At 60.7% G+C, this 57339-nt stretch carries 52 protein-coding genes and 1 pseudogene (1 of these 53 only partly in view); 36 read left to right on the top strand and 17 right to left on the bottom strand.

The features are described from left to right. From P0D73_RS37650 to lhpH, 3 genes and pseudogenes are all read left to right on the top strand, one after another. A protein-coding gene (locus P0D73_RS37650) for a metal-dependent hydrolase family protein (RefSeq protein WP_408180349.1) crosses the window boundary here: on the top strand, window positions 1-131 show its 3' portion. It extends 1129 nt beyond the left edge of the window; the window shows 131 of its 1260 coding nt (coding positions 1130-1260); its start codon lies beyond the left edge, outside the window; it ends in the stop codon at window positions 129-131. A 253-nt stretch (window positions 132-384) separates the two neighbouring features. Continuing rightward, window positions 385-498: pseudogene (locus tag P0D73_RS37645) on the top strand (delta(1)-pyrroline-2-carboxylate reductase family protein); the annotation flags it as partial. A gap of 77 nt (window positions 499-575) precedes the next feature. Beyond that, complete coding sequence (gene lhpH / locus P0D73_RS37640; RefSeq protein ID WP_408435176.1) at window positions 576-1583, top strand: trans-3-hydroxy-L-proline dehydratase; 1008 nt, start codon at window positions 576-578, stop codon at window positions 1581-1583. A gap of 273 nt (window positions 1584-1856) precedes the next feature. On the opposite strand, the gene P0D73_RS37635 is transcribed toward lhpH, so the two are convergent. Next, window positions 1857-2594, bottom strand: coding sequence for a hypothetical protein (locus tag P0D73_RS37635; protein ID WP_408435174.1), 738 nt, complete (start codon window positions 2592-2594; stop codon window positions 1857-1859). A 558-nt stretch (window positions 2595-3152) separates the two neighbouring features. On the opposite strand from P0D73_RS37635, the gene P0D73_RS37630 reads away from it, so the two are divergent. The 12 genes from P0D73_RS37630 to P0D73_RS37575 all read left to right on the top strand — a co-directional run bounded on the left by P0D73_RS37630 (window position 3153) and on the right by P0D73_RS37575 (window position 16111). Beyond that, window positions 3153-3461 carry an acylphosphatase gene (locus P0D73_RS37630; RefSeq protein WP_132375587.1) on the top strand — a complete coding sequence of 103 codons (309 nt, stop codon included), beginning with the start codon at window positions 3153-3155 and terminating at the stop codon, window positions 3459-3461. A 495-nt stretch (window positions 3462-3956) separates the two neighbouring features. Then, window positions 3957-5300, top strand: a complete 1344-nt coding sequence (chrA, locus tag P0D73_RS37625; RefSeq protein WP_408435189.1) for a chromate efflux transporter — start codon at window positions 3957-3959, stop codon at window positions 5298-5300. 211 nt (window positions 5301-5511) lie between these two features. After that, window positions 5512-5787 (top strand): metal/formaldehyde-sensitive transcriptional repressor, encoded by a 276-nt coding sequence (locus tag P0D73_RS37620; RefSeq protein ID WP_132375581.1) that lies wholly within the window; start codon window positions 5512-5514, stop codon window positions 5785-5787. Window positions 5788-5795: 8 nt separating this feature from the next. Next, window positions 5796-7073 carry a CDF family Co(II)/Ni(II) efflux transporter DmeF gene (dmeF, locus tag P0D73_RS37615; protein ID WP_408435187.1) on the top strand — a complete coding sequence of 426 codons (1278 nt, stop codon included), beginning with the start codon at window positions 5796-5798 and terminating at the stop codon, window positions 7071-7073. A 305-nt stretch (window positions 7074-7378) separates the two neighbouring features. Continuing rightward, window positions 7379-7678, top strand: coding sequence for a hypothetical protein (locus P0D73_RS37610; RefSeq protein WP_408435172.1), 300 nt, complete (start codon window positions 7379-7381; stop codon window positions 7676-7678). Window positions 7679-9060: 1382 nt separating this feature from the next. Further along, a complete protein-coding gene (locus P0D73_RS37605; RefSeq protein ID WP_408435169.1) occupies window positions 9061-10458 on the top strand; it encodes an MFS transporter in 1398 nt (465 codons plus the stop codon). A gap of 67 nt (window positions 10459-10525) precedes the next feature. Next, window positions 10526-11509: a LysR family transcriptional regulator gene (locus tag P0D73_RS37600; RefSeq protein ID WP_132375575.1), complete on the top strand. Its 984-nt coding sequence runs from the start codon at window positions 10526-10528 to the stop codon at window positions 11507-11509. Then, window positions 11502-12914: an aspartate ammonia-lyase gene (locus tag P0D73_RS37595; RefSeq protein WP_408435167.1), complete on the top strand. Its 1413-nt coding sequence runs from the start codon at window positions 11502-11504 to the stop codon at window positions 12912-12914. The genes P0D73_RS37600 and P0D73_RS37595 overlap by 8 nt, the downstream gene beginning before the upstream one ends. 72 nt (window positions 12915-12986) lie before the next feature. After that, window positions 12987-13568 carry a prolyl-tRNA synthetase associated domain-containing protein gene (locus tag P0D73_RS37590; protein ID WP_408435165.1) on the top strand — a complete coding sequence of 194 codons (582 nt, stop codon included), beginning with the start codon at window positions 12987-12989 and terminating at the stop codon, window positions 13566-13568. A 152-nt stretch (window positions 13569-13720) separates the two neighbouring features. Next, complete coding sequence (locus P0D73_RS37585; RefSeq protein ID WP_132375569.1) at window positions 13721-14395, top strand: Crp/Fnr family transcriptional regulator; 675 nt, start codon at window positions 13721-13723, stop codon at window positions 14393-14395. A 100-nt stretch (window positions 14396-14495) separates the two neighbouring features. Further along, complete coding sequence (locus P0D73_RS37580; RefSeq protein WP_408289362.1) at window positions 14496-14909, top strand: RidA family protein; 414 nt, start codon at window positions 14496-14498, stop codon at window positions 14907-14909. Between the two features lie 41 nt (window positions 14910-14950). Further along, window positions 14951-16111: a 4-hydroxyphenylpyruvate dioxygenase family protein gene (locus P0D73_RS37575; RefSeq protein WP_408435163.1), complete on the top strand. Its 1161-nt coding sequence runs from the start codon at window positions 14951-14953 to the stop codon at window positions 16109-16111. Between the two features lie 272 nt (window positions 16112-16383). Here the strand turns inward: P0D73_RS37575 and P0D73_RS37570 are convergent, their stop codons facing one another. Together P0D73_RS37570 and P0D73_RS37565 are read right to left on the bottom strand one after the other, a co-directional pair. Further along, window positions 16384-16776, bottom strand: coding sequence for a response regulator (locus P0D73_RS37570; protein WP_132375565.1), 393 nt, complete (start codon window positions 16774-16776; stop codon window positions 16384-16386). 363 nt (window positions 16777-17139) lie between these two features. Then, entirely contained in the window at window positions 17140-18195 is a 1056-nt protein-coding gene (locus P0D73_RS37565; RefSeq protein WP_132375563.1) for a LacI family DNA-binding transcriptional regulator, read from the bottom strand. A 223-nt stretch (window positions 18196-18418) separates the two neighbouring features. On the opposite strand from P0D73_RS37565, the gene P0D73_RS37560 reads away from it, so the two are divergent. From P0D73_RS37560 to P0D73_RS37525, 8 genes are all read left to right on the top strand, one after another. After that, on the top strand, window positions 18419-19411 hold the full coding sequence (locus P0D73_RS37560) for a substrate-binding domain-containing protein (RefSeq protein ID WP_132375561.1): 993 nt from the start codon (window positions 18419-18421) through the stop codon (window positions 19409-19411). Between the two features lie 170 nt (window positions 19412-19581). Further along, window positions 19582-21096: a sugar ABC transporter ATP-binding protein gene (locus P0D73_RS37555; RefSeq protein WP_408435185.1), complete on the top strand. Its 1515-nt coding sequence runs from the start codon at window positions 19582-19584 to the stop codon at window positions 21094-21096. Next, entirely contained in the window at window positions 21089-22102 is a 1014-nt protein-coding gene (locus tag P0D73_RS37550) for an ABC transporter permease (protein ID WP_132375557.1), read from the top strand. The genes P0D73_RS37555 and P0D73_RS37550 overlap by 8 nt, the downstream gene beginning before the upstream one ends. Then, entirely contained in the window at window positions 22099-23124 is a 1026-nt protein-coding gene (locus P0D73_RS37545) for an ABC transporter permease (protein WP_408180362.1), read from the top strand. The genes P0D73_RS37550 and P0D73_RS37545 overlap by 4 nt, the downstream gene beginning before the upstream one ends. After that, window positions 23121-23996, top strand: coding sequence for a sugar phosphate isomerase/epimerase family protein (locus P0D73_RS37540; RefSeq protein WP_408180363.1), 876 nt, complete (start codon window positions 23121-23123; stop codon window positions 23994-23996). The genes P0D73_RS37545 and P0D73_RS37540 overlap by 4 nt, the downstream gene beginning before the upstream one ends. Before the next feature lie 107 nt (window positions 23997-24103). Further along, complete coding sequence (locus tag P0D73_RS37535) at window positions 24104-24730, top strand: nucleoside/nucleotide kinase family protein (RefSeq protein ID WP_408180364.1); 627 nt, start codon at window positions 24104-24106, stop codon at window positions 24728-24730. A gap of 100 nt (window positions 24731-24830) precedes the next feature. Further along, window positions 24831-25817, top strand: a complete 987-nt coding sequence (locus P0D73_RS37530; protein WP_408289348.1) for a hypothetical protein — start codon at window positions 24831-24833, stop codon at window positions 25815-25817. 432 nt (window positions 25818-26249) lie between these two features. After that, window positions 26250-28346 (top strand): FUSC family protein, encoded by a 2097-nt coding sequence (locus P0D73_RS37525; RefSeq protein WP_408180366.1) that lies wholly within the window; start codon window positions 26250-26252, stop codon window positions 28344-28346. A 34-nt stretch (window positions 28347-28380) separates the two neighbouring features. Here the strand turns inward: P0D73_RS37525 and P0D73_RS37520 are convergent, their stop codons facing one another. Together P0D73_RS37520 and P0D73_RS37515 are read right to left on the bottom strand one after the other, a co-directional pair. After that, entirely contained in the window at window positions 28381-28713 is a 333-nt protein-coding gene (locus tag P0D73_RS37520; RefSeq protein WP_132375545.1) for a GIY-YIG nuclease family protein, read from the bottom strand. A gap of 9 nt (window positions 28714-28722) precedes the next feature. Further along, window positions 28723-29892 (bottom strand): GNAT family N-acetyltransferase, encoded by a 1170-nt coding sequence (locus tag P0D73_RS37515; protein WP_132375543.1) that lies wholly within the window; start codon window positions 29890-29892, stop codon window positions 28723-28725. 133 nt (window positions 29893-30025) lie between these two features. Here P0D73_RS37515 and P0D73_RS37510 point away from each other — a divergent pair, with 133 nt between their 5' ends. Both P0D73_RS37510 and glnK read left to right on the top strand, forming a co-directional pair. After that, complete coding sequence (locus P0D73_RS37510; protein WP_408289340.1) at window positions 30026-31726, top strand: NAD+ synthase; 1701 nt, start codon at window positions 30026-30028, stop codon at window positions 31724-31726. Between the two features lie 124 nt (window positions 31727-31850). Further along, entirely contained in the window at window positions 31851-32189 is a 339-nt protein-coding gene (gene glnK, locus P0D73_RS37505; RefSeq protein WP_006048444.1) for a P-II family nitrogen regulator, read from the top strand. Window positions 32190-32441: 252 nt separating this feature from the next. Here glnK and P0D73_RS37500 read toward each other — a convergent pair whose 3' ends face one another. The 5 genes from P0D73_RS37500 to P0D73_RS37480 form a co-directional block, all read right to left on the bottom strand. Then, entirely contained in the window at window positions 32442-33593 is a 1152-nt protein-coding gene (locus P0D73_RS37500; protein ID WP_408289337.1) for a porin, read from the bottom strand. A 602-nt stretch (window positions 33594-34195) separates the two neighbouring features. After that, complete coding sequence (locus P0D73_RS37495; protein WP_342960076.1) at window positions 34196-34975, bottom strand: ABC transporter ATP-binding protein; 780 nt, start codon at window positions 34973-34975, stop codon at window positions 34196-34198. Between the two features lie 46 nt (window positions 34976-35021). Beyond that, the gene (locus tag P0D73_RS37490) at window positions 35022-35735 is read right to left on the bottom strand and encodes an ABC transporter permease (RefSeq protein ID WP_408180370.1); all 714 of its coding nucleotides are present in this window, start codon (window positions 35733-35735) and stop codon (window positions 35022-35024) included. Then, window positions 35732-36421, bottom strand: a complete 690-nt coding sequence (locus tag P0D73_RS37485; RefSeq protein ID WP_012432163.1) for an ABC transporter permease — start codon at window positions 36419-36421, stop codon at window positions 35732-35734. Before P0D73_RS37485 ends, P0D73_RS37490 begins: the two co-directional genes overlap by 4 nt. A 300-nt stretch (window positions 36422-36721) precedes the next feature. Continuing rightward, window positions 36722-37498 (bottom strand): ABC transporter substrate-binding protein, encoded by a 777-nt coding sequence (locus P0D73_RS37480; protein ID WP_408435160.1) that lies wholly within the window; start codon window positions 37496-37498, stop codon window positions 36722-36724. Between the two features lie 607 nt (window positions 37499-38105). On the opposite strand from P0D73_RS37480, the gene P0D73_RS37475 reads away from it, so the two are divergent. Beyond that, entirely contained in the window at window positions 38106-38816 is a 711-nt protein-coding gene (locus tag P0D73_RS37475; protein WP_408435158.1) for a pirin family protein, read from the top strand. Window positions 38817-39024: 208 nt separating this feature from the next. On the opposite strand, the gene P0D73_RS37470 is transcribed toward P0D73_RS37475, so the two are convergent. Further along, window positions 39025-39552, bottom strand: coding sequence for a Spy/CpxP family protein refolding chaperone (locus P0D73_RS37470; protein ID WP_408289327.1), 528 nt, complete (start codon window positions 39550-39552; stop codon window positions 39025-39027). 220 nt (window positions 39553-39772) lie between these two features. On the opposite strand from P0D73_RS37470, the gene P0D73_RS37465 reads away from it, so the two are divergent. Together P0D73_RS37465 and P0D73_RS37460 are read left to right on the top strand one after the other, a co-directional pair. Then, a complete protein-coding gene (locus P0D73_RS37465; RefSeq protein ID WP_012432166.1) occupies window positions 39773-40498 on the top strand; it encodes a response regulator in 726 nt (241 codons plus the stop codon). Continuing rightward, a complete protein-coding gene (locus P0D73_RS37460; protein ID WP_408180373.1) occupies window positions 40482-41798 on the top strand; it encodes an ATP-binding protein in 1317 nt (438 codons plus the stop codon). The genes P0D73_RS37465 and P0D73_RS37460 overlap by 17 nt, the downstream gene beginning before the upstream one ends. 91 nt (window positions 41799-41889) lie before the next feature. On the opposite strand, the gene P0D73_RS37455 is transcribed toward P0D73_RS37460, so the two are convergent. Beyond that, window positions 41890-42156, bottom strand: a complete 267-nt coding sequence (locus P0D73_RS37455) for a double-stranded DNA-specific endonuclease (protein WP_038458190.1) — start codon at window positions 42154-42156, stop codon at window positions 41890-41892. A 146-nt stretch (window positions 42157-42302) separates the two neighbouring features. Continuing rightward, window positions 42303-43994: a sensor domain-containing diguanylate cyclase gene (locus P0D73_RS37450; protein WP_408435156.1), complete on the bottom strand. Its 1692-nt coding sequence runs from the start codon at window positions 43992-43994 to the stop codon at window positions 42303-42305. Between the two features lie 709 nt (window positions 43995-44703). Between P0D73_RS37450 and P0D73_RS37445 the strand changes: the two genes are divergently transcribed. Continuing rightward, the gene (locus P0D73_RS37445; protein WP_408435154.1) at window positions 44704-46455 is read left to right on the top strand and encodes an ABC transporter permease; all 1752 of its coding nucleotides are present in this window, start codon (window positions 44704-44706) and stop codon (window positions 46453-46455) included. 19 nt (window positions 46456-46474) lie between these two features. Then, window positions 46475-47821 carry an ABC transporter ATP-binding protein gene (locus P0D73_RS37440; protein ID WP_408180376.1) on the top strand — a complete coding sequence of 449 codons (1347 nt, stop codon included), beginning with the start codon at window positions 46475-46477 and terminating at the stop codon, window positions 47819-47821. A gap of 99 nt (window positions 47822-47920) precedes the next feature. On the opposite strand, the gene P0D73_RS37435 is transcribed toward P0D73_RS37440, so the two are convergent. From P0D73_RS37435 to P0D73_RS37425, 3 genes are all read right to left on the bottom strand, one after another. Beyond that, complete coding sequence (locus P0D73_RS37435; protein ID WP_408435152.1) at window positions 47921-48490, bottom strand: hypothetical protein; 570 nt, start codon at window positions 48488-48490, stop codon at window positions 47921-47923. Further along, window positions 48487-49065 carry a hypothetical protein gene (locus P0D73_RS37430; RefSeq protein WP_408316755.1) on the bottom strand — a complete coding sequence of 193 codons (579 nt, stop codon included), beginning with the start codon at window positions 49063-49065 and terminating at the stop codon, window positions 48487-48489. Before P0D73_RS37430 ends, P0D73_RS37435 begins: the two co-directional genes overlap by 4 nt. Before the next feature lie 355 nt (window positions 49066-49420). Continuing rightward, window positions 49421-50479: a sigma-54 interaction domain-containing protein gene (locus P0D73_RS37425; protein ID WP_132375524.1), complete on the bottom strand. Its 1059-nt coding sequence runs from the start codon at window positions 50477-50479 to the stop codon at window positions 49421-49423. Between the two features lie 381 nt (window positions 50480-50860). Here P0D73_RS37425 and P0D73_RS37420 point away from each other — a divergent pair, with 381 nt between their 5' ends. The 6 genes from P0D73_RS37420 (at window position 50861) to otsA (ending at window position 55588) form a co-directional block, all read left to right on the top strand. Beyond that, window positions 50861-51178 carry an ElaB/YgaM/YqjD family protein gene (locus tag P0D73_RS37420; RefSeq protein ID WP_408289316.1) on the top strand — a complete coding sequence of 106 codons (318 nt, stop codon included), beginning with the start codon at window positions 50861-50863 and terminating at the stop codon, window positions 51176-51178. 46 nt (window positions 51179-51224) lie between these two features. Next, entirely contained in the window at window positions 51225-51500 is a 276-nt protein-coding gene (locus tag P0D73_RS37415; RefSeq protein WP_408435150.1) for a hypothetical protein, read from the top strand. A gap of 307 nt (window positions 51501-51807) precedes the next feature. After that, complete coding sequence (locus P0D73_RS37410) at window positions 51808-53208, top strand: sigma-54-dependent transcriptional regulator (RefSeq protein ID WP_132375519.1); 1401 nt, start codon at window positions 51808-51810, stop codon at window positions 53206-53208. A gap of 105 nt (window positions 53209-53313) precedes the next feature. Beyond that, complete coding sequence (locus P0D73_RS37405; RefSeq protein WP_132375517.1) at window positions 53314-53583, top strand: hypothetical protein; 270 nt, start codon at window positions 53314-53316, stop codon at window positions 53581-53583. Between the two features lie 152 nt (window positions 53584-53735). After that, complete coding sequence (locus P0D73_RS37400; protein ID WP_408180381.1) at window positions 53736-53948, top strand: hypothetical protein; 213 nt, start codon at window positions 53736-53738, stop codon at window positions 53946-53948. Window positions 53949-54160: 212 nt separating this feature from the next. Continuing rightward, a complete protein-coding gene (gene otsA / locus P0D73_RS37395; RefSeq protein ID WP_132375514.1) occupies window positions 54161-55588 on the top strand; it encodes an alpha,alpha-trehalose-phosphate synthase (UDP-forming) in 1428 nt (475 codons plus the stop codon). A gap of 153 nt (window positions 55589-55741) precedes the next feature. Here the strand turns inward: otsA and P0D73_RS37390 are convergent, their stop codons facing one another. Next, window positions 55742-57190 (bottom strand): MFS transporter, encoded by a 1449-nt coding sequence (locus tag P0D73_RS37390; RefSeq protein WP_408435148.1) that lies wholly within the window; start codon window positions 57188-57190, stop codon window positions 55742-55744. Window positions 57191-57339 lie beyond the last annotated feature (149 nt).

Genomic DNA, 57339 nt, shown 5'->3' with positions numbered 1-57339 from the left:
TCGTGGTCGACGGTGATCCGATCGAGGACATTTCCCTTCTGCTGGGGCAGGGCGAACACATTCCCGTGGTCATCAAGGCTGGAGTGTGTATGAAGGAAGCCGGCCGACTGCTCGAACCAGTCGCAGAGTGAACGGCTGGCGCGCGGCATCGGTCGCGCGCACCGTCTGCACTGACTAGCACTCAATTGGCGCATGCCTTTCGCGCATGGCCGGACCCGCCCCTCCAAAGACAAACCCGAACATGACCTCTCTCAGCACTCGAAATTTCGACGCCAATGCAACAGCTGCACTGCTGGACTATCCCTCGCTGGTGCGCGTTCTTCGGGAGACCATCATTGAATATGGCGCAGGACACATCGCGAGTCCTGAGCGGAGCTAAAGCCGAGTGCGCCGACTCTGTTCAAGAGCGTTGGCTGCGCTGCGTGGGACCTGGCCGCGTGCCGCGTGGCACGTAAAGCGCTCGGTGCAAACGCCAGTCAAGTTGGCGCCGGCGCGTAAGCGGCGCCGATTTAAATCGCTTGCCCGTCCCGTACGCGTATAGAAGCAGGATACCCACCGATTTCACTGAAGCAAACATGAAAATCACACGCACTATCTCGACTGTTGAAGTCCACACCGGCGGTGAAGCATTTCGCATCGTTACTAGCGGTCTGCCGCGTCTTCCTGGCGATACCATCGTCAAGCGACGCGCGTGGCTGAAGGAGAACGCCGACGAAATTCGCAAGGCCCTGATGTTCGAGCCTCGCGGCCATGCAGATATGTACGGTGGTTACCTGACGGAACCGGTTAGCCCGAACGCGGATTTCGGCATCATCTTCCTGCACAACGAGGGTTACAGCGACCACTGCGGTCATGGTGTCATCGCGCTGTCGACAGCAGCGGTCGAACTGGGCTGGGTGCAACGTGAGGTACCAGTGACACGCATCGGTATCGATGCACCGTGTGGTTTCATCGAAGCGTTCGTTGAATGGGACGGCGAGCACGCAGGTAATGTCCGCTTCGTGAACGTGCCGTCGTTCATCTGGAAAAAGGACGTCACGGTTCAGACGCCGTCGTTCGGCCCGGTGACGGGCGACATCGCCTTCGGTGGCGCGTTCTATTTCTATACAGACGGCCAGCCACATGGTCTCGAAGTACGTGAGTCTTCTGTGGAAGAGCTCATCCGTTTCGGTGCAGAGGTCAAGACGGCCGCTAATGAGGCGTTTCCAGTCGAACACCCGGATATCCCTGAAATCAACCACATCTACGGGACGATCATTGCTAACGCACTGCGCCATGCGGGCTCCACGCAAGCCAACTGTTGCGTTTTCGCGGACCGCGAGGTTGACCGTTCGCCCACGGGTTCTGGAACCGGTGGACGTGTTGCGCAGCTCTATCTGCGTGGGGAACTAGGGAAAGACGATACGCTGGTGAACGAGTCCATTATCGGTACCGTTTTTAGAGGACGTGTCCTGAGCGAAACGACCGTGGGTGACTTCAAGGCCGTCATTCCGGAAGTCGAAGGCAACGCTTTCGTATGCGGCTTTGCCAACTGGATAGTGGATGAACGAGACCCGTTGACATACGGGTTCCTCGTTCGATAGACCGATTGCAGTAGTGGTACCAGGTTGGCGCGTGACGCTGAGCAATCGGCTTCTCGCGCCTTTTTTCTGTGCAACGCGAACCTGACCGCCACTGTGTTCCTGGGCGGTGACTCCGGCTCGACGAAGAAGCATTTTTCGTCCGTTGCCGCGCTGCTTTCATTCTTGTCCAGTGCCACAAGGTGCGCGCGCCTCTACACCAGCTTCCGGCTTCGGGGTCACAGACCGCCCGGTTAAACAGAGTAGGACCTTCACCGAAACAAACGCCGCCATTCTTCAAGAGGTTACGAGCTGGACCTGACTTCGCGACCGGCCAACCAGAGAAGAGCGGGAATCCAGGTCCTTGCCTTCAAGGTCCGCCCGCTTGTTACGAGCGAAGACATCGAGCAGTAGTGGAGAGCCGCCATATTCCGCACAGAAGTCTCGCGCGCGCTGTTGAATCGAGCGATAGCTTAGCTGGACTTCGGCCTCGCTTTGCAGCAAGTTGTACTCCGGAAGTGTCGTGTGCAGGTCGCGGAGCACGGCCAACGTCGGCGCGTTCAGCACCACGTGTCCGTTGGCAAATATTGCCTCGAGTACGTGCGGCCGCTTATTGCATTTGACGCGCAACGCCTTGATGAAACTGTTGGCCAGCCGCGAAGCTTGCAAAAACGGCAGGGGTGGGAATTCGATTTGATGGGTCTTGCCGCGCGTTCCAAACACGCGCTTCTTTGACCAATGGGCGCGAATATCTCGCACCATTTCAGCCTGCCAAACGTCGAACGCGGCACGGTCGCTCAGATTCGCGGCGTCAAAGTATCCCGGCGCGAGTTGCTTCGCGAACTGCCGGTCGGCCCATTCGTTGAACACTGCCAGTGGGCCATACGGCTCGCCGGTGTACCCCGTCGCGACTCCCCGGGCGCTCTTGGTTTCAACCCCGGCGTGTGTCACTTCCTTCGCGTGACGGAACCATTTTTCGGCCTCGCCAAGGTACTGCTGGTATTCCGCTGCAAGTGCGGCGTTGTCTGCATGCATAGGCTTCTCGTGTCTTAGTGAGGGGGCACGCGTCTGCCCACGCCAGTGATTCGAAAAGGTGCTAACGAACGCAGCGGCGAGAGTTGACGCGTCACGACGCAGTGCCATGCGGACGCACGCAATCGCTGCGGCCATATGGCGCTAATTGAGGTGCACAGAGAGAGTCACCACGGCGCGCAAGGTCTGCCTGCTGGCAAAACGGCGGCTTGGAAAAAACGGGCGCGGAGGTCCTGTCGCTCAGGCAGCGAAACTGTTAGGAAATCGACGACATCGATTGTCCACGGCATCTGTCCTCTGTTTGATATTCCTAGAGATTCTAGGCGGCCTTGAAACTCGGCAACAAGTAAAAAAGTGATAAACGACACCTTGTAAATCGCGGGTGGAGGCCGGCCGCCGACGATGTTAACCCGCTTCGGGGTGCCGTGTTGCGCCACGTCGACTTGAACATCCGTTCGGCAACTCGGGCGAACGGTCATCGGCGTTGGGGCGAACGGCTTGAAACAAGGTGTAAATTCACGGAGTAGCAGCAGAGTCAAAATTCATGAGACGGATGCACCCATGGAATCTGAAGATAAAGATGAGCTCTTGGAGACCCGATTGGTTCGGGTCCGTGGCCAGGTGCAGGGTGTGGGTTATCGGGAGGCCTGTGTACGACGGTCGAGACAACTGGGCGTCACCGGCTGGGTCCGCAACCGTATGGACGGCTCGGTGGAGGTGATGCTGCAGGGTTCGCCGGAGCAGTTGGCGGTCATGTGCGCCTGGCTCGGTGAGGGCATGTCGGCAGCGCTCGTCGATGAGCTCGAGGTAACCGAAATTCCGCCACCGTTTGCCCGCTTTGACAACTTCGAGCGGCTGCCCACGTTGTAGGTGCAAGGTCGCCAGGGCCGCACGCGCCGCGTGAGCCTTTCTAAAGCCTCGGCTGTAAGATTCGCGGCATCGCCTGCCCGCCAAAGTTTTTGAGTGGAAAGTAGGCGCGGTGTGTCTCGACGTCTATCGTCACGACGTGCGTCCCGAGGCGGGATTTGAGGCGGTGATGACGCGGGCTGAGCGAGGACGAACTGCTGAGCGAAATGAGCCAAATGCTTGACTCGCTGCTCGCGCATTTCGCTGCGGTGGAAAAGAGCGCAGCCACGCGACGGAGGTGAACGGACTTCTGAACGATTCCGTAGTAGTTTTCTCCGTTCAGTATCCGTTGCCAATCGCTATGGGAAACCCGGCGTCGTAGCCGCACCGCTTGCGCGATTTGGACCACCGGTCTGGGGTAACGCCGCCGAGGTATCGGCACACCGCTGAACATTCAATCGCAAGCTGAAGCATTCGGAGTTTCAAGTGCAACAAAGTCAACCGGTGCCGGACAACGAAATGAGCAATCAGCGCATTCAGGCGGTCGAGTCGGTCACCATTGGCCAGGCGCTTTGGTACTGGCTCAAGCTAGGCTTTATCAGCTTCGGAGGTCCGGCCGGGCAGATTGCCATCATGCACCAGGACCTGGTCGAACGAAAACGCTGGATTTCCGAGAAGCGATTCCTGCATGCATTGAACTATTGCATGGTACTTCCCGGACCAGAGGCGCAGCAACTCGCCACCTACATCGGTTGGCTGATGCATCGCACGTGGGGTGGCGTGATTGCAGGAGGCCTCTTCGTCCTGCCGTCGCTTTTCATCCTGATAGGACTATCCTGGGTCTACATGGCTTTCGGCAGTGTTCCGGCTGTGGCAGGCGTGCTTTACGGCATCAAGCCGGCGGTCACGGCGATTGTCGTCTTCGCCGCGTACAGGATCGGCTCTCGCGCACTGAAGAATGCGTGGCTGTGGTCGATTGCGGCGGCCGCGTTCGTCGCTATCTTCGTTGCCAATGTCCCGTTTCCTCTCATCGTCCTGGTCGCCGGGATCGTCGGTCACTTTGGAGGCAAGTACGCTCCATCCAGATTCGTTGTTGGTGGAGGGCACAAGGGCGGTGACAAGGCGTTCGGTCCCGCACTCCTTGACGACGACACACCCACTCCCCGACACGCGCTCTTCACATGGAAGCGATTCACTGTCGTGCTTGCTGCCTTCATGCTTATATGGCTCGCGGCCATCGCGGTACTTTCGCTTGTGTACGGCTGGACGGGAACACTCACGCAAATGGCCTGGTTCTTCACGAAAGCCGCCCTGCTAACTTTCGGGGGCGCGTATGCGGTGTTGCCGTACGTCTACCAGGGTGCCGTCGATAACTACCACTGGTTGACCGGACTGCAGATGATAGATGGCCTGGCGCTCGGCGAGACCACGCCTGGACCGCTCATCATGGTGGTTTCCTTCGTTGGTTTCGTTGGTGGCTGGACCAAGGCAGTGTTCGGACCGGACGCAATAATGGCCTCTGCTGTCGTCGCGTCCGTCGTCGTAACGTTCTTTACGTTCCTGCCGTCTTTCCTGTTCATTCTGCTCGGCGGTCCCTTCATCGAAACGACCCACGGTAATCTGAAATTTACTGCGCCGTTGACAGCCATCACTTCCGCTGTGGTTGGCGTCATCGTGAACCTTGCCGTGTTCTTCGCCCTTCACGTGTTGTGGCCGCATGGCATGCATGGTGGATTCGAATGGCCCTCGCTGCTTATAGGTGTGGCTGCCGGTATCGCGCTGTTCCGGTTCAAGGTCGGGGTAATACCGGTCGTGCTGACATGCGGTGTAATCGGCCTCGCGCTGAGACTGTTCGTTTTTTGAGGCGCTTTTTACCAGCACCAGTCGCCGATGCTGCTTACGCTGCCGCACGCCAATAGAAGATCAAATAGCCTTTTACCGCAGGCTGCGACCACGAGCAGTGCCCTTGGCGAGACGCCTGCGGCACCCGGCTGCCACGAACGAAACAATACCCCTACCCCCTATGGTAGACTGCAAACCACAATATACCCCATGGGGGTATCGGGAGAGCACGATGAGTCATACGGTTCAAGAAAAGCAAAGACTTCTCAACAGGGTTCGCCGTATCAAGGGGCAGGTTGAGGCCATCGAACGGGCGCTTGAGGAAGAGCATGGTTGTTCGGATGTCCTGCAGCGGATTACGAGTTGTCGTGGAGCGATGAACGGCCTGCTTGCCGTGGTGCTGGAGGACCACATCAGGAACCACCTTGTCGATGCGAACGACGGCGAAGAGCCGGCCGGCAGTGCGACCGAACAGCTCATCGAGGTTGTTCACAGCTATTTCAAGTAGGTTTCGAAATGAATGATTTCAAAGACGCCGCATTCGGCGCAGGACATGACCATATCTTTCTGGGTGCCGGTCATGAAAAGAACGAGCGGAAGACATGGGCTGTGATTGCGCTGTGCAGCGCGATGATGCTCGTTGAAATCGTTGGCGGCAGTATGTTCGGCTCGCTTGCGCTTGTCGCCGACGGCCTGCATATGTCGACGCATGCTGGAGCAATGCTGATTGCAGCGCTGGCGTACACCTACGCGCGCAAGCACGCCACCGACTCCCGCTTCGTGTTCGGTACCGGCAAGCTCGGTGACCTTGCAGGGTTCACGAGTGCCATCGTGCTTGCGATGATTGCAGTGCTGATTGGCTACGAGGCGATGTCGCGTTTTCTGTCGCCGGTACCCATTCACTTCGGCGAAGCGATTCCTATCGCGGTGGTCGGCCTGCTAGTCAACCTGGCAAGCGTGTGGCTGCTGAGCGGCGGTGACCACGGCCATAGCCATGGTCATGGTCATGGTCATGAGCATGGTCACGACGACCACGCTCATGAAAACGAGGTGCGAAAGATTTTTGCGCCGTCCGGTGTGTTTGCCGTTTCCATCTTCGAAGATGGGGTGCCACCCGTTTTCCGCATTACACCGGCGACGGAGGGTTCACGACTGGACGCTTCAGCGGTGTCCGTTACGACGGTACGGCCCGATGGGACGCAACAGGTATTCGCGCTGGCGGATCGTGGCGGCTATCTGGAATCGAAGCAAGACATTCCCGAGCCGCATGCTTTCAAGGCCATCGTGCGAATGCCGGATGGCAAACACGAAGTCGAGTTCGAAGAGCATGAGCACGGCCACGACGCGCATGAGGCTGCGACCCGTGATCACAACATCCGGTCAGCCTACATTCATGTCATGGCTGATGCGGCGGTCTCGGTGCTGGCCATCATCGGTCTGGTGCTGGCGCGCGCGTTCGGCTGGTTGTGGATAGACCCCCTGGCGGGCGTGATTGGTGCGCTGGTGATTGCAAACTGGTCATACGGCTTGATGCGAGACACGGGCGCAATCCTGCTCGACATGAACTCCGATCGACGTATGGCAGAGAACGTGCGTCATGCTATTGAGGACCGTGGCGACAAGGTCGTCGACCTGCACGTATGGCGCGTGGGTCCAGGTCACATGAGTGCTGTGGTGTCGGTGGCAACAGGTGAACCCCAGCGAGACTCGCGTTTCTATCATGCAGTACTCGAGCGCTTCAAGGGGCTGTCGCATGTCACCGTTGAAGTGCGACCTTCGCAGGCGGCGGCCTGACCCATGCTCTTTCGATGGTAAGACCAGCTTGTCCGTTGGGTGTTTTCTTACTGCGATATCGCAAGCCCATTCCCATCATTCTTGGCGTGCTCGCCGCGACGACAATCCGCAAACGAAGAGCGTCGCCGCCTCGCGATAGCGCCGGACCGGTCAGAAATTTGGCACGGCCCCGCCAGTGAGCCATATCGCGTATTACAAACGGTTACCGGAGAGACTACTCGGTTTCACCGAGCACTTTCCGCGCCGTCTACGATGTTGTGCCGGACCCTTTCAGGCGGTCCGCATAATCTGAATGGAAAAGCACCATGAAACGCGTATTGGTTTTAACCGCGCTGGGAGTTTCCCTGGGATGTGCATCCAGCTCGGCACTGGCTCACGCGGACATCGGCGTCTTTCTTGGCGTGCCCGGCCCAGTCTACGCGGCACCGCCTTCGGTCGTCTATCAACCGCCTCCGGTCGTCTACCAATCGCCGCCCGTCGTCTACGCGCCAGTACCGGCCTATGGCTACGGATATCAGGACGAATACCGGGAGGAGCGGCGTTGGCATGACAATGGCCGGCATCGTGGTTGGTACAAGCACCACCATGACGATGACGATGACTGATGCATCGTTGTGGCGGGCTCAGTGATAGAGCTCGTATCGTGGAAGCGACAACGTCGCAATATCATTGTCTGAATACTCTGTCGCCAAGCACGATTTTATGCATGTTCGAGGGGTAGACCCACTGAAGCGCTTGGCATTCGATAAGCTTCATGAACGCCGGTGGTCCGCTGCAGATTACATGTGAGTTCGCGTGGGTGGGGCTCAATGCGTGAGCCGTAGCGTTCGCAATCTGCGCCTCGCTTAGACCGATTCGGTGGTTAACCTGAGCATGGTCGCGAAGTTCGTCCAAATCCGTCCGGAAGACAGCTCGCTCGGGTGTTCGAGCGAAATTGTGAATTTCCAGGCAGCATCCCGCCACTGATGCGATATGCCTTGCGACACCTGCGATAGCTTTGACCCCAACGCCAGCTGAGAACAGGATGTAGCGCGCGCTTTGGTCTATGACAACGGCAGTGTCTCGCGGAACGCCTACGTAAATTTCGTCTCCTCGGTTCCACGGGAATTCTGAACTTGCTCGTGCCGTCTTGCTATCGTCCTCTTGCCGGATTCCCAGTAAAAACGCGTCACGTCGTGAAGGAGCGTGCCATAGCGGGTGCGACCGCACGGCTCGGCTTCCATTGCCTCGAGCGAGGTCGACTATCGCTCCGTCTTCGAACGATGGTAGTTCCAACCGGTGCTTTATCTGCAATTCGACTGCGTGATAACCCTGGGCGAGTGGCCACTTCCGAGTCACAATCGCTGCAATCATCTTGTCGTCCATATTTGCTCCATTACGAACTGCGAAGGATGGGAGGGTGCTCCAGATGACATTGCAGAATTGCGGCCGACCCGAAGCTTTATGTTCAGCCGGATTCAGAGTAGGGCGCGTCTATGTTGACCGCAAGATGCGATAGTTGAATGCCGTCTATATGACATCCTTGATAATCATTCGTGTGCTGGCTGCTACTGCTTGCAGTCTACGGCGCCTTTCTCGCACAAGGGACGGCCGCCGCCGGCGCCACGCAGAATCAGGCGGGACGGCCGCGCATCCTCTTTGCTCTCAAACATCCGATCGATGCGACTCGCTAAGGATAACTACGGGAAGATTGTCATGCTCCTTTAGCAACCTACGCTTCAAGTATTCCGTCGGGGGGATGCGAAGGATAGTGGCGTCGTGTCGCGTATCCAGAGCCGGGCGGTTCTCCGGCCGGCCTTTTGTCGTCCGCGAAAGCCGTTTTTTCCGGGCCGCTTCTTCGGGTTAGCCCAAATTCAACGCCGCTGTGGGGCAGTATTAGAATTAGTGATACTAGGTCGTAACATGCTGTTTTTCTGAATTCGTCACCATAAACTGGTTTCCAAGGTGCTCTTCACTTGAGCACCAGAACGAGAGACAGGAGACGATTGTGAACAAACACGTATTGCTGGAGGACCTACCGCTTCGCCCCTTCCACGTGGGAGTTGCCTTCAGCGGAACGGGCGGGCAGTTCAGTGATGGTTTCGTCTTGGGAATTATCGGAATTGCCGTCAGCATGGCGGCCGGTCCGCTTCATCTCGATGCCCTATGGATGGGATTGCTTGGGGCGGCGTCGCTTGCAGGGCTCTTCTTTGGCAGCATGCTGGCGGGCCCGATTGCGGACAAATACGGCCGTCGGACGATTTTTGCGTTCGACATGCTGCTCTTCGCGGTGGTCTCCGCTGCCCAGTATTTCGTGACGTCGCCCGAGCAGTTGCTGGTCTTGCGCCTAGTGCTCGGGTTCATTCTCGGCGCCGACTACGTGGTAAGCAAATCCCTTGTGACGGAATATTCGCCTCGTCGCTATCGTGGACGTCTGCTTAGCGTGCTCGCGGCGGCGTGGGCCGCCGGGTACGTCGGTGCCTACCTGGCCGGCTTCGCGATGCGGGATATCGGCCCTGACGCATGGCGCCTCATGCTGGCGGCAAGCGGAGTTCCGGCCCTGCTGATTCTTCCGTTCCGGCTCATCGTGCCCGAATCGCCGATGTGGCTGATGAAGCGTGGTCGCGGCGATGAAGCGCTTGCCATCATCCATCGCAAGTTCGGTCCAGAAGTCATGCTTTCGAAGCAGACCGTGGCGCCTCAACAATCACGCGGCGCCTGGTCGGAACTGTTCTCACCGCGTTGGCGCAAGAACACTATCGTTGGCTGCGTCTTCTACACGTGCCAAGTCATTCCTTACTTTGCGTTGGGCACCTTTTCACCGAAGGTTCTTGAGGCGCTGCAAGTAAAAGACAAGTTCGTGGGCGGTCTCGTCTACAACATCCTGCTCTTTGCCGGCGCAGTGATTGGCCTGCTGCTCATCGATAAGCTCTCCCGTCGCATGTTCCTCATCGGGACCTTCTACTTTGCGGCGCTTGCCTTGGCTGTGCTCGCGTACGCCAGCTTTGGACCCATCGGCACGATGCTGGCGTTCGGGCTCTTCGCATGCATTCTGTCAGCCGCGGCAAACCTCGAATTCGTCTATCCGCCCGAACTCTTCCCGACCCACCTTCGAGCATCCGGCGTCGGCTTCGCCGTCGCCTCAAGCCGTTTCGGTTCTGCCATCAGCACATTCCTGCTGCCGCTCGCAGTGCAGCACGTTGGCATTCACGCTGCGTTAGGTGTCTGTGTTGCGGTGCTGCTTATCGGCGGAGTCTTCTGCCATGTGCTGGCTCCGGAGACGGGTGGGGAAAACCTCTCGGACGTAAAGTCCGATGCTGCGGGCGAAGACCAACCAATAGCTGAGGAGCGACATGACGTATCCATCGCTACCTCAGCGTTGAGACGCAGCAAAACACGGTTCTGATTGCCCAGAGAGAATTGGCGGTCCGGACACGAGAACACAGGCCAGTACGCTCTTATCAGGACGCGCCATGTCGCCAATCAAACCCATCGATATGCATGCAGTTCAGGTCTTTGTCGCCGTCGCCGAAGAGGGAAGCATGTCGTCGGCGGCAGCCAGGCTGGGTATATCTCAATCAGGCGTGTCGCAAATCATTCGGCAGCTCGAGGAAGAATTGGGCGTCGTCCTCGTCAACCGCACGACTAGGCCGCTGGCGCTAACACCCTTTGGCATCGCACTTCGAAATCGAGGCGCCGTTTTAAGCGAAGAGATTGCGAATCTGAAGGCGCAGGTCGTAGAAGCCGGACGAGGCATCAAGCCGGACTTGCGTATCGGGCTGGTCGACTCGTTTGCGTCTACTTGCGGCTCAGTATTTACAAAGAACTTGCTGGGAAAAGTTTCGCAGCTGTCGATACGTACCGGGTTGAGTCCCCAGCAGGGAGAAGCGCTTCTGCGGCGTGACCTCGACCTGATTGTCACGAGCGACCCGTTAATGGACGCGAATGACGTGGTTCGGTATCGACTTTTTTCGGAGCGCTACTTCGTCATAACGCCGAAGGCACTCAGGAGACCCGTGCGAACCGTCGAAGATGTACGAGCGCTTGGCAACAGCTTGCCCATTGTTCGATTCAATCGCACTTCACAGGTTGGGATGCAGATTGAGCGATATTTGCGACGAATTGAAGTCCGGCTTCCGAACCGGCTTGAACTGGACAACGCCGATGCGTTGACCTCGATGGTTGCGGAAGGAATTGGATGGGCCATCACGTCCCCAATGTGCCATCTTCAGGGGGTGACGCATGCAGGCAACGTCGCTATCCATGTGGTTGAAAAGTTGGGTCTCGAGCGTTCTCTTTACCTGGTGGCGCGCAGGGACGAATACAACGCATTTTTTGATGACGCGTGCGATACCGCGCGCGAGGTCATTGAAACGTCATTCTTGCCGAGGCTGAAAGCCTTAGGCGGAGAAATAGAGAAACTTATTACCGTTGGCGAAAGGAATTCTTATGAATAAGCTTACTCAAGGTGAACAGCGAGTCGAACGTGACTATGTCGGTGAAGTCACCATTCCAGGCGACAAGCTGTATGGAGTCAACACGGTTCGCGGAGTCGACAACCTCACGGTTTCGTCTCTGAACATCGCCCACTACGCGCAGTTCCGAGACGCTTTCGCCCAGGTCAAGTGGGCTGCGGCTCTGGCCAACTGCGATAACGCGGTCCTGACCAAAGAGCAATGCGAGGCCATCGTCAAAGCGTGCCAGGAAGTCATCGAGGGGCACTTTGACGCTTCGTTCGTGGTCGACCTGATGGAGGGGTCGGGCGGGACATCCACTAACATGAACTTCAACGAGGTCATCGCCAATCGCGCCCAGCAGCTTTTGGGTCGCGCTGCCGGAAACTATGAAGTGATTCATCCGAATGACCACGTCAACCTGTCCCAATCTACGAACGATGTCTATCCGGCGGCGTTGAAAATTGCGACGTACGCAATGCTCGACCCATTGATCGAAGAGCTCACACAACTTGCTGCCCTGTTTGATAGCAAAGCCACCGAGTTCGCTGACATACTGCATCTCGGTAGGACTTGCCTGCAGGACGCCCAGCCCATGCGTCTGGGTCAACTGTTCGGAGGCTACGCGTCTCTGACACAGCGTTTGGCAGAGGAGCTCATTGCGGTCCGGCATAAGCTCCGAACACTTCCTTTGGGTGGCACCGCAATTGGAACCGGCTTCGGCGCGCCCGCCGGTTACCGTGCCGCTGTGTACGCGCACCTTCGCGACATCACCGGAGTCGACTATCACGCGCCAACGAATCCGTTCGATGCAATGCAGAACATGGATGTGTTCTCACGCGTTTCGGCTGAACTTCGCACGTGTGCTGTTTCTCTCGCGAAAATCGCATCCGACCTGACGGTCCTGTCGTCGGGTCCTGTTGGCGGCCTTGGAGAGCTGAAGCTGCCGGAAGCGCAGGCCGGGTCATCCATCATGCCGGGTAAGGTGAATCCTGTCCTGCCGATGGCGATGATTCAGCTGAGCTTCGCGGTTGTTGGAAATGACGTTGCAGTTGCGCAGGCAGTGCAGTACGGTGAACTGGAAATCAACCATTTCGAGCCCGTGGTCGCGTCGCGCGTTTTCGACAGCATTGCGCTGCTCACAAACGGCATTCAGCGCTTCTCGCAGAAGTGCGTCAAGGACATCAAGGCTGATATTGCGCGCAACGAGCAGCATTTGATGGAATCCATGGCGGTTGCCACGGCACTGGTTCCGAAGATTGGCTACGCTCGTGTATGCAAGCTTGCGCGCCAATCCGTGGTCGAAGGCCGCTCTCTGGTCTCGATTCTGGACGAGTCCGGACTGCTTTCCAAGGAAGACACCTTCGCGGCAATTCGCAAGGCGTCGTATCCTGTGTTTGACGCGTAAGCGTTCGCTGCGAGCGAGCCGGCCTGGAGCCGTTGCGGGTCCGCTCGCTTTTGGTTAAAGATAGACGACAGCATGCTAGGAAAAGACGAGCTACTGAATCTCCTGGAACAAAGGGAGATACCATTTTTCTGCGAGGAGCATGATTCGGTGCTTAATATGGCCGAGTCTGAAAAGCTGACGCTTTCGCTGGAAGGAGCACGCTGTAAAAACCTGCTCCTCCAAGATAAGAAGGGCCGGTACTTTCTCGTAGTGACGACCGCCACCAAATCGCTTGACCTGTCCGCGGTCGCCGAAGCTCTGGGTAGCAAACGGCTTTCGTTCGCGTCCGCAGACAAGCTCTTCGAATTGCTGGGAATACGGACTGGCTCTCTGAGCCCCGTCGCGTTGGTCAATGATGATGCCAGGTGTGTTCGACTTGTCATCGACTCAGGGCTGGCCCGGGAGTCAACGTTTCTGTTTCACCCGCTTGAGAACAATGTAAGCGTGTCGCTTTCCCGAGCAGCATTGGATGACTTTCTCGCGAGCGTAGACCACCCTGTAGATTGGCGGGACCTCGCTGGATTTGCAACCAACACCCTGTCCGCCGCAGCCTGGGCAACACTGCCGGTCCCGGATATGTGCGCCGACGCGCCACGTATAAGAGACGAAGTGTAGAACCGACTACTGCTATCTCTGTGCGCCAGATGAAGGAAGTGCTTGCGCTTATCAAGCGTCTTCGTGACCAGGCACCCGAACCCGCAATCGAACCGGTCTTACGTTCGTGCCACAATACGCGCGTCGGCACGCCTACATGAAAGGGGGCAGGCTTGAGCAAGAGCGCCGCGGCGACCACCGAGACATGGCATATGGACGACGCTACTGCGGGCGTGTGGATTCGCGCGGCCCATCTCGGTCGGAAGATAAAGGTCGAGAAGGGCAGCATGATTTATCGTCAGGGCGAACTCGGCTTTACCTTTTACTTTCTGCTTTCAGGCCGTATTCAGGTCTCGATTTTTCAAAGCGATGGCGCCGAGTTCATGCTTGAAATGATGGGACCATGGGCGATGTTTGGCGAGTCCCCCGCAATGGACGGTTTTCCGCGCATTGCGACAGCCATCGCAGCTGAGGATTCGGAACTGATTGAGTTCGACATCAGGGTTATCACAGGCGTCATTCCGTCCTGCCCGGAACTTGCCATCTCCCTCATGCGCATTGTTGCGCTCAAGCAGCGGATCCTGGCCTCCCGCATTCAATACCTTGCACTTCCGAAGCCGGAGATGAGAATCGGGGAACTACTGGGGCGGCTGGCAGACCTGTACGGCGAGAAGCGCGAGAACGGGACGCTGATATCCATCCCTCTGACGCACGAGCAAATCGCCGCAATGACGGGCGCGACCCGCGTCACTGTCACACGCGCATTGAAGCGGTTGACGACGCTCGGCGCGATTGAACTCCGGCAGCGTCGCATCTGGGTGCTCGATTCGTCCAAACTTCTCGGCTGATTTGGTAACTCGCTATACAGACTGCAGCCTGGTCGGTCACTTAAAGTGGTCACGTTGGAATCAATTTCCCTGTACTACTCCAGTTGATTGAAGGACTGCCATGAGCAAAATCGAGCGCCTGCGTCTTCCTGACGATGACGCAACCTTCGGAAGCAATCGCATTTTCGACCTGTTCCAGTATTCGCCGGCCGTGACGGCCAACGGGCTGGTGTTCATCGCTGGGCAAATCGGGCTGCGCGCCGACGGGTCGATTCCGGAGGACCCGAAGGAGCAAGTCGACGTCGCATTCAAGCGCATCGAAGCCGTGCTCAAGCATATGGACCTCGATTTCACGGATGTCGTCGAGCTTGTTTCCTATCACGTCGATGTTGGCTCCCAACTCGCCACCTTCCGCGAGGTAAAAGAGCAATACATCCGCTCCGACTTCCCGGCATGGACCATTCTCGGCATCGCCGCGCTGGCTCGCCCTGAGCTTATCGTCGAAATCAAGGTCGTCGCTGCGACCCGCAAGTAATTTTCACGCCGGAGCAGAAGATTCTCTTTGCTGGTGACTTCATGGAATACCAGTCGACTCCCTTTGCGGCGATGCCTATTTCCGCGCGTGGCCCATACTTTGGAATGCCACCTAATATCATGAGTACGCGAGTAAAAACTGACGGATTCGCCTTCGTAGAATTCGTCTCATCCCGACCGATGGAGCTCGTCGATCTCTTCGAGCAACTTGGCTTCTGTCTTCGCGGTAAGTCCAGGAGCGGCATGCTCCTGATGACGCAAGGCGCGGCCGCGTTTATCGTTAATGGGAATCCGAACGCGTTCGAGTCCTGGCATGGTGCGTCGGTGAGGGCGATTGGCATTCGCGTCAACGACGCACAGGCTGCACGCGAGCAAGCAGTGGCCGGCGGTGCGGTTAGCGCCTCTGCCGAAAAGGAAGGAGCGTTTGTCCTCGACACGCCGACGATTCTCGGTATCGGAGACAGTCTCGTGTACTTTGTTGACAGCGACTTCCGCGAAATCTTCTCGCTTCCGGTTGAAGTCCGAAACACGCAGGAAGGTGACGCCAATATCCTGGCCGTCGATCATACGTCGAATATTGTCCACCCCAAGAACCTCGATTTGTGGGCCAACTTCTACCGCGACACGTTCGGCTTTGCGGAGAAGCAGTATCTCGAAGTCAAGGGGCACATGTCCGGAATGCGCGCGCGCTCAATGGTGAGCCCGTGCGGCCGCGTGTCGATTCCGGTGGCAGCTGCCGCCCATGACCAACCTGGTGTGCTCAACCAGAACGATGAATTCATCCGTGACTACGGTGGCGAAGGGATTCAACACATCGCGCTGCTGACGTCCGACATCGAAGACACCATTCAAAAGCTCGGTGCCGCCGGCGTCGAGTTTATGGCGGCGCCATCGCAGAACTATTATGACGGAATCGATAGACGTCTTCCGGGGCACGGCCTCGACATCAGGCGTCTGGCTGAGCGTGGCATCCTGGTCGACGGTAAGGGTCCGCAGAAGATTCTGCTCCAACGCTTCACGAAGCGCCAGATTGGCCCGGTCTTCTTCGAAATTATTGAACGCCGCGGAGAAGATGGATTTGGCGAAGGCAATTTCAAGGCGCTGTTCGAATCGCAGGAGAATCAAGGCGCTGTTCGAATCGCAGGAGAAGGACCAGCAACAACGCGGCCCACGCAGTTGATCGCGCGGCAGGGGCTTCGATAGTCCCTGCCGCCTACTGCACTCCCAAGAGGCGGCCCAAAGGACGAATCCAATGCATCGCCTGTGGGACTTTGCCAATCGCCTTCGACCCATTCCCTAAACATGGTCGCCGAGAATCTTGAAGGAATGAAGCCACGACGGAGCAGGACATCCGAAAACATCTCCTATCCCGGTACGACGCATGGATGACCGCCGTGGCGAAGGAAGACCTCGACACGATAGCGTCAATCTACGCGAGTGACGCCGTATATCATGCACAAAAGCAGACGTTCGCTTCATTCCTTCGTCCCGCCGCGCCGGTGCTCTCGATGCGTTGCGTGCTCTGTCAGCAGCCGTCGCATGGTAGCCAGTAAAATTTGCCCATCTACGGGCTTGCGAAGGAAACCGTCGTAGCTGACGAAGGCGGGTGGACTAGGCTCTCCTGAAACCAGTACGAAGACAACATCGGCTAGTCCGGGAAGAGTGCGCAGTTGGTGACAGAGTTCGCTTCCCGACATCACCGGCATACGCCAGTCGGCAACCACAATGTCCACAGGAAATTCGACGAACATTGCCAATGCTGATTGGCCGTCGCGCGCGCCCCTAACCTCAAATCCATCAGCGGCACAACTGGCGCTCCATGCAGCCAACGTCTCCTCATCATCGTCTACCAGCAATACGCTTGTCATACGCAATTGTCCGAGCCGCCACATGATGTTTGGCAGCCTGACGCTGGCTAAAGTTCACACAAAATCTCGTCGACACTGCACGCCTGTAGCGCTCGTGTCGTTTCGCATAATGTCCTGTTTAAGCAGCGTAAACGGCTAACGGACGCCGACCGGTCACTCCAGGTAAAAGTGACCAAGACTGCAACCGAAAGTCAGCGAATCGCTACCGACAAAATCGCCTGGAAGCGCGGCGAACTGGAGGACATTCAGTGCGCCGCGCGTAAGGCGCGGGACTCACGCATCTATCCTGAGCATTACGCGCCCGTGATGGCCATGGAAAATGGTCAGCTCGTTGTAAAGACCGCCACTACTTCCAGACCGAAGTTATCGGTCAAACTCCTTCGTTTGGTCGGCTTCTTCAAACTTTTTGCCCAGACCCGTTGGCACGAGAATCAGAGACCGGTCCGTCGAATCATAGTTTTCGGCCAGCTTGAACGCTTCAGAAATGATTGTTTGCACGTCCTGCCGCAACATGGTCACGTCGAAAGGTAGATTTGCCGCGAATGGGTCCCAGTCGAAGCAGCCAACAACCGCAGACTTCCACGCGTCAGGCGGCAACGTTGACGTGAACTGAACCACCCCTTCAAACGCGGTAATCGAATTCATCAGCAAACCGGCCGGAAGTCGCCCAAGCTTTTCACAGCGAATCGTGAGTGCGCGTTTGGCAGCAGCGGCGTTATATCCACAGCAGTCGATTGCATCTGCCGCAGGCGTCATTTGACGAGCTTCGAAAGCGTCTCTGAATCCTGCGATACGCATCTCAGTCGCATATTCATCCGCGACACCTCCTAGCAAGACCAACTCGTCTGGCGCCGCGCCGCGTGCTAGCAGCTTGTCAATCAGCACGTCCGTAATAGCTTGAGCGCCTTTGCGGTTATCGGATACGACCGACGGCGCACCGTCACCTGGCAGGTCCAGATTGATGGAAGGGACGCCCGCGGCCGAACAGAGCTCGTTCAATGGTGTCGGGTTACGCACGCCGGCGATAAATAGCAGTTCAACCCGCTGCGAAAGGAGTGTTTCGGTAACGCTCACCTCGACTGCGGGGTCGCGCTGAGTGCCCACGACTATTGGGCAAAGTCCGCGACTACGAGCCTGCTCTTCGAAGGTCTCGGCGAGCCCCGCAAAAAAACGGTTCCGATAATGGGGAAGAACCATACCCACCAGACCCGAGCGCGACAGCCGCAGTCCTCGAGCTTTCATGTTGACGTTATACCCAAGCTGACGCGCGCTTTCGAGTATTCGGTTCGCAGTCTCCTCTTTGATTCGATAGCGGACCCAACTGCCGTTCAGCACCATGCTGACCGTAGCCGTCGAAGAACCTGTCGCCTTTGCGACGTCATAAATCGTGGACTTGCGTCCGGGGTTGCTGCTTGCCATCAAGTTGCTCCGAGGGCATTGCGCCGTTATGTCCCGAAAAGGTAGCCGTTTCCCGACAGTACCCAATACCAGGGTTTTTCCGGCTCGACCGAAGTGCTAAATAGATTCAGCATACACCCACCCGAACTGCTAAATGGATTTAGCATCTTTAGCAAGATGCGAAGTCGGGCCTTTAATCACTCATTTAGGGCGTCTGCGTGCCCAGGCGTCTACCGGAGGAGACATGTTCAAGAACATCATCCGCACTTTGGGCGCCGGCGCAGTCGCGCTCGCCTTGACGACGAGTTTTGCATCGGCCTCGCCTGACAAGCCTGTAATTGGTGTCGTTGTGAAGATTGGCGGCATTCCATGGTTCAACGCCATGGAAGCGGGCATCAAGAAGCGCGCCGACCAACTCGGCGTCAAGGCATTCATGGTCGGGCCGACGAGCGCTGACCCTGCGCTCCAGGTACGAGCAATCGAGGACTTGATTGCGCAGCACGTAGACGTCATCGGCGTCGTGCCGAACGACGCACAGGTTCTGGAACCCGTTCTTCAGCGCGCCAGAGCCGCCGGTATCAAGGTCATCACCCACGAGTCACCGAAGCAGCAGAACGTGGACTGGGACTTTGAACTGGCCTCGTCCAAAGGTTTCGGCGAAGCTTACGGAAAACGCCTTGGCGAGGCGCTGGGCGGGAAGGGCGAATACGCCGTTTTCGTCGGTTCGCTGACAGTGCCGCTCCATAACGCCTGGGCGGATGCGGCAATCGCCTACATCAAGGCCAACTATCCCGGGATGACCCTCGTCGGCGATCGCTACGGCGTCGCTGAAGACGTGGACGCGTCGCGCAAAACCGCGCTTGACCTGATGCGCGCTCATCCTAACTTGAAGGGCATCCTTGCGTTCGGCAGTCAGGGCCCGATTGGGGCGGCTCGCGCCGTCGCGGAGCAGCAGGCGAAAGGAAAGGTCCTGGTTCTCGGGCCGTTCTCGCCTGGACAGGGCCGAAAGCTCGTCCACGATGGCGTGTTGAGCGGCGGGTACATGTGGAATCCGGAAGTCGCCGGCGAAGTGTTTGTGACGCTGGGCACGATGCTCGTAAAGGGGCAGCCGATTAAGGACGGCACGAATATTCCGGGTCTGGGTGTTGTTCATCCCGACGGTCACAACCTGATTGTCGACCAACTTGTCGACCTCAACGCGAAAACCGTCGACGACCTCGCAAAGATGGGCCTCTGACCGCAATCCTTTTAGGGAACGGGTGAGCGCGGCTGTAGCGCTGCTCACCCGGAAGTTAACGGTACGACACATCTGGTCGCCAGCCAGTCGCGTGCAAGTACCATCGGAGCGTTTCCATGAGTCAACCAGCTTCCATCAACGTCCACCGTTCTCAACGAGGTGATGCGCACATGGCATCGGGCGCGCTCGACGGCGACTGCATGCCACTGCTCAAGCTCGAGAACATTTCCAAAATCTTCGGTGGCGTTAAGGCGCTGCGGGCCGTGAAGTTCGACGTCATGCCCGGAGAAGTTCTCTGCCTTGCGGGCGAGAATGGCTGCGGCAAGAGCACCATCATCAAGATTATCAGTGGGGTCTATCAGCCGGAGCCTGGCGCAGTGATGCTCATGGACGGTGAGTCAATCGAAGGGCTCGACCCGGCCAGGGCCCGTGACCTCGGTATTCAGGTCATCTGGCAAGACCTGGCGCTTTTCCCCGAAATGACCGTCGCGGAAAACATCGCTTTCGAGCAGAACTTGGGGTCTCGTCCGCGTGTCGTTAGATACGGAAAGATGAAGGAGGCGGCCCGCCGGATTCTCGAGCGGCTCGGAGTATCCATCGACCTCAACCGTTCTGTTCGCTCGCTATCAATTGCCCAGCGCCAAGTCGTGGCCATCGCCAGAGCGCTTGTTCGCGACGCACGTCTTGTCTTCATGGACGAGCCGACTGCCTCGCTCAGCCATGCTGAGACCGAAGCTCTGCTGAAAATTGTCCGGCGACTTTCTGCGGACGGAATTGCCGTGGTGTTCGTCAGCCATCGGCTCGCTGAAGTGCTGGACGTCTGCACCCGCGTGACCGTTTTCCGCGATGGACAGTACGTCGGCACCTTTCCCACCGAAGGGATGACGCAAACCCGCCTCACGGAATTGATGACGGGCCGAACTTTCGACTATGAAGTACGCACGACAGACCTGACGAAAGCGCCGGTTGTGCTGGAGGTACAGGGGTTATCGCGAGCCCGTCAATACCATGACGTGTCGTTCAAAGTGCGACGAGGCGAGATTCTTGGCATGACGGGACGCCTTGGCGCAGGAAGAACGGAAGTTGCATTGTCGCTTTTCGGAATGACGCGCCCAGGTGCGGGTTTCATCCAGCTCGACGGAAAAGACATTTCGCCGCGCACAAATCGTGATGCTATCCAGGCAGGGATAGCCTACGTGTCTGAAGACCGACTCCAACTCGGCCTTGTCCAGCCGCAATCAATCGGAGACAACACGGTCGCGGCGGTGTTGGACAACCTTCTGAATGGCACCCATCTCATTGCTGCCAAAAAAAGAAACGCGCTGATTCAAGACTGGATTCAACAACTGGCCGTGAAGATTGGAAAGCCGGACGATGCGGTCTCCACGCTGTCGGGCGGCAACCAGCAGCGCATCGTGCTCGCCAAGTGGCTGGCCACAAACCCGAAGCTCCTTATTCTGGATTCGCCCACCGTCGGCGTCGATGTCGGCGCCCGTGCCGGCATCTTCGCCATCATTCACAAGCTCGCTGCTGAGGGTATGGCCATCTTGCTGATATCGGACGAAATTCCGGAGGTCTACTTCAACTCCGACCGAATTCTGCATATGCGCGACGGCCGCATTGTTAAAGAGTACGTGCCGGGAATGACAACGATGGAACAAATCGAGCGAGACGTCCATGCCTGATTTTCGCAAACTCGGAATCGGTTCGATCGAGGCCCTCCTGATTCTCGTAATCGCCATCATGGTGATTGGCCTCAGCCTTTCAACCTCGACATTCCTTACTCTTCCCAATCTGTTCGACCTGCTCAACCAGAGTTCCGTCAACATCATTTTCGCAGTCGGGCTATTGGTCGTCTTGATTGCTGGTGGCATTGATATCTCATTCGCCGTCGGTGCATCGGTGGTTCAGTACCTCACTGCGTTGACCGTGATGCGACTCGGTGGTGGTAACTGGGCTCTCGGCTTCATCGTGTCCGCGTTTTTCGGATTTCTGCTTGGCTCAATCAACGCCACGATTATCTACAGATTTCGCATTGTTTCAATTGTGGTGACGATTGCCACGTTCAATGTGTTCTTCGGCGGGTTGATGTTTCTCACGGGCGGGGTCTCTATCTACGACCTGCCGGACTGGTGGACGGACAGAGTTTCCCTCATCCATTTCAACACCGCGAGTGGCAATGCGAATCTCGCACTGCCTGTGGCCGTGATGGTCGTCATGGTCATAGCAACATGGTTTCTGCTGCGGCGCACGACAACCGGTCGACAGCTCTACGCAATGGGCGACAACCCCGAGGCGGCGCGCCGCGTGGGGGTCAACATAGGTGCGATGCATTACATCGCCTTTGGATGGCTCGGCATGATGGCCGGCATTGCCGGACTCATGCAAGCCCACTACGTGCAGGAAGTCGTTCCGAATGCATTTTACGGCCGCGAATTGGATGTGCTTGCTGCCGTAGTGCTCGGTGGTGCAAGGTTAGGCGGCGGCCGCGGCACGATTCTCGGCGCCATCCTCGGCATCCTCCTGACCGCCATCACCGCCAACGGCCTGAACTTGCTCGGCATCTCGCCGTACGCGTTCAAGATGATCATCGGAGCCATCATCCTCATCGCCATTACCTTGTCGAGCGGCGGCTTCGCCAAGCTCGTCGGAGCGCGATTCACGTCACAAAGCGTAAAGGCCTCGTCATGAAAATGTCCTCATCTCAACGCGCGCCGCTCGTACCGGCAGACGTCGCCGGGTTGCTTGGGTTTCTCATCCTGGTCGTCGCTGTCCTGAGCTTCGCATCTGACCGCTTTTTCTCGGCGAGCACATTCGTGTCGGTAGCGTTCCAGTTGCCGGAGCTCGGGTTCTTTACGCTGGCCATGCTGATGCCTTTGATTTCCGGCGGCTTCAATCTCTCGGTGACTTTCACCGCGAACATTTCGGGGTTGGCCATGGCGTGGGTGCTTCGTACGTACGGCGGAGCGGACGCCGGCGCTTTAGCCATCATCCTCGGCATCGCTGCCGCGTTGGCCACAGGCGCCGCCGCCGGTTGGGTGATGGGCGCCGTCATTGCGCGTACGGGAGCAAGCCCCATCCTCGTGTCCTTGTCGATGATGATTTTCTTGCGCGGATTGGGGGAGTTCCTCACTCGTGGCGGCGACATCTCCGGGTTCCCGCCGTTTGTGCGCGAAATGGGCAACGGGGTCTTCCTCGGCGTACCGATTCCCCTCCTGATTTTTCTCGGCTGCGCGTTACTTTGGCACGTTGTCATGACACGGTCGCGGCTAGGCTTCGCCACACGCATGATTGGTTCAAATCTGGAAGCAACGCGATATTCCGGCATCGCGACGACACGCGCCGTCACTCGAATTTACATGCTATCGGGATTGATGTGCGGCGTCGCTGGCGTGGTGATGGCCGCCCAGTTCAACTCGGTTCGCGTTGGCCATGGCGAGGCCTTTCTGCTCATTTCCGTGCTTGCGTGTTTCCTTGGTCGCGTGGACCCATTCGGCGGCTTTGGTCGCGTGGTACCGGTCGTGATTGCACTTGTGATTCTGCAGGTTATCGCTTCTGGCCTCAATTTGCTCGGTGCCAACCAACACCTGGCGACTGCGCTGTGGGGCGTGTTCTTGCTTGCTGTGATGCTCTTCCGTTGGGCATGGGCGAAGGGCATTTCGAAAACTTTGGTCCGCAGGCGCGTGACCGCATCTGAAGGAGTTACACAATGAATAAGCTTGGCGTGCACGCACTGGTATGGGCTGGCGACCTCACCCCCGAATCGACTCGCAAAGTCTTGAGCCAGACCAAAGCTGCTGGTTTCGACCTGGCTGAACTGTCCTTGCATGGTCCGAAGGTCATGGACCTGGCGCTCACGCGGGATTTGCTGCAAGAGCATGAGTTGGATATCGGTTGCTCGCGCGGTCTTACCTTTGGTGCGGACGTGTCCAGTGAGGACTCTGCTACGGTCGCACGCGGGGTTTCGATGCTGGAGGAAGGTATCAGCGTCACGGCAGAGCTGGGTGGAGGCTACTTCGGCGGGATTCTTTATGGTGCGATGGGGAAATACAATGCACCGGTTACCAAGCAAGGCCGTCGTAATGCGATTGATTCGCTCAAGCGCATTGCTGATTTCGCGTTGAAGAAGAACGTGACGCTTGGGCTTGAAGTGGTAAATCGCTACGAGAGCAATTTGCTGAACACCGCTTCGCAGGCGCTTGCCATGATTGACGAGGTCGATGCGCCCAATGTTGTCGTTCACCTCGATACGTATCACATGAACATTGAGGAATCCGATTTTATGCAGCCGGTTCTGCAATGTGGCAAGCGTCTTGGCTACGTTCATATCGGGGAAAGCAATCGCGGGTACCTCGGGTCGGGGACGATCGATTTCTCTCAGTTCTTCCACGCACTCGCCATGATTGACTACAAGGGCGTCGTAACTTTTGAGAGCTTCTCGTCGACGGTCGTCAACGAGCAGCTGTCCAATGCGTTGGCAATCTGGCGCAACTTGTGGGACGACGGTATGGACCTGGCCAAACATGCGCGGGAGTTCATCGCTGGTGGCATCAACGCCGCCGCAAAAGCAAAAACGCACCACTAGGCGCCTACCGGATGAAGTAAGTGTCGCGACAATGGCTCGGCAACGGGGCTTCGGCGAGGATAAGAAGAGTTCTCGCCGACCGCCACTTTTTTGGAGTACCCTGGATTATGTCGACGATTGAAGACCGCTACCTCGGTCGCCTCCACCAGTTAGTTTCTGACGGGCGGCGCTACATCCTCGGTTTGGTTGGTGCGCCGGGTGCAGGCAAATCAACACTGGCGCAAGCAATCCTTGATGCTTTTCCCGGAAAGGCAGTGGTTGTGCCGATGGACGGGTTTCATCTTGCGAATGTTGAACTCTCCCGGCTCGGTCGCGCATCCCGCAAAGGTGCGGAAGATACGTTTGACAGTGCGGGGTATATTGCACTTCTGAGGCGCTTGCGTGAGCAGCGTCACGACGAAACAATCTACGCTCCCACATTTCGCCGGGAAATTGAAGAACCCATCGCCGGCGCAATCCCTGTGGCGCCTGATATGCCGCTTGTAATCACGGAAGGGAATTACCTTCTTCTCGAGCACGGCCATTGGAAAGCTGCGCGACCATTGCTCGACGAAGTCTGGTATGTCAACGTCGACCCGGACGTGCGACGGCAGCGTCTTGTTACTCGGCATATTGATTTCGGCCGGGACCCGGCTGCAGCAGAACAATGGGTTCAGAAAACTGACGAAGTGAACGCGACCTTGATTGATTTAACTAGAGAGCGAGCCGATGTTCAATTCCAGTGGTCATCGTAAGGCACATTCAGGGGTTCTAGCACCCCACGAGGCGATGCACCATGTGTTGCCTTCCTCGAGTATCTTTGGATTTCCGGCTGAACATTGATAGAACTTCGCGATGGAATCAATCAAGCGCTGGACGTTGAAATGGGCACACGGCGAGGCAGAGGTTCAAGCACTTGGTGGAATGCTTGCGCCGGTGCGCTTTGACCTTGGAGGCGGACGTTCTGTCTCTCCGGTGCACGTTGCTCCCTGGGAGGATGATGTACACCGACCTGGCCTTATGCGCGCGTTGCGCGGGGAATGGCCTTGCCTTCCGTTCGGAATGGTCGACGTACCTACGGGCTTGCCGCCCGATTTCCGGATTCGTGATGCCGATGATGACTGGGTTCACGGGTATGGCGCGAATCACATGTGGCAACTGGTGGAGCAAAGCGACCGCATGCTCACGCTTCAAATCGCCTACCCCTCTGACAGCGAGATTGAGAGGCTTGAGCGCAAGATTGAAGTGGAGCCTGACGCACCCGCGCTGGTCGTCTCACTTACCGTCCATGCCCGTCGTGACGTGAATTTGCCGTTCGCCCTTCATCCAACTTTTGCTGTTCCAGTGGGAGGCGTTGAAATCCTCGCTTGCGAGTATCAGGCCATCTACAGCTACCCCGTTCCACTAGAGCCCGGCGTCTCGCGAATTCTGCCGAACAGTACCATCTCGACCTTGAAGGAAATTCCGACCACGCAAGGGCTGATGGACGTGACCCGCCTGCCGTTGCCCGAAACAACCGAAGAGTTGTTGCAAATCGCAGAATGTAAGCCACCGTTTGTGTTGCGGTACCCGGAGCAGCACGCCGATGTATCTCTCGACTGGAATGCGGAAGAGCTTCCCGATGCGTTGCTTTGGATTAGCAACGGTGGGCGTACACACGAACCCTGGTCCGGGCGACACTTCGCCGTAGGGGTGGAACCGGCCAACAGCTTCTTTGACCTCAGCCGGGTGGCGATTCCGCCTGCCAATCATCCGCTCGCCGGCCGCACCGGAATGGTCTTCAAAGCAGGAGTGCCGCGGACCATTACGTACCGTTTGTCGGTACGGCGCTATGAAGACTAACGGCTGCGAAGGCTAAAACTGACATTGGAACGATTTTGACCGCCAAAGCGAAGGCCAATGCTACGAAACCGCTGAGTGCAGGGTTGAGACCGGACCCCATGGCATCGGCTTCGCCGTAAGAGAGGGTCGGGTACCGCTGCACCGGCAAGACTTTGGCGGCGTTCCGGACAGACAAAAAACCGCGCGAGCCAGCAAAGGCCGCGCGGTTATTTCATGGACTGTCGAAACACGAGGCCGTCGCGCGCCGCCTGGTCTTGAGTGTGGATGCATAGCCACAGTGCATCGAGAGGATGAACCGAAGCCATTTTTATATCTAGGCGTAAACCCTTATGATTGGTCGCGTGCATGCGTCTGCATGCGCCTGCCTGCCGCTGGCTAGCACGATGCGCTGACGCAGCGCCAATCCGCGTTTCCTTGGAGCACACCGTTCGGATGCTGAATCGCAAGTCCAACCCGTCGTCTTCGCAACGCTGGTCGAACTGGCTGTATGCCGTCGTCAGCGCGATCTACCGCAAGCGGCCGGTATGGATGGTGTCGTTTTCGACGAGCGAAGCCAGTCTGTCCGAAGGTTTGAGGGCGGCGTGCGCGTCGACGGCCATGCTCGCGCTCGGCAACGTGCTGCACGAACCGGCCTTCGCGTGGGCCGCGATCGGAGCCTTCTGGACCTGCCTCGCCGACGCGGCCGGCTCGAACCGCGCCCGCTTTGCGTCGATGATGGGCTTCGCGGTGCTGTCCACGCTGTGCGGTGGCCTGACGGCTTACGCTTCCGGCGCTGGAGCCGTGTTCGCCGCGCTCGCGGTGCTGGTATTTACGACACTCGGCGCGTTCGGCAGGATCTGGGGCGCGGCCACTTCGCAGGTGACGATTCTCGCGGCGACCGCATGCGTCGTGATGGTCGACCGGCCGATGCACAGTGTTCGGCAAGGCATGGCGTTTCTCGGCATCTATCTGGTCGGATGTCTGTTTGCCGTGGCGCTGAGCCTGACGGTCTGGCGCATTCATCCGTTCGGCACGAGCCGCTCGACGCTGCGCGCCGTGTACCTGCGTCTCGCCGATATCGCACTGGACAGCGCCCGCCTGCTCGAGCGGCGCGCGGCACGCGGCGAGTGGGCCACGCATGCCGCGAAATTTCGCGCCGATGCCCGCGCCGCGCTGGAGCGCTCGCGCAAAGTGCTGGCGCGCGTGCCCGCGTCGAGAACGGGCGGCCGTGAAACCTACGACACGCTGCTCGGCTTGCTGACTGACGGCGAAGCGTTGTTCGCGTACCTGATCGCCGTCTCCGGTGCATGTGAACGAGTCCCCGACGACGCATGGCGCGCGAAACGCGCGGCCCGCCTGCTGACAGTCATGGGCGACGTGCTGCGCGGCATCGGCGCGGCCGCCAACGACGCGCAGTGGGCGCGTCTCGCCGATCTGCAACTTCGCTTGCGGCGTTTTGCGCGGCGGCTCGAAACCGCCTTGATGGAACCCGTGAAGCTGAAGTCCGATTTCGAACTGGTCGACTTCACGCCGGTGCATGCGCAGCCCGAAGGCTGGCGCGACAGCGCCGCGCGGCGCTTCACGCGAACCTGGTCGACGCTCAAGGCCAACCTGTCGGTCGAATCTGTTGGCTTGCGGCATGCGGCGCGCGTCGGCGTGACGACCACCACGGGCTTTCTCGTGATCCGTGCGCTCGGCCTTCCGTTCGGCTATTGGGCCACCATGGCGACGCTGCTGATCCTGCAACCGTCGATTGCCGCGACCTGGCCGCGCAGTATCGAGCGGGCGGCGGGCAGCATCGTCGGCGGCGTGCTGGCGGCGGGTATCGGTTACGCGATCCATTCGCCGCTCGGCATTTCGCTCGCGGTGTTTCCGCTGGTGATGGCGACCATGGCGCTGCGTCCCGTCAGCTACAGCCTCTTCGTGCTGTTCCTTACGCCGACCTTCGTGCTGGTGGCCGACTTCGCGACGCCGGGCGCGAGCGAATTCGCCTATGCGCTCACGCGGCTCGGCAACAACGTGCTCGGCTGCGTGTTGGCGCTGCTGGCCACGTTCTATCTCTGGCCGACGCGCGAAAAGATCGACTATCGCGCGTATCTGGCCGAGGCGGTGCGCGCCAATCTCGCCTATCTGAGGGCCGCGCTGGAATCGCCTCGCCGCAGCGAGAAGGACATGGAGCGCTTGCGCCGCGCTGCCGGTCTGGGCAGCAATAACGCGGAGGAAGCCATTGGCCGGATGCGCCTTGAAAAACTCGAGGACTCGATGGTCGATACCGTCACGCTGACGGTGCTGAGCGTGTTGCGAAGAATGGCCGGCACCGCGACGCAACTGCGCCTGAGTACGAACCGGCGCGATATGCACGATGAACTCGGCGCGTGGGTCGCGACCGTGAGCGCGGACATCGACACCGCGTTGAGTCGAAATTTGCGGCCGGTGCGCCTCGCGCTTCCCGCGCGAGACGGGCTGACCTCACTGGAAGCCGATGCGGTGGGCGAGCTTGCGCTGATGCATCGGCTGCTCAACGAGCGGATGCGCGAGGCGAGGGGATAGCCAAGGCAGTGCAAGTCGGCACGAAGCTCAAGCATCAGGACTTGCTGGTTTGCTCTTCTTGAGCTTGCTCGTCGTCGGCAATCGTTTCGGGCTCAGGCAAAGGCATCACCGATTCGAGCGTACGCATGCCCGCCGCAAGCGCACGCTTTTCGGACGGCGACAGCCGCTTGACCCAATACTCCGCGCGTGACGCGCTTGACCGATCCGTCAATTCGAACGACGCCAGCACCTGCACCGGCTTGCGCGAACGCGTATAACGCGCGCCCTCGCCACTCACGTGTTTGTCGAAGCGCGCCTGCACATCGACGGCGATGCCTGTGTAGACGCTGCCGTCCGAGCATTCGAGCAGATAGAGAAACCAAGCCATGAATGCGCTTCAGCCTTTGAACGGATTGTGTTCGCGCAGCTCGTCCACATACGCGTGGATGCTGTTCTTTTCGTTGTCGAGAAAGTGGCCGACCGCATCGGCGAAAGCGGGATGCGCGAGCCAGTGCGCCGAACGCGTTACCGTGGGCAGGAAGCCGCGGGCCATCTTGTGCTCGCCTTGGGCGCCGCCTTCGAACGCGCCGAGCTTTTCCTCGATGCAGAATTCGAGCGGCTGGTAGTACGCCGTTTCGAAGTGCAGGCACGGCACGTGTTCGAGCGCGCCCCAATAGCGGCCATACAGCGTGCCGCCGGTTTTCGCGTCGCGCTGATACACCACGAGCGAACTCGCGATCGGCTTGCCTTCGTATTCGGCGATCACGAGCAGCAGGTTCTCCGGCATCGACGCGCCGATCATGCGGAAGAAATCGAGGTTCAGATACGGACTCGAAAAGTGCTCGCGATACGTCTGCCGATAGCACTTGCTGAAGAAACGCCAGTCCGCGTCCTGGATGTCCTCGCCGCGAATCCGGCGCATCGTCACGCCGGCCTCGTGCACTTTACGGCGCTCGGCGCGAATGTTCTTGCGCTTCTTCTGTTCGAGCGTGGAGAGGAAATCGTCGAAGTCGCGATAGCCGTCGTTCAGCCAATGAAACTGCACGCCTTCGCGTTGCATCATGCCCATTTCGGTGAGCGCGTCCGCTTCCGTTTCGGTGGGAAACAGCACGTGCAGCGAAGACACGTCGGCCTGTTCGGCGAACGCCATCAGCGTAGCCGCCAGATGCCTGAGCGCATGCGTATCCGCCGACAGCAACCGGTTGCCTTGCACCGGCGTGAAGGGCACCGCGCACAACAGCTTCGGGTAATACGGCAAACCGTTGCGCTTGTAGGCGTCGGCCCAGGCCCAGTCGAACACGTACTCGCCGTACGAGTGCCCTTTCAGATACACGGGCGCGGCCGCCACGAGCTTGTCCGTGCGCGGGTCGGTCAGCGTGACGAATTGCGGCGCCCAGCCGCTATCCGCCACCGCGCAGCGGGTCGCATGCAAGGCGCTCAAGAACTCATGCCGCAGAAACGGCGTGGGCTGCGACTGCTGCGCGAGAAGGGCATTCCATTCGGCGGCGTCCACCTCGGAGGGCGACGCCAGAATGCCCGTGCGATAATCAAAGCGTTCCTGGTTCAATCTGTGTGACTGTTCCCAATGAGCGGCGCGGCGCTCTGAGCGCGATGCCGTTCGTTTATCCGATTTGTCCATTCCGTCGAGCTAACCAGCCGCGGTACTCGCAAGCCACGTCGGCTTGCCTGTCGATCCTGCCATGAAGACCCGAATCGCTCTTGCTCAAATCAATGTCACCGTCGGCGACTTCGCCGGCAACGTCGCGAAGATCGTCGCTGCCGCGCGCACCGCGCACAACGATGGTGCGAAGCTGCTGATCGCGCCTGAACTCGCGCTGTCCGGCTACCCGCCCGAAGATCTGCTGCTGCGTCCCGCGTTCTATGCCGCGAGTGCGGCGGCGTTGGCCGACCTCGCTCTCCAACTGAAGCCGTTCGCCGGCCTGCATGTGATCGTCGGCCATCCCCTACGTGATGTTGCGCACAGCGCGGCGCACGGCCATGGTAATGCAAACGCGCCGATCGAGCGCGGCGTGCCGCCGGTCGATACCTTCAACGCGGCCTCGCTGATCGTCGACGGAGAAGTGCGCGGCACCTATCGCAAGCAGGATTTGCCCAACACCGAGGTGTTCGACGAGAAGCGCTACTTCGCGTCCGACCCGCAGCCGTTCGTGTTCGAGCTGGACGGCGTGAAGTACGGCGTGGTGATCTGCGAGGACGCATGGCATGCGTCGGCTGCGCAAATGGCGAAGGCGGCGGGCGCGCAAGTGGTGCTGATTCCGAACGGTTCGCCGTATCACCTGAACAAGGAAGCGGTGCGCTTCGACATTCTGCGCGCACGGATTCGCGAGACCGGATTGCCGATGGTCTATGTGAACATGGTCGGCGCGCAGGACGAGCTGGTGTTCGACGGCGGCTCGTTCGTCCTCGACGCGCAAGGCGAACTGGTCGCGAAGATGGCGCAGTTCGAGGAAGCGACCGCGATCGTCGAATTCGAAGACGGCAAGCCGCTGCCCGCGCCGATCGCGCCGGAGCTGTCGATCGAGGCGCAGGTCTATGCCGCGCTCGTGATGGGCGTGCGCGACTATATCAACAAGAACGGTTTCCCGGGCGCGCTGATCGGCCTGTCCGGTGGCGTGGATTCGGCGCTGGTGCTGGCCGTCGCGTGCGATGCGCTCGGCGCGGACCGGGTGCGCGCGGTGATGATGCCGTCGCGCTACACCGCGGACATTTCCACCACCGACGCCGCCGAGATGGCGCGCCGCGTCGGCGTGCGCTACGACGAAATCGCGATCGCGCCGATGTTCGACGCGTTCCGCGGCTCGCTCGCGCAGGAGTTCGCGGGCCGCGCCGAAGACGCCACCGAAGAAAACATTCAGGCGCGCATTCGCGGCACCCTGCTGATGGCGCTCTCGAACAAGTTCGGCTCGATCGTGCTGACCACCGGCAACAAGAGCGAAATGGCGGTGGGCTACTGCACCCTGTACGGCGACATGGCCGGCGGCTTCGCGGTCATCAAGGACATTGCGAAGACGCTCGTCTACCGCCTGTGCCACTACCGCAACCAGGCTACCACTTTCGACAAGCGGGACGTCATTCCCGAGCGGATTCTGACGCGCGCGCCGTCGGCGGAACTGCGCGAGAACCAGACCGATCAGGACAGCTTGCCGGAGTACGAAGTCCTCGATGCGATCATGCGCATGTACATGGAAGAGGACCGCTCGCTCGCCGAAATCATCGCGGCGGGCTATGCGGTCGAAGACGTCAAACGCGTCACGCGCCTCATCAAGATCAACGAATACAAGCGGCGTCAGGCGCCGATCGGCATTCGCGTCACGCATCGCGCGTTCGGGCGCGACTGGCGTTATCCGATCACGTCGCGCTACACCGAACCGGTGGAGTGAGCCGCGGCGAATGACTGCGGACTAACCCGAAGCGCGTGCCGGATTGCCGCAACGCATCCGGCGCGGCGTAGAATAAAAACATCCATTTCCCTTTCACTCTTCCAGACACGAGACGAGGTTCGCCATGAAGCGCATCACTGCAGTCATCAAACCGTTCAAACTTGACGAAGTGCGCGAGGCGCTCGCCGAAGTCGGCCTCACCGGGCTGACCGTGACCGAGGTCAAAGGCTTCGGCCGTCAGAAAGGCCATACCGAGCTCTATCGTGGTGCAGAGTATGTGGTCGACTTTCTGCCGAAAGTGAAGATCGAAGTGGTGGTGGCCGACAATCAGTGCGACCAGGTGATCGACGCGATCATCGGCGCGGCGCGCACCGGCAAGATCGGCGACGGCAAGATTTTCGTCGCGGACGTCGAGCGCGTGATCCGCATTCGTACGGGCGAAGAAAACGAAGCAGCGGTTTGAAGCACCAGAGTTCGTCGCCTCAAAGCAGGTGTCAAGCGTCGGGATTTGCCAACTGCAGTCAGCCGCACAACCATGAGTGCACCGCGCCGGTGCGTTCGAGTGGTGGCAAAACCGTGCGCTCAAATAAAAAACGGTGCGATACCCTTTCGGACATCGCACCGATACGCGCCTCTCGCAGCAGCGTGAAAAAGATTCTCTTGAAGAACTCTTGATTACACCCCGAAGGAAGTCCCTTCGGGGAACACCGTTCGATTAGAACGAGTGTTGAATACCTGCGTACACGCCCGACTGGCTGTGACCCGGCAGCGGGTTGTCCGTGCTGGTTGCCGTACCGGCGTTGTTAGCATTCAGGCCGTAGTTAGCCGTCTTGCTGTTTTGCGTCGTTGCGATCTGGATGTCCAGCAGCGTGCGCTTGGACAGGTTGTACGAGCCGCCGATCGTGTAGATCGTCGCGTTGCCTGCGCCATTGTTGCCGTTCACGTGGTAGACCGCCGCGATCAGCGCTGCAGCCGGCGTTGCTTGCCACGTCACACCGCCCCATTCGTGATCCAGAGTGGTCGGCTGGCCCGGCAGAACGTTCTGCGCACCTGCCGAACGGACAGCCTGGTAAGCAGCCTGAACCTTGAACTGGCCGAGGAAGACGTTCACGAGAGCCGAGTATTCACGCGATGCCGCGAATACGCCGTTGCCGATATTGGCCGTATTGACCGCGCTCGGGTTCGGGCCGTACAGCACGCCGTTAGCCGGATTGCGGATTTCGTCGTAAATACCGCGAATCTGGAACAGCGAGCTCGTGTAGGTAACCTGCGCGCCAGCTTCGCGACCTTGCGGGGTCGTGCCGTTGCCGTTCCAGCTCGTTGCGTTCGACAGCGCGTATTGACCGTAGAAGTCAAAGCCGGCGATCTTCGGCGACTGGTATGCGAAGTTGTTGCTCGATTGCGGCCAGTTGCGGCCACGCACCAGCGATGCCGACGACCAGTTCGATTGACCGAACGGGTCGAAGTCCCACACGCCGTTCGAGATGTACAGCATGCGGCCCATCGTGAACGTACCGTACTGGTCGTTCGACAAGCCGACAGTTGCCCAACGATTGAAGAGACCGCCGCCGCCAGGACCTGCACCCGTCATGGTGTTGAAGGAGCCTTCCAACTGGAACAGGACCTTGTTGCCGCCACCGATGTCCTCAACGCCCTTCAAGCCCCACAGACTGGTACCCCAGTCGCCGCTTTCTGCGCGCCAGCGGTTCGTGCTGCCAGTTGCCTGGCCAGCTGCGTTCGAGCCTTGCGGAACGCCCGTCATGTATTCGATACCGGCGTCAAGGCGGCCGTACAGCGTCACGCTGCTTTGGGCGTGCGCAACAACACCGGCTGTCATCAGCGCAGCGGCGAGCAAAGCTTTCTTCATCTTCTCCTCCATACCCTGTCAAAAAGTGAAACCCAGTACTGCGAATGGTGCTCGGCCGCGATTTGCGCCGAACAGAAATCGGTACCAGGGAGATTAGCGGGTGGATTGGGTCTCCTGCCGTGACGTGTAGCCTTGGGGCTATCTGGTCGCCATGCCGATCCCTCGCCGACCGGTTCTCCTCTGTGCTTTGAAGTGAAACTACTTTTAATGAACTTTGTTTTGCTACTTTGGTTACTAATTTATCAAAAATACCCTGAACTGGGAGAAGAAATTAGTACCTGCCTCGATCGATGTCTCCAAATTGCAATACGAATGTGCGCGACGACCCGTTACAAGGCCTTCGAAAAACGCGAAAACCCTTATGCGACAAGGGAATCACGGATCGGCGCGGGCAACGTTAAGGATTGCCACTATTGACGCTTTAAATGCGGCAGAGTAGGGCGAAAAGGCGGGAGTTCGAGGCTTGCGGGGCGCGGTTTTCGCGGCGGAAATCGCCGGAATGCACAGGTGAGCGAAACAAAAAAGGCGCTAGTAAGCGCCTTGTAATGCTACTTTGACTACAACCCAAATAGCGGGCTGAATCCGGGGTTTTGTTGAGTTTATTATTTGAGGCTTCCGGACAGGAACTGCTTGAGCCGGTCGCTCTTCGTGTTCCTGAATACTTCGTCGGGATGGCCTTCTTCTTCCACCCGGCCTTGATGCAGAAACATCACGTGATTCGACACGTTGCGCGCAAACGCCATTTCATGCGTGACGACGATCATCGTGCGGCCTTCTTCGGCGAGCGTCTGCATGACCTTGAGCACTTCGCCGACCAGTTCGGGGTCGAGCGCGGAAGTCGGTTCGTCGAACAGCATCACATCCGGATGCATGGCCAGCGCACGCGCGATCGCGACACGCTGCTGCTGCCCGCCTGAAAGATGTGACGGATATTGCTTCTCCAGGCGTGGCGCGAGCCCCACCTTTTCCAGATACTCACGCGCGCGATCTTCGGCTTCCTTGCGCTTCAGACCCAGCACGTTGACGGGCGCCTCGATGATATTTTCGAGCACGTTCATGTGCGACCACAGGTTGAAGTGCTGGAACACCATCGACAGCCTGGTCCGCACGCGCTGCAACTGCTTCGGGTCCGACACGCGCAACGCGCCGTTCTTGCCAATCTGCGTGCGCACTTCCTCACCGTCGACAAAGATGCGCCCGGCGTTCGGCTGCTCGAGAAAGTTGATACAGCGGAGCATCGTGCTCTTGCCCGAACCGGACGAGCCGATCACGCTGATCACATCGCCGGCGTTGGCCTTGAGCGACACGCCCTTGAGAACTTCGTTGTCGCCGTACTGTTTGTGAAGCTCGTCGACGAAGAGCTTTTGCTTCTTGGTGGTCATCAGGATCCTTGGGCATGCTTACTTGCGGAGGGCGCGGTGCCCCGGGTTACTTGCCTTGCGGCCGCAGGTAAGCGAGCCAGCGGCGCTCGGCGCGGCGGAACAGCCACACGAGCGCGAAAGAAATGCACAGATAGAGCAGGGCTGCGATGCCGAATGCATTGAACGACTGATACGTCGCGGAGTTCACATCGCGCGCGATCTTGAGAATGTCCGGCACGGTCGCGGTAAACGCGACGGTGGTCGCATGCAGCATCAGGATCACTTCATTGCTGTAGTAGGGCAGCGCGCGGCGCAATGCCGACGGCAGAATCACGCGCCGGTACAGCGTGAACGACGACATGCCGTACGCGCGTGCCGCTTCGATCTCGCCGTATGGCGTCGCCTTGATCGCGCCGGCGAAAATCTCGGTGGTGTACGCGCAGGTGTTCAGCGTGAAAGCGAGCAGCGTGCAATGCATGCCGTCGCGGAAGAACGCATTGGTGAGCTCGTGATTGCGAATGACTTCGAGGCTGTACAAGCCGGTGTAGCAGAGCAGCAGTTGCACGTACAGCGGCGTGCCGCGGAAGATGTACGTATACAGCCACACGAGGCGGGAGAGCCACTTCCTCTTCGACACGCGCGCCACCGCGAACGGAATCGACAGGCAGAAGCCGAGCCCGATCGACACCACCAGCAGCCACAGCGTGATCGCGACGCCGGTGATGCGATAGCCGTCGGTGTAGAGATAGTTGCGCCAGTATTCCTGAATGATCTCGATCATAGATCCGCCTTTCGCACGCCGGTCGAGTAACGCTTTTCGAGGTACATCAGCACGAAGTTGGACACTGTGGTGATGACGAGATAGATCGCCCCTGCGAACAGGGTGAAGAAGAAGAACCGCAGCGTGCCTTTGCCGGCGTCCTGCGAAGCCTTGACCACGTCGGCGAGACCGATGATCGACACCAGCGCGGTGGCCTTCACCATCACCTGCCAGTTGTTGCCGATGCCGGGCAGCGCGAAGCGCATCATCTGCGGGAACATCACGCGGGTGAACACCTGCCAGCCCGTCATGCCGTAAGCCGCGCCGGCTTCGAGCTGGCCGCGCGGCACCGCGAGAAACGCGCCGCGGAAGGTCTCGGTGAAGTACGCGCCGTAAATGAAGCCGAGCACCGCGACGCCGGCCACGAAGGGATCGATGTCGATCTGGTCCCAGCCGAGCAGATCGGTCAGGTTGTTCAGCCAGATCTGGATGCTATAGAAGAGCAGAAGCATCAGCACCAGGTCGGGCACGCCGCGCACGAGCGTGGTGTAGACCGTGCCGACGCCGTAGGAGAAACGGTTTTTCGACAGTTTCGCCGCCGCGCCGAGCAGGCCCAGCACGAAAGCGAACGCCAGCGACAACACCGCCAGTTTGACGGTCTGCCAGGTGCCGTTGAGGAGCAGCGGGCCGTAGCCTTGAAGGAACATATGGGGTCCTTGACGATGTGTTTGCGACACACCGCGAAAGACGCGGCCAACTCTGCGCCGCGTTTGCCGCGAGCCTGAGGCTCGCTGTGACCTGCGGCGCACAGCGCACCGCTGTGCAAATCATGACTGCATGGCCGTTGCCGGTCTTGCAGCGCGCTTTTCGACTCTCGTTGTGAAACTGCTTGTGAATCTACTGCCGACTGTATTACGAAGCCTCGTGAAAGCCCATGCGGGCGAGCCCCGAGTTTCGTGGGTGCTGCATTCTGTGCCCGGGTTCAGTGTCCAGACTCGATGCCCGGCTCAATGCCCGGGATAGATGTCGAAGTCGAAGTACTGCTTCTCGAGCTTCCTGAACGTGCCGTCCTGGTGAACCTGCGCCAGCGCCTGGTTGAACATCGCCTTCAGCTCGGCGTCGTCCTTGCGCAGGCCGATGGCCGTGCCTTCGCCGATCGTCTTCGGGTCCTTCACTTCCGGGCCCGCCCAGCCGAAGCCTTTGCCGCGCGGCGTCTTCAGGAAACCGGCATCGGTCTGCACTTCGTCCTGCAAGGCGGCGTCCAGACGCCCCGAAGCGAGGTCGGCGTACACCTGATCCTGATTCTGATAAGGCACCACGGTCACGCCTTTGGGCTCCCACCAGACTTTGGCGTAGGCTTCCTGAGTCGAACCCTGTTCGACGCCGACGCGTTTGCCCTTCAGCGAATCAGCCGTGGGCAGCAGCGGCGAGCCTGCCTTGGCAATCATGCGGGCGGGGGCGTCGAACAGCTTGTCGGAGAAGTCGATCTGCTCGCGGCGCTTGTCCGTGATGGTCAGCGACGACACGATCGCGTCGTACTTCTTGCCCTTCAACGCCGGAATGATGCCGTCGAGATCCTGCTCGACCCACACGTATTTCACGTTCATCTTCGCGCACAGTGCGCGGGTCAGATCGGCGTCGAAGCCGACCACCTGACCGTTGGGCGCCTTGGATTCGAACGGCGGATAGCTGGCGTCCACCCCGATTCGCACGGTTTTCCACTCTTTCGCCAGCGCGCCGGTGGCCATGACCGCAAGCGCCACGCAGAGTGCGAACTTCTTCATGTTTCTCCTGGGTCAAACTGATCGTCGTGGTGCTTCGATCTCGACGACCGCCGGCTCGTGGCCGGCCGTCGCTATTCTAGGCGGTCAAAATTGTCGCGCCGCTCGGGTTTCTGCTGCGGAGCGCGGCGCGTGCATCCGATGCATCGAGGCAGTCCGGCGCGGGTCTGAAAACTGCAGCCGACCCACCGCGGCCCGCCATGCCGGGCTCGCCGGTGCGCCTTCGGCACGCACGCAATCTCGAAAAGCGCGGTATTTTACCCGAACAGGGACGAGGCGCCAGTCCGGGACGCCGGCGGCGGCAAACTGGCGCGCGCGGACGTTGTGCGGGCGCGACGCTGCTGCTTTCTTTCCAGACCGTGCGGGGCCGGTCGCGCTTGCGGCGGATGCGCGACTCATGTGCGGGGCGTTTGTCGTACCTATGCCGGGACCGGAATCGCAGCCGCGGTCTTGCACGCGCGGCCGGAACATCGCCCGGACCAGCGCCGGACCGCGCCAACGCGCGATTGCACGGATTTATGGAACGATCCGGTGCACCCGCGCCGATTGTTTAGTGCAGGCCATGCCCATACATTCTCGGCATCGCTATTTACTCACCGGGAGTACTTCCATGTTCGAGATTCGCCGCTCCGAAGAACGCGGTCACGCCAACCACGGCTGGCTCGACTCGTATTACAGCTTCTCGTTTGCCGACTATCGCGATCCCCAGCACGTGCATTTCGGCCCGCTGCGGGTCATCAACGAGGACCGTATCGCCGGCGGCGAGGGCTTCGGCACGCACGGCCATCGCGACATGGAAATCGTCACGTATGTGCTGGAAGGCGCGCTGGCCCACCGCGACAGCATGGGCAACGGCTCGACGATCCGCCCCGGCGACGTGCAGCGCATGAGCGCCGGCACGGGCGTGCAGCACAGCGAGTTCAACGCGTCCCAGGACGAATCGGCGCATCTGCTGCAGATCTGGGTAATTCCGCAACGCGCGGGCGATCAGCCCAGCTACGAGGAAAAGCGCTTCGACGCCGCCGACAAGCGCGGCCGCCTGCGCGTGGTCGCGTCGCCCGACGGCCGCGACGGTTCGGTGACGATCCATGCGGATGCGTCGATTTACGCGGCGTTGATCGATGGCGCGGAATCCGCCACGTTCGCGCTGCCCAAAGGACGGCTCGCCTATGTGCACGTGGCGCGCGGCGAGCTGACGGTGAACGGCGAGACGCTCCATGCGGGCGACGCCGCCAAGCTCAGCGACACGGATACGGTGACGCTGGAGAAGGGCGAGAACGCTGAAGTGCTGCTGTTCGATCTGGGGCAGCTCAACGGCTAAGCCGTGCCCGTTCGGTTGCGCTTTCACTGAAGGAATAGTTGAAGGCGCAACGAGCAAGCCTCACGCTTGCATCGCGACGGTCCGCACGCACACACCGCGCCGCATCGCGTAGTCAAAAAAACGCCACGGAAGGCCAACCTCCGTGGCGTTTTTGCATCCAGCAACGCAGACGGCCGCGCGGGCCGCCTGTGCATCGATACCGGGCCGCTTACTGATTGGCCGCCGGCGCCGATGCCGCGCCCTTGCGATGCTCCCAGCGCTCGTGCATCTTTTCATGACGCGACTCCATCTTCGCAAAGCGCTGTTTGAGCTCCGTGCTGACGGTGGTCTTCTGCTGGTCGTTCAGGCCGTTGTAGAACTTGAGCCAGGCATCCGAGGTTTGCTGACGCAGTTGCGCGTCTTTCTGCTCGACTTGCTGATGCGCGGCCGCCATGGCGTTCAAATCCAGGATCGGCTGTTGCTGCGCAGCCTTGAACTGGTTCTTGATCTGTTCATGATTGGCGCGCATGGCCTCGTGGTTCTGCTTCATGGTGTCGAGCGCGGCTTGCCACTGCTTTTCCTGATCCGCGTTCAGCTTCAACTGATCGTGGAGCTGGGTCAATTGCTTCATGAAGTGGCCGTGCCAGCCGCCGGGGCCGCCGTGTTCGGCGGGTTGTGCGGCATAGGCAGCGCCCGCGCCGATGGCGAGAGCAGTGGCGGCAACGGCGAGAACGCGCGACATCTTTTTGGTAGACATGTGAGACTCCCTGTAATGGAATAGCCGACGATGCAACCGGTTAAAGTGGACGGCCTGCATTCGGTAAGACACAGCGTAGAGAACTGCGCAGTTCGCTGTGTTACGTGGCAGGATGCGGCTGTTACGGGGGATTACGCACACCTTTCACCGTAACACCCGGTAACCCTTGGGGCCGGTTTGAAATCGAAAACCCATCCTGCTGCGCGTTAAACTTCATCCCATGGCTACTCAAATACTTGTTGTCGACGACGACGTTGAATTGCGCGATCTGCTCCGCGACTATCTGGCCCGCCAGGGCATCGAGGTTTCGGTGCTGCACGACGCGGGCTCGCTCGAGCGTAGGCTCGAACGCGAGCGCCCGGATCTGATCGTGCTCGACCTGATGATGCCGGGGGTCGACGGGCTCACGGCGCTGCGCAAGCTGCGCGCGTCGGGCGACGACATCCCCGTGATCATGCTCACGGCGCGGGCGGACGACGTCGACCGCATCGTCGGGCTGGAACTCGGCGCGGACGACTACCTCGGCAAGCCGTTCAATCCGCGCGAGTTGCTCGCGCGCGTACAGGCGGTGCTGCGCCGCCGCCGCACGCTGCCGTCGGCGGCGGCGCCGGAGCAGCGCGAGCCGTTCAATTTCGGCCGCTTCACGCTGGACTTCCAGTCGCGCACGCTGCATCTGGAAGACAAGCCGCTCACGTTGTCGGGCAGCGAATTCGCGTTGCTGAAGATTTTCGTCAATCACCCCATGCGCACGCTCACGCGCGAGCGTCTGCTCGAACTGCTGCACGGTCCGGAATACGACGGCACCGACCGCGGCATCGACGTGCAGGTCTGGCGTCTGCGCCGCATTCTCGAAACCGATCCGTCCACACCGCGCTTCATTCAGACTGTGCGCGGCCGCGGCTACGTGTTCGTGCCCGACGGCGAACAGCATGCGCCGGCCCATTGATTCGCTGTTCGGGCGGCTAGCGCTGCTAGTCGTCGCGGTGCTGCTGCTGTCGCATTTCGCGTGGTACGCGCTCATGCGCCTAGAGCGCAGTCAACTGCAAACGCGCTACGCGGTCGAGGAAGCGACCTTCCTCGTCGACGCGGTGCGTCAGCACGTCGCCCGAACGCCGGATCAGCCATTGCCGTCGCGCGTCAAACTGGTCGACCCGGCGAGCCCTGAAGTGCCGCCGGAGGCCGTGGACATGCCGCCGCCGCTCGAACGCTTCGTCGAAGACGTGCGCGACCGCATGCCGTCCGGCACGCAGGTGCGCGTCGGCCTGCCGGGTCGTCCGCCCACGCTATGGGTGCGCGCCACCTCCGACCGAAGCTGGATCGTCGTACCGGTGCAGCCGTTGCGCACGCCGCGCTCGCTCGACCGCACGGTGCTGTGGCTTGCCATCATTTTCTCGTTCGCGGTGATGGCGGCGCTGTTCGCCGCGTGGGCGCTGCAGCAGCCGTTGCGCTCGCTCGCCCAGGCGGTGGCGCGCTTCGGCCGCGGCTTGCCGGTGCCGCCGGTGCCGGAGCGCGGGCCGCGCGAATTGCGTCAACTCACGCACGGCTTTAATCAGATGGTCCAGGAAGTGGCGCGCACGGAAAACGACCGCGCCGTGATGCTGGCGGGCGTCGCGCACGATCTGAAAACGCCGCTCGCGCGTTTGCGGCTGCGCGCCGAAATGATGGACGAAGTGAAGATGCGCGACGGCGTGGTGCGCGATGTCGATTCCATGACGCATATCGTCGAACAGTTTCTGGTGTTCGCGCACGACGGCGCCGATCGCAGCGAAGCGGTGGAAGTGGACGCGCAGTGCGAGCGGGTGGTGCGCAGCTATCGCGCGGTAGCCTCCGGTGTGGCCACCGTGCAGACGGAACTCAATGCGGGGCCGGCGTTCCTGTTGCCCGCCGCCACGCTCGACCGGATTCTGTCGAACCTGCTCGACAACGCGCATGCCTACGGTGCGCCGCCGATCGTCGTCGCCACGGCGCGTACCTCGCAGGGCTTCACCTTGTCGGTGAGCGACAGCGGCAGCGGTATCGCGGCCCAGGACCTGATCAACGCCAGCCGGCCTTTCGTGCGGCTCGATCCGGCGCGCGGCGGCAACGGCCATAGCGGTCTCGGGCTCGCCATTGTCGAGCGGCTGGTAAGGCGTGCGGGCGGGGAGTGGGAGATCGGCAACCACGGTGGCCGTGGTTTGCGAGTCTTGATGAGCTTTCCGTTTGAAGTGCTGCCGCGGGTCGCAGCGGCGTCGGAAAGCGCCTGGTAAGTCGTGCAGTGCGCGGTGTTGGCTTCCCGGCCCGCGCCGTGCCCTCGGGATCCGAACGCAAGGTTCGGAGGTGCGGCCGGAAACCGGCGCGCTAGTCCGAGAACAACGTATTCAGCGCATTCGCCGCGTCGCTATCCACCGTATTCCACGTCACCGTTTCGGCTTCGAAAATATAGTGCGTGGTGTATTTGCCGAGACGCGCCAGGATCTCTTCCTGAATCAGTTCCGGCGCCACCTCCAGTTTCAGATACCACGCGGTGGACGACAGGCGCGTCTGGAACGCGCCGTATTCAGCCAGCAGATGGTCGAACGCGTCAGCATCCTGATCGCGACACACGATCACCAAATTTCCCTTCATGCGAATCTCCCGTTAAAGCGGTAGCGGCAACCTCGATATCAGGGTCGATCATACCTGCTTCGTTAGGGGATGCCCGAGGGCGGGTCTTGCCTTGCATCAGCTTGCGTGCTGATTGAGACGCCGGTGTCTGGCGTCTGCCGAGCGCATCACCACACGTTGGCCACCGTGCGGGTGGGCGGTGCGGTGTCGTCGGGCGGCAAGGCTTCGGTGCGGTCGCGGCCGCCCGATTTCGCCGCGTAGAGCGCCATGTCGGCGCGGCTCATGATTCGCTCGGGCAGATCGTCGGGCGAGAGTTCGGTGATGCCGATGCTCACGCTCAAGCCCACCGAAGCGGGCAGCTTCGGCGAAGGGACCGCTTTCAGACGCAGCCGCAAGCGTTCGACGACTTCGTGGCCGCCGGCCAGATCCGTGGCCGGCAGCAGCAGGCCGAACTCTTCGCCGCCGAGCCGGCCGATCGCGTCGGCGCCGCGCAGCTCGGCGCGGCAGGTGTCGACGAAATGTTCGAGCGCGCGATCGCCGGCGGCGTGGCCGAAGCGGTCGTTGATCTGCTTGAAGTGGTCGAGGTCGGCGATCGCCATGCACAGCGGTTCGTTGCCGGCATGCGCGCGTTCGATCTCATGGCGCAGCAGGTCGAGAAAGTAGCGCCGCGACAGCGCGCCGGTCAGCGCGTCGTGGCGCGCCTCGGCCGACAGCAGCGTGTTGGCGGATTGCAGTTGTTCAGCGAGATCGCGCGTGGCGCGATGGTGGCGACGCTCGCGCACATACGACACCGTGATCACCCACGCCAGCGCGACTGTACCGGCCAGCGTCAGAAACACCAGCAAATGATCGCGCTTGTGATTGCGCAGCAGTTCCGGCCAGGCTACGAGCGGATCGACCAGATGCGCCGACAGCCCCGAGTTCAGGCCGCCGCGCGTCTGATAGAGCGACGGCATAGGCCGGTCGGACATGCCGAACAGTTGCCCGGCCACGGCTGACGGCACCCACGGCGCCTGTTCGCGCACTTGCGAATCCACGCTGATATGGATGTCGGGAATCGCGTCGCGCTGGTAGATGACCTTGCGCTCGGCGGGCGTCATTTGCGTGACGCGTGAGTTCGGCAGCGCGCGGCCTTCGAGCTCGCTGTTGTGCGCCATGATGATGACGCCGTTGTCGTCGGCGACGAAGGTCCCGGCGTGCGCGACCCAGTGGCGCAGCCGGGCGATCCCGACCTTGGCGACGACCACGCCGACCAGCAGACCGTCCGCGTATGCCGGCGCGGCGATGAAGATGCCGGGCTCGCCGCTCGCGCGGCCGACGCCATAGGCTTCGGAGAACGCGCCGAGCAGCGCGTTCGTCAGGTAGCCGCGCACGCGCATGTCGGTGCCGACGAAGGAGCGCTCGGCCGCGAGCGGATTGTTGATGGAGTTGCTCGAGGCGACGCAGACGCCGTTGGCGTTGACGAGCCAGATCTGGTCGAGCCCGGAGAAGCCTTGCGCGTCGTGCAGGAAGTTGCTCACGGCGCTCATCTGCTTGTCTTTCAGCAACGCGGCGCGCAGGACGGGTTCCGTCGCTTCGCCGTTCACGGCATAATTCTGGGATTGCACCAGAGCGCGCTGGACCACGTCCATTTCGGCCATGGTTGCGGGGATGGCGCGAGACATCGCAAGGTCGCTGGCGATCACTTCCGCCATGTTGTCCACGATCGACGCGGACATTTGCCGCTGCGCACGCAGGGCTGCGTCCAGCTCTTGCTGTACCATCCGGTCCGCAACCATGCCGGCCACGAACCAGCAAACCAGGACGATCAGCATGAAGCTGACCGGCCCGGTTGCCTGGCGCAAGGTTGTCCTGTTCATCGACTCTCTGATCCGTCTTGTGACATGCAACTGGCTCTTTCGTGGCAGCGCGCTTGCGCTGTTTCGCCCCTGTGGAAGCGGTCGGCAATACGCCGTCGCTGTGGCCCGGGATAAACCGATAACAGGCGTCGTCTCCTGATTTTAACCGTCATGGGGCCAGACGCCACCGTTATTGCGGGAATGCGAAGTGCGACTGCCGCGTCCATCAGGTTATTAACGGCAGCCCGGCCGGATTCTTGATGGTTGTTCGGATTTTTCGGGTGGGCTTCTGGGCTATCGCGGCAGCCGCCACGAGGGCCGAAGATGTGGTCGGCGCGCCACGATAAATAGTCTGAGTCGCGAACAGTGCTCGCTGGCGCGAGGGCGGCAATCTGAGGTTTTCCGCTATTTATTGCTATTTGCCGCGAAAGGTTGTGCCTGAAACATAGGATGGTGTAGTGTCGTGCCGTCCAAAACAAGGAAAGCTCGCCAGCCCTTACGGGCGGCGCCTGCGGCGACAGGAGTCTGGCTTGACGGTTGTGGTCCTGGGCGGGTTCGTCCACGGACACATTCGTCACCGGTTCACGTGTCTCCAACGCTAACGATTTACCGCGCACACGCGTTTTGCCATGCCTGATTTCCGCTTTCCGGACCGATCTTCAGACCGCCGCGCCGAAGCCGCGGCCTCCTTGCTGTTCTTGAGCGCATGGTTCGACGGGGAGGGCATCTGATGGACTTCAGCTTCAACCTGAAGCGCACCGCCAATGCTTCGGCATGGCGGGTGCTGCCCAACCGCTGGGACTTCGTCGCCTTCCCGCTGATCATCTGTGTGATCGCCATGGCGGCGATCGGCTTTCACGAGACCTTGGCGCCCATGTCGACGCTCAAGACTCAAGTCATCTCGCTCGACCCGGCGAACCTGCCTGAATATGCAATGCGCACCACGCTGCGCATGCTCGCGGCCATGGTCGCCTCGCTGACCTTCACACTCGTGTACGGCACGCTGGCGGCCAAGAGCCGCCGCGCCGGGCTCGTGCTGGTGCCGATTCTCGACATCCTGCAGTCGGTGCCGGTGCTGGGCTACATTTCGTTTACGGTCACCTTCTTTTTAGCCCTGTTCCCGGGGCGCGTACTCGGTGCCGAGCTCGCGGCGATCTTCGCGATCTTCACGAGCCAGGCGTGGAACATGACGTTCAGCTTCTATCAGTCGCTGCGAACCGTGCCGCGCGATCTGGACGAAGTCTCGCGCGGTTTTCACCTGACTTCATGGCAGCGCTTCTGGAAGCTGGAAGTGCCGTTCTCGATGCCGGGCCTCATCTGGAACATGATGATGTCGATGTCGGGCGGCTGGTTCTTCGTGGTCGCCTCCGAGGCAATCACGGTCGGCAACAGAACGATCACGCTGCCGGGAATCGGCGCCTATCTCGCGCAGGCGATCTCGGACAAGAACCTGCACGCGATCGGCTGGGTGATCCTCGCGATGACGGTCGTGATTCTCGCCTACGACCAGTTCCTGTTCCGTCCGCTTGTCGCGTGGGCCGACAAGTTCCGCATGGAAACCACCAGTTCGGGCGACGCGCCGGAATCGTGGCTGCTCGATCTGATCCGCCGCACCCGCCTGATCCACCGGCTGCTGGTGCCGCTCGGCTGGATGTTCGCCAAGGCCGCGCGCGTGCCGTTGCGGCTGCCGGCGTTCCAGGGGCCGCGCTTCCAGATTCCGCAGAAGCAGAAGAGTTCGCGCGTCGGCGATATCGTGTGGGCGACGCTGGTGCTGCTGACGACCGTCTATGTGGTGTATCGCGTCGTGATCTATGTGCGCACCGGTGTGTCGCTGGATGAAGTCTGGCACGTGTTCGTGCTCGGGCTGATCACGCTGCTGCGGGTGGTCGTGCTGATCGCGATCGCCTCGGTGATCTGGGTGCCGGTGGGCGTGCTGATCGGCTTGCACCCGGCGCTCGCCGAAAAGATCCAGCCGCTCGCGCAGTTTCTCGCCGCGTTCCCGGCCAATCTGCTGTTCCCGGTGTTCGTGATCGCGATCGTGCGCTTCCATCTGAACCCGGACATCTGGCTGTCGCCGCTGATCGTGCTCGGCACCCAGTGGTATATCCTGTTCAACGTGATCGCCGGCGCGACGTCGTATCCGAACGACTATCGCGAGGCGGCCAAGAACTTCCACATCCGCGGCTGGCAATGGTGGCGTCAGGCGATTCTGCCGGGCATTTTCCCGTACTACGTCACGGGCGCGATCACCGCGTCGGGCGGCGCGTGGAATGCGAGCATCGTCGCGGAATTCGTGCAATGGGGCGACACCAAAGTGGCCGCGCACGGTTTGGGCGCTTACATTGCGCAGTCCACCGCCGCGGGCGACTATCCGAAGATCATCGTGGGCATTGCCGTGATGTCCCTGTTCGTGACGCTGTTCAACCGCCTGCTGTGGCGTCCGATGTACGCCTACGCCGAAGCCAAGCTCCGGCTCGATTGAGTAATAAAGGCAAAACGCGATGCAAAATCCTAAAGCTGCTATGACCGCCGCGCCGATCCAGACCCCGCCGAAGCCGCCGCGCCTCGGCGAAGAGATCCTGCTCGTCAAGGACGTGTGCCGCGGCTTCAACAAGTCGCAGGGCGAACTGCTCGTCCTCGACGACGCGAATCTGTCGCTGCGCGAAGGCGAGATCGTCGGACTGCTTGGACGTTCGGGCTCGGGCAAGTCGACGCTGTTGCGCATCATCGCCGGTCTGATCGAGCCGACCGACGGTGAAGTCACCTACATGGGCAAGCCGCTCGACGGTCCCGCCAAGGGCGTCGCGATGGTGTTCCAGACCTTCGCGCTGTTTCCGTGGCTGACCGTGCTGCAAAACGTGGAAGCGGGTCTCGAAGCGCAAGGCGTCGGCGCGAGCGAGCGGCGCACGCGCGCGCTGGCGGCGATCGACCTGATCGGTCTGGACGGTTTCGAAAACGCCTATCCGCGCGAGTTGTCGGGCGGCATGCGCCAGCGCGTCGGCTTTGCGCGCGCGCTGGTGGTCGATCCCACGCTGCTGCTCATGGACGAGCCGTTCTCCGCGCTCGACGTGCTGACCGCCGAAACGCTGCGTACCGATCTGCTCGATCTGTGGACGCAAGGCCGCATGCCGATCAAGGCCGTGCTGATCGTCACGCACAACATCGAGGAAGCGGTGTTCATGTGCGACCGCATTCTGGTGTTGTCGTCGAATCCGGGCCGTGTGATCGCCGAAATCAAGGTGCCGTTCAAGCATCCGCGTAATCGTCTGGACCCGGCTTTCCGCCGGCTGGTGGACGATATCTACGCGAAGATGACCGCGCGTCAGACCGACGAAAAGACCAAGAAGGGTCTCGAGCTGCATAGCTGGCTGCCGCACGTGTCGACCAACCTGATGGCCGGTCTGATCGAAACGCTGGCCGCGGCGCCGTACCACGGCCGCGCCGATATGCCGGAAATCGCCCGTTCGCTGCATCTGGAGGTGGACGATCTGTTCCCGGTCGCCGAAGTGCTGCAGCACCTCGGTTTCGCCGACATACGCGAAGGCGACATTTTCCTGACGCCGCCGGCGCGCGTGTTCTCCGAGTTCGGCACCCAGGAACGCAAGATGATGTTCGCCGAGCATCTGTTGCGGCACGTGCCACTCGCCGCGCGAATCAAGAAGGTGCTCAACGAACGGCCGGGGCATCGCGCGCCGCGCGTGCGCTTCGAGCAGGAGCTGGAGGATTTTCTGTCGGACAGCGCCGCGGAAGAAACGCTCGACGCGGTCATCAACTGGGGCCGTTATGGCGAGATCTTCTCGTACAACGACCAGACCGAAATCTTCAGTTTGGAAGACGTGGAGTCTTAAGCGCGTTCGAGTTGCGCGTTTGAGTCGATTAAGACGCGCGAAGCCGGCTCAAAGCGAAAACGGCAGGGGAGACCCTGCCGTTTTTTCATTTCCGCGCCTTTATTGCAGACTGCCCCAGCGTGCGACGGCCGGTTCCGCGGACGCCCACTTCCAGCCTTTGTCCTGCTGACACGCACTCGCCGTGTACCAGTCCTCATGCGCGTTCGGGCCATCGCCGTCCTGCACCGAGAACACGAATTCCTTGCAGAGCGCGAGGGCCGAACCGAACGCACGCGTCACGCGCACCTGGCCGTGGCCGTTCTCGATCGGCAGCGTGTGCTTGACCGACCAGGGGCGAGTCTCGCCGACCGGCATGGCGCCCGCCAACGCGGCGATCATGTTCTGCTGATCGGTGTGCATGGTGCGCATGTAGCGGCCGACGGCTTCGTCGGTGGCCGCCTGCACGGCAATGCCGATGCCGATGCCGACTGCCGGATTGGACGTGACCAGCCCGGACGCGACGGCCGCCGCCGCGCCGCTCGCCGCGCCCACCGACGAGCAGCCGCTTGTCAGCATACTTGCGCCGACGCAAAGCGCGCCGGCCAGCACGAGCCGCAACCGGTTGCCGGACCAGGCAGCGAGGCGAGGCCGGCGCACCGTGAGGCCAGCCGTATGCGAACGCGCCGTCATTGCAACGCGCCCCAACGTTCGGTGGCGGGTTCGGCCGACGCCCACTTCCAGTTGTCGCCGTCACGGCAGATCGACGCCACGTAAAACGCGCTGCTCGCCGGCACGTTCTTGGTCGCCGTCTGATCGACGGAGAAGACGATTTCCTTGCAGTCGAGCGCGCCCGCGCTGATCGTGCGGCTGACGGTGACGCGGCCGTGCTCGTCGTCTTCGATCGGCATCGAATGGGTCACGCTCCACGGCGCGATTGCGCCGACGTCCAGCGGACCGGCAATTTTAGCGATACCGTCCTGCGTATTCTTGTGGACCACGCGCTCCGAGTATTGCACCCCGGCACGCGCCGCGGCCACCGCGCCGAGACCGATACCGGTCGCGACAGCCGCGTTGTTGGTGACCTTCGCCGCGAGCGCGGCGCCTGCGATACCGGCGCCGGCAGTGGCGCCTTCCGAATAGAGCGAGCTACAGCCGCTCAACGCCGACGAGATCGCCACAGCGAGAGCAACGAGTGCCGTTGCATTGGGACGTCGACGCCCGGCTGTTCGTTTTGCCCATTCAGCCCACACCATACTTTTTTGCATTTCCCTGTCTCTGCTCCTGCAAGTGCCTTTCGTTCGCGCTCGATATCAACTGTGCGAACGAGTAACACGCGTTCCCCACCTAGCAATGCGTGTGCCGCATTTTGCAGGATGCTATTTGTAATTGGCAGAGGGAAAATGCAAGCAATTGCAAAAGATGGTGCGAGACAAATCGGTTTCTGTTGGGCAGTGGACGCTTTTGATTGGTGGTGCGAAGGGATTTGGTTGGTCGTTCAAGTCGCGCAGCACAGGCTTTTTGCAACTGGTGGTCAGGCGCCGAAGCACGCATGCGCCCGGACATTCAGGCGCCGTCGCAAGCACTCACGCGGCGTCGCCACCTGAGTGCCGCGTCGTGACGTTATTGCTCGGGCTCGTCTTCCGCCCCTTCGTCGCCGTATGCGCTCAAGCGGTTGTACAAGGTCTTGAGACTCACGCCGAGAGCTTTGGCCGCGCGTCGTTTGTCGCCGCCGCAATATTTGAGCGTGCCGAGAATGATCTGCTTTTGCGCGTCGGCGAGCGGCGTGCCGATCCATACGCTCATCGCGTCGCCCTGCGTCATGGGTTTTTTCACGCGCGACGCGAGATGCGGATGCGGCAACTCCACGATCTTCTCCGCGAGAATGAACGCGCGATACACCGCGTTCTTCAACTCGCGCACGTTGCCTGGCCACGACCAGGTGCGCAGTGTTTCGATCGACCGTTTGCTGAAGCTTTTGCCCGTACCTTCCTGCTGATTCAGCAGCGCGAGGAAGTGCTGCGCAAGCAGTTCGCGATCGCTCTCGCGCTCGCGCAGCGGCGGCGCGCGCAGCGGGAAAACCGCGAGCCGGTACATGAGGTCTTCACGCAGTCCGTTTTCCTTGACTGCGATGGCGGGGTCGCGATTGGTCGCGGCGATCACGCGCACGTTGCCGCTGATCAGGTCATTGCCGCCGACCCGGTAGAAGGTGCCGGTTTCAAGCGCGCGCAGCAGCTTCACCTGGCGCACCGGCGCCATTTCGGTGATTTCGTCGAGGAACAGGGTGCCGCCGTTCGCATGTTCGAAGTAGCCGATACGGCCCTGGACCGCGCCGGTGAAACTGCCTTTCTCGTGGCCGAACAGTTCGGCTTCGATGAGTTCGTCGGGAATCGCGCCGCAATTCACGGCGACGAACGGTGCGTCTTTGCGGCTGCTTTGATCGTGAATCGTGCGGGCAATCAGTTCCTTGCCGGTGCCGGATTCGCCGATGATCAGCGCGGTCGCGTCGGTGCCGGCGACGCGTTCGATCTGCTGGTACAGATCCAGCATCACCGGCGACGAGCCATACAGCAGCCCGTACGATTTCAGTCCCACGATGCCGTCCGCGACGCGCTGCTTCGCCAGTGCCGAAGCATTGCCGCCAGCGGAGACGGTGGGCGAGGCCAGGTCGATTGACGCCATAAACGGGGGTCCTGTGCAAATGAGTTCGTTGTTACGGCGCGCAGGCCTGGGAATGAGATAAACCAGCGATGCCGCTATCTCTCAAAGATTGATTTAACCACTTTGACACCGTTTTCGGCAAACGATGTGAGGACCTAAAAAATACATTTATGCACGGTCGGTCGAAACTGCCTGGCTTGGTGTTTGCTTGGGCCGCGCGAGGCAAACTTACCGGGCACGGCGTTTGCGACATTTACCCGACACGCGTGTGCTTTTTTGGCGCGACGGCCTTGCATATCGGCATGTTGCGCGACGGTGGCGATCGCCATTCGCCAATTTGCAGCGATATGCGCACTCGCCGGAACGCACACGCGAACGCCGAACTCAGACCAGGAGTGAATGATGACTGACACCACGCAACAGATTGCACTCGGCGGCCAGAAGATTGTCGAGGATCTGCGAGTGCTGCTGAAGGACTCGGAAGAAATGCTGCGGCTCGCCGCCAACGTGCCGGGGGAGGGCGTCGGCGCGCTGCGCGACAAACTCGGCACGCATGTCGAAACCCTGCAATCGGCACTCGGCGATGCGCAGCAGAACGCGCAGCGGCGTTACCGCGCGGCCACCGTCAATACCGAACGCTACGTGCGGCACAACCCGTGGCGTTCGATCGGGATTGCCGTGGGCGTCGGCTTTCTGCTCGGCGTGCTGACTGCGCGCTGAGACGCTTTCGAGCACCAATCCGCTTCATGACGACAAGGAGTTCACGATGGCACGACCCAAAATCGGCATCTTCGGCGCACTGATGGCGCTCGGCGGTTTTCTGGCTGTGCGCTACGTACAGCAGCGCAACCGCGCGGCACAAGTTCCTGTGGCGCGCGAATTGAGCCGTTGGGAAAACGAGGGCGGCACGGTCGCGGCGCCGGCTGCGCCGACCGCCAATCAGGCGACCACGGCGGGCGACGCGAACCCGAGCGAGCATGGCGCCAACGGCTCCGTTTATCCGAATGGCAATGGCGGCGCATGGCCGTTCCCGCGCAGTTGAGCGGGCTCGCCTGCACGGCATCGCCGACGCACCGCGCTGACGGGGCGGCGCCCCGTACAGCTTGCTAATTTGTCTCGATAAAGCCTTATAATAGGCAAATAAACAACAATGACGCTTTGGGCGGGTGGGTTTGCCCTTGTATTGTTGCAAGATTGAATCAAGTCGTCGGCTGGTGCGTTGCCTTAAAGTTGGTGGGTGCTCACATTAGAGCCCGCGCCAACGGCGCAGCGCCAGGTCGACGGCACGCTTTTCAGCATGCGCGTTTGCATGTTTTCCCATCCCCACGCTTGCAGGCTTTCGAGACGCGATGCCACATGTACTGATTGTCGATGACGATGCTGGTACCCGCGAGGCGCTTTCCGCCATCATCGGGGAAGACGGCCTGACCACCGCCACCGCGGGCGATTTGCGCGAAGCGCGCATTCAACTGGTCCGGCAGATGCCGGACGTCGTCTTTACGGACCTGAAGCTGCCCGACGGTAGCGGGGTCGATCTGTTCGAAGATCTGGATCCACGCTCAGGCGTGGAAGTGATCGTGATTACCGGCCATGCCACGGTGGAGTCGGCCGTCAACGCGCTGAAGATGGGCGCCACCGACTATCTGGTGAAGCCGATCAACATGCAGCGCGTGAAGGCGATCCTCTCGCGCCTGCCGCGCGCCGGCGACCTGAAGGCGGAAATCGGCACGTTGCGCGGCGAATTGCGCCGCATGGGCCGCTTCGGCCTGATGCTCGGCAATTCGCCGGCCATGCAGGAGGTCTACGACCAGATCGGCCGTGTCGCGCCGACGGCGGCCTCGGTCATGCTGGTGGGCGAGTCGGGCACCGGCAAGGAAGTCGCCGCGCAGACACTGCATCAACTGAGCTTGCGTCGCAAGCACGCGTTTCTTGCGGTGAACTGCGGCGCGATCTCGCCGAACCTGATCGAATCGGAAATGTTTGGCCACGAGCGCGGCTCGTTTACCGGCGCCGATCGTCAGCACAAGGGCTATTTCGAGCGAGCGAACGGCGGCACGCTGTTCCTCGACGAAATCACCGAGATGCCGATCGAGTTGCAGGTGAAACTGTTGCGCGTGCTGGAAACCGGCATGTTCATGCGGGTCGGCACGACCAAGGAAATCGAAACCGATGTGCGCCTGATTGCGGCGACCAACCGCGATCCCGAGCAGGCCGTGCTGGAAGGCAAGCTGCGGCTCGACTTGTACCATCGGTTGAACGTGTTTCCTATCAGCCTGCCGCCGTTGCGCGACCGGGGCAAGGATGTGGAGCTGCTGGCTCAGGCGTTCCTCGACGAACTCAACGAACGTCACAGCACGAAGAAGCATTTCCCCGCGGCCGTGAAGGACATGCTCATGTCCTATCCGTGGCCGGGCAATGTGCGCGAACTGAAGAACTATGTGCAGCGCGCGCACATCATGTCGGGTTCGGATTCGGACAGCACGGCGACGGTGCCGCTACAGATCACGCTGTCGAAGCCCGCGGCCGGCACGGCGATCACGATTCCGTTCGGCACATCGCTCGCCGAAGCGGACCGTCAGTTGATCGTGGCTACGCTCGAGCAGTGCGGCGGCGTGAAGACGCGGGCCGCCGAGATTCTCGGCATCAGCCTGAAGACGCTGTACAACCGTCTGGTCGAGTACGGCAATGACGCGCGTGACGACGGCGACGCCGCCGACGAATCACGCGCGCTGGGCGGCGCGGACGCTTAACGCCACCCGCGCCGCTGACACGACAGGCGCCAGCCAGCCGGGGGCGCATCCGTAACGGCACAGGCCTTGCTGCGATCTGGTGGAACGCAAACGAGGATAAATAACATGCCGGACTACGCTGCCGCTCCCGCGCTTCCCCTGCCGATGCACGCTCACCGTCCCGAGCCGATCGAGCCGCCGTCACCGCCTCCGGTTGCGCCGCCGAGCCCCGGCGAGCCCGACACCGTTCCCGTTCCGAGCCCCGATCCGAGTCCGCAACCGATCGAACCCATCGAACCGGTCGCTCCGCCGATCGGCGATCCGCCGCCGCAGCCCACGCAAACGCCACAAGCCAGTCAACGTCAGACGTTACAGCCGCTACGCATGCAACTCTGACTCGTTCTGTGCGTTACACCACAGTCCGGCGCACGGAATTTATGTACTTGTTACAAAGCCGGCGCATCTTTTACCGGCAAATTACCGTCGTGACCCCTAGACTATATGAATGCCGCAAACTTGGCGGCGGGCTTCCCTTGGAGGCGTGGATCATGAGACATCCAGCACTGCGACGTTCAGCGCGCCACTCGAAGCGCGATTCCCGGCCGGGCGGCAGCAAAGACAGCCCGCCGGCGTCGCCCGATCCGGCAGGGCAGAACCGTGTCGCGCCCGATGCGCCGCCTGACGGCGAGCACAACCAGGGCGGCGTGCGTCCGGAAGGGCTGGAATACCAGCGCGACCTCGGCTCGGAGCAGGACGCCTGAGCCGATTTGACGGCCGGTAAGAGGCCTTCCGGTTTTGTCATACAAAGCAGAAAAAAATTCTTCGCGGCGTGATAGGGCCGCGCGTTTCTGCTCGTCTGTCACATTTGCATACATTTTTATTTCCAGCATCTCAAAAAACGGCACGCGACTTGCGTGCACCTTTTCGGCACATATCCGTATGCAACGAAACAACTGAACTAGGTGGAGCACCAATGAGCAGACTGATCGTGGTATCGAATCGTGTCGCGCCGACTCAGGAAGGCCGTCCTGCAGCGGGTGGCCTCGCTATCGGCGTGCTGGACGCGCTGAAGGAAAGCGGCGGGGTCTGGTTCGGCTGGAGCGGCGAAACGGTGAGTGAGCCGAGCGCTCCGGTGATCGAGAAACAAGGCAATGTGACGTACGCGACGGTGGGCCTCACCAAGCGCGACTATGACCAGTACTATCGCGGTTTTTCCAATGCGACGCTGTGGCCGACGTTCCACTATCGCAATGACCTGTCGCGCTACGACCGGCAGGAATACGCGGGCTATCAGCGCGTCAACGCGACGCTCGCGAAGCAGCTCAAGGAGTTGCTCAAGCCCGACGACATTATCTGGGTCCACGACTACCACCTGCTGCCGTTCGCGCGCTGCCTTCGCGAACTCGGCGTGAAGAATCCGATCGGCTTCTTTCTGCACATTCCGTTTCCGGTGCCGGAAGTGCTGCGCACGATTCCGCCGCACGAGGAACTGGTCAAGGCCATGTGCAGCTATGACGTGATCGGCTTTCAGACCGACGCGGATCGCCAGTCGTTCGTCGACTTTATCGAGCGCGGCCAGCACGGCACCTCGAGCGAGGACGGCATGGTGCACGCGTACAACCGTTTCCTGAAAGTGGGCGCGTATCCGATCGGGATCTATCCGGACGCGATCGCCAAAGCCGCCGAGCAGTTTACCGACCGCAAGCCGGTGCGCAGCCTGCGCGACGGCATGCGCGGACGCAAGCTGATCATGAGCGTCGACCGCCTCGATTATTCGAAGGGTCTGGTGGAGCGCTTCCAGGCGTTCGAGCGGCTGCTGCTCAACGCACCGGGGTGGCACGGCCGCGTATCGCTGGTGCAGATCGCGCCGCCGACGCGCGCGGACGTGACGACCTACCAGCGAATTCGTCAGACGCTCGAGGGCGAAGCGGGCCGCATCAACGGCCGGTTCGCGCAGCTCGACTGGACGCCGATCCAATACCTGAACCGCAAGTACGAACGCAATCTGCTGATGGCGCTGTTCCGTCAATCGCAGGTCGGCTACGTGACGCCGCTGCGCGATGGCATGAATCTGGTCGCGAAGGAATACGTGGCGTCGCAGGATCCGGCCGATCCGGGCGTGCTGGTGCTATCGCAATTCGCCGGCGCCGCCGAACAATTGCCGGGCGCGCTGGTCGTCAACCCGTTCGATCTGTCGCAGATGGCCGAAGCGCTGGAACGCGCGCTCTCGATGCCGCTCGCCGAGCGCCAGGCGCGACACGCCGACATGATGGCGCCGATGCGCGAGAACAATCTGTCGGTCTGGCGCGATACCTTCCTTGCCGATCTGCGCAACGTGGCGACGGCATCTTCGGTGACGGCCAAAGCGGTAAAGCTCGCTGACGTGACCGCGTCGTCGTAGCCGGATCAACGGTCGCGCGGCTTGCAGTGCGGCCGCGTGTGCTGGTCACGTCTTCCGAGTAGCGTTTGCGGGTTTGGAAGAGAAGGGCGTGAATCGCGACATGCGAGGCGCGCCCTTTTTGCGTTGGCGTGACCGTCCACTTCAATCGAGCGTTCAGGCCGGTTGCGCGTTGACCCGTTGCATGACGCGCGTCGTGCTGATCACCGCGGCGACTGCCGAGAAGCACGCGGCCACATAGAGCGCGATAATCGGCCCGTGTTGTGGCGCAATGCCGAAGATCAGCGCAACCAGCGCCGCGCCGAGCGTCTGGCCGGTCAGACGCGCGGTGCCCAGCATGCCGCTCGCGCCGCCGCTGCGCTCGCGCGGCGCCGCGGACAGTATGGTGCGATTGTTCGGCGACTGGAAGATGCCGAAGCCGGCGCCGCACAAGGCCATGCGCCACGCGATCTGCATGGCGTCCGGATGCGCGCCGAGCGTGGCGAGCAGCAACAGCCCGGCCGTCATCGCGACAAGTCCGACGCCACCCAGCCATCCCGACGACACCTTGTCCGACAGCAGGCCCGCAATCGGCGCCGCGATGATGATCACGGCGGGCCAAGGTGTCATGAGCAGCCCGGTTTCGACCTGCGACAACCCCAGCGTTTCCTGCAACATAAAGGGCAGCGACACGAAGGCGAGCATCTGCGCGCAGAACGAACAGACCGAGGTACCGATCGAGAGCGCGAAGATGGGAACCCTGAGCAAATCGATCGGCAGCAAGGGCGCGGGCTGCGTCAACTGACGGCGCACGAAGAAATAGCCGATCACCGCCGCGCCGATCGCTTCGAGCGCGACGTAGCCGAATCCCTCGCCGTGGCCGAGTCCATCGACCGCAAAAATCAGCAGGCCGAAGACGAACGCGTTCATCACCGCGCTGAGGTAGTCGTAGGGCGATTCGTGGCCGGGGTTCATCGGCAGCGCCTTGAAGCCGCCGACGATAGCTGCGATGCCGATCGGCACGTTGATGGCGAACAGCCACGGCCACGAGGCGACGGCGAGCACGCCGGAAGCGACGGTCGGCCCGACCGCCGATGACACCGCGACCACCATTGCGTTGATCGAGATGCCACGCCCGAGCTGCGCGGGCGGATAGATCATGCGCACCAGCGCCGTGTTCACGCTCATGATGCCCGCCGCGCCGAAGCCTTGAATCACGCGAGCGAGCGCGAGAGTCGGCAGCGAAGTCGACAAGGCGCAACCGAACGACGCCACCGTGAACAGGATCAGCCCGGACAGATAGATGCGCCGGTAGCCGATGCGGTCGCCGAGCGAGGCGAGCGGCAGCAGCGAGATGGTGATCGCCAACTGATAGGCGTTGACGACCCAGATCGAGCCGGCCGCGCTGGCGTGCAGGTTGCGCGCGATAGTCGGCAGCGCCACGTTGGCAATCGCGCTGTCGAGCACCGCGAGCGTGAGGGCGAGTGCGATGACCAGCATCGCCCAATAGCGCTGCGGAATCGGCAAGCCTTGTTCGGTGTTGTCGGAGAACGAGCTGTCGGGGGCGAGTGTGTCGGCCGCTTCGGCGCGTATGGCGCCGTCCTTGCGCGGTGGTTGTGCGTGCATCGATTGTTGGAGTTGTAGTGGGGTGGCTCGCCGCGTGCGCGTGCCGCGTGCCGACCTGAGAGAACAGGCAGCCGCAGCGACGGTGGCCCGGGCGGGGGGGGGGGGCCCCGCCCCCCCGGGCCCCCCGGGTTTTTTTTTGTTAAAAAACG

This window comes from Paraburkholderia sp. RL18-101-BIB-B, assembly GCF_046026985.1.
GTDB lineage: Bacteria > Pseudomonadota > Gammaproteobacteria > Burkholderiales > Burkholderiaceae > Paraburkholderia.
The sequence above is the reverse complement of the archived record's forward strand: the minus strand, read 5'-3'. Positions and strand labels throughout refer to the sequence as shown.

Bases quoted from the DNA above. Each gene is read 5' to 3' on its own strand.
- lhpH (WP_408435176.1), top strand. From the start codon at position 576: ATGAAAATCACACGCACTATCTCGACTGTTGAAGTCCACACCGGCGGT.
- P0D73_RS37635 (WP_408435174.1), bottom strand. From the start codon at position 2,594: ATGCATGCAGACAACGCCGCACTTGCAGCGGAATACCAGCAGTACCTT.
- P0D73_RS37630 (WP_132375587.1), top strand. From the start codon at position 3,153: ATGGAATCTGAAGATAAAGATGAGCTCTTGGAGACCCGATTGGTTCGG.
- chrA (WP_408435189.1), top strand. From the start codon at position 3,957: ATGAGCAATCAGCGCATTCAGGCGGTCGAGTCGGTCACCATTGGCCAG.
- P0D73_RS37620 (WP_132375581.1), top strand. From the start codon at position 5,512: ATGAGTCATACGGTTCAAGAAAAGCAAAGACTTCTCAACAGGGTTCGC.
- dmeF (WP_408435187.1), top strand. From the start codon at position 5,796: ATGAATGATTTCAAAGACGCCGCATTCGGCGCAGGACATGACCATATC.
- P0D73_RS37610 (WP_408435172.1), top strand. From the start codon at position 7,379: ATGAAACGCGTATTGGTTTTAACCGCGCTGGGAGTTTCCCTGGGATGT.
- P0D73_RS37600 (WP_132375575.1), top strand. From the start codon at position 10,526: ATGTCGCCAATCAAACCCATCGATATGCATGCAGTTCAGGTCTTTGTC.
- P0D73_RS37595 (WP_408435167.1), top strand. From the start codon at position 11,502: ATGAATAAGCTTACTCAAGGTGAACAGCGAGTCGAACGTGACTATGTC.
- P0D73_RS37590 (WP_408435165.1), top strand. From the start codon at position 12,987: ATGCTAGGAAAAGACGAGCTACTGAATCTCCTGGAACAAAGGGAGATA.
- P0D73_RS37580 (WP_408289362.1), top strand. From the start codon at position 14,496: ATGAGCAAAATCGAGCGCCTGCGTCTTCCTGACGATGACGCAACCTTC.
- P0D73_RS37575 (WP_408435163.1), top strand. From the start codon at position 14,951: ATGGAATACCAGTCGACTCCCTTTGCGGCGATGCCTATTTCCGCGCGT.
- P0D73_RS37570 (WP_132375565.1), bottom strand. From the start codon at position 16,776: ATGACAAGCGTATTGCTGGTAGACGATGATGAGGAGACGTTGGCTGCA.
- P0D73_RS37565 (WP_132375563.1), bottom strand. From the start codon at position 18,195: ATGGCAAGCAGCAACCCCGGACGCAAGTCCACGATTTATGACGTCGCA.
- P0D73_RS37560 (WP_132375561.1), top strand. From the start codon at position 18,419: ATGTTCAAGAACATCATCCGCACTTTGGGCGCCGGCGCAGTCGCGCTC.
- P0D73_RS37555 (WP_408435185.1), top strand. From the start codon at position 19,582: ATGGCATCGGGCGCGCTCGACGGCGACTGCATGCCACTGCTCAAGCTC.
- P0D73_RS37550 (WP_132375557.1), top strand. From the start codon at position 21,089: ATGCCTGATTTTCGCAAACTCGGAATCGGTTCGATCGAGGCCCTCCTG.
- P0D73_RS37545 (WP_408180362.1), top strand. From the start codon at position 22,099: ATGAAAATGTCCTCATCTCAACGCGCGCCGCTCGTACCGGCAGACGTC.
- P0D73_RS37540 (WP_408180363.1), top strand. From the start codon at position 23,121: ATGAATAAGCTTGGCGTGCACGCACTGGTATGGGCTGGCGACCTCACC.
- P0D73_RS37535 (WP_408180364.1), top strand. From the start codon at position 24,104: ATGTCGACGATTGAAGACCGCTACCTCGGTCGCCTCCACCAGTTAGTT.
- P0D73_RS37530 (WP_408289348.1), top strand. From the start codon at position 24,831: ATGGAATCAATCAAGCGCTGGACGTTGAAATGGGCACACGGCGAGGCA.
- P0D73_RS37525 (WP_408180366.1), top strand. From the start codon at position 26,250: ATGCTGAATCGCAAGTCCAACCCGTCGTCTTCGCAACGCTGGTCGAAC.
- P0D73_RS37520 (WP_132375545.1), bottom strand. From the start codon at position 28,713: ATGGCTTGGTTTCTCTATCTGCTCGAATGCTCGGACGGCAGCGTCTAC.
- P0D73_RS37510 (WP_408289340.1), top strand. From the start codon at position 30,026: ATGAAGACCCGAATCGCTCTTGCTCAAATCAATGTCACCGTCGGCGAC.
- glnK (WP_006048444.1), top strand. From the start codon at position 31,851: ATGAAGCGCATCACTGCAGTCATCAAACCGTTCAAACTTGACGAAGTG.
- P0D73_RS37500 (WP_408289337.1), bottom strand. From the start codon at position 33,593: ATGAAGAAAGCTTTGCTCGCCGCTGCGCTGATGACAGCCGGTGTTGTT.
- P0D73_RS37495 (WP_342960076.1), bottom strand. From the start codon at position 34,975: ATGACCACCAAGAAGCAAAAGCTCTTCGTCGACGAGCTTCACAAACAG.
- P0D73_RS37490 (WP_408180370.1), bottom strand. From the start codon at position 35,735: ATGATCGAGATCATTCAGGAATACTGGCGCAACTATCTCTACACCGAC.
- P0D73_RS37485 (WP_012432163.1), bottom strand. From the start codon at position 36,421: ATGTTCCTTCAAGGCTACGGCCCGCTGCTCCTCAACGGCACCTGGCAG.
- P0D73_RS37480 (WP_408435160.1), bottom strand. From the start codon at position 37,498: ATGAAGAAGTTCGCACTCTGCGTGGCGCTTGCGGTCATGGCCACCGGC.
- P0D73_RS37475 (WP_408435158.1), top strand. From the start codon at position 38,106: ATGTTCGAGATTCGCCGCTCCGAAGAACGCGGTCACGCCAACCACGGC.
- P0D73_RS37470 (WP_408289327.1), bottom strand. From the start codon at position 39,552: ATGTCTACCAAAAAGATGTCGCGCGTTCTCGCCGTTGCCGCCACTGCT.
- P0D73_RS37465 (WP_012432166.1), top strand. From the start codon at position 39,773: ATGGCTACTCAAATACTTGTTGTCGACGACGACGTTGAATTGCGCGAT.
- P0D73_RS37460 (WP_408180373.1), top strand. From the start codon at position 40,482: ATGCGCCGGCCCATTGATTCGCTGTTCGGGCGGCTAGCGCTGCTAGTC.
- P0D73_RS37455 (WP_038458190.1), bottom strand. From the start codon at position 42,156: ATGAAGGGAAATTTGGTGATCGTGTGTCGCGATCAGGATGCTGACGCG.
- P0D73_RS37450 (WP_408435156.1), bottom strand. From the start codon at position 43,994: ATGAACAGGACAACCTTGCGCCAGGCAACCGGGCCGGTCAGCTTCATG.
- P0D73_RS37445 (WP_408435154.1), top strand. From the start codon at position 44,704: ATGGACTTCAGCTTCAACCTGAAGCGCACCGCCAATGCTTCGGCATGG.
- P0D73_RS37440 (WP_408180376.1), top strand. From the start codon at position 46,475: ATGCAAAATCCTAAAGCTGCTATGACCGCCGCGCCGATCCAGACCCCG.
- P0D73_RS37435 (WP_408435152.1), bottom strand. From the start codon at position 48,490: ATGACGGCGCGTTCGCATACGGCTGGCCTCACGGTGCGCCGGCCTCGC.
- P0D73_RS37430 (WP_408316755.1), bottom strand. From the start codon at position 49,065: ATGCAAAAAAGTATGGTGTGGGCTGAATGGGCAAAACGAACAGCCGGG.
- P0D73_RS37425 (WP_132375524.1), bottom strand. From the start codon at position 50,479: ATGGCGTCAATCGACCTGGCCTCGCCCACCGTCTCCGCTGGCGGCAAT.
- P0D73_RS37420 (WP_408289316.1), top strand. From the start codon at position 50,861: ATGACTGACACCACGCAACAGATTGCACTCGGCGGCCAGAAGATTGTC.
- P0D73_RS37415 (WP_408435150.1), top strand. From the start codon at position 51,225: ATGGCACGACCCAAAATCGGCATCTTCGGCGCACTGATGGCGCTCGGC.
- P0D73_RS37410 (WP_132375519.1), top strand. From the start codon at position 51,808: ATGCCACATGTACTGATTGTCGATGACGATGCTGGTACCCGCGAGGCG.
- P0D73_RS37405 (WP_132375517.1), top strand. From the start codon at position 53,314: ATGCCGGACTACGCTGCCGCTCCCGCGCTTCCCCTGCCGATGCACGCT.
- P0D73_RS37400 (WP_408180381.1), top strand. From the start codon at position 53,736: ATGAGACATCCAGCACTGCGACGTTCAGCGCGCCACTCGAAGCGCGAT.
- otsA (WP_132375514.1), top strand. From the start codon at position 54,161: ATGAGCAGACTGATCGTGGTATCGAATCGTGTCGCGCCGACTCAGGAA.
- P0D73_RS37390 (WP_408435148.1), bottom strand. From the start codon at position 57,190: ATGCACGCACAACCACCGCGCAAGGACGGCGCCATACGCGCCGAAGCG.